Source organism: Paenibacillus sp. MABNR03 (assembly GCF_050455445.1).
Classification (GTDB): domain Bacteria; phylum Bacillota; class Bacilli; order Paenibacillales; family Paenibacillaceae; genus Paenibacillus; species Paenibacillus xylanilyticus.
In genome coordinates, this window is record NZ_JBCIYR010000002.1 from 980,416 (window position 1) to 1,038,086 (window position 57,671).

The 57,671-nt window shown below is 47.7% G+C and carries 52 protein-coding genes and 1 pseudogene (2 of these 53 only partly in view); 42 read left to right on the forward strand and 11 right to left on the reverse strand.

All coding sequences use genetic code 11. The features are described from left to right. Positions 1 to 293, reverse strand: partial view of a glycosyltransferase family 4 protein gene (locus AAIH57_RS13245; RefSeq protein ID WP_430021926.1) — the start only. 868 nt of this gene lie to the left of the window's left edge; only the first 293 of its 1,161 coding nucleotides appear in the window; its start codon is at positions 291 to 293; its stop codon lies off the left edge, out of view. Positions 294 to 522: 229 nt separating this feature from the next. Here AAIH57_RS13245 and AAIH57_RS13250 point away from each other — a divergent pair, with 229 nt between their 5' ends. From AAIH57_RS13250 to AAIH57_RS13260, 3 genes are read left to right on the forward strand one after another with little or no spacing between them, the layout of a single operon-like run. Beyond that, positions 523 to 1,092: a DMP19 family protein gene (locus AAIH57_RS13250; protein WP_430021927.1), complete on the forward strand. Its 570-nt coding sequence runs from the start codon at positions 523 to 525 to the stop codon at positions 1,090 to 1,092. A gap of 25 nt (positions 1,093 to 1,117) precedes the next feature. Then, complete coding sequence (locus tag AAIH57_RS13255; RefSeq protein ID WP_430021928.1) at positions 1,118 to 1,645, forward strand: AAA family ATPase; 528 nt, start codon at positions 1,118 to 1,120, stop codon at positions 1,643 to 1,645. Positions 1,646 to 1,669: 24 nt separating this feature from the next. Then, positions 1,670 to 1,963 (forward strand): hypothetical protein, encoded by a 294-nt coding sequence (locus AAIH57_RS13260; protein WP_430021929.1) that lies wholly within the window; start codon positions 1,670 to 1,672, stop codon positions 1,961 to 1,963. 116 nt (positions 1,964 to 2,079) lie between these two features. On the opposite strand, the gene AAIH57_RS13265 is transcribed toward AAIH57_RS13260, so the two are convergent. Beyond that, positions 2,080 to 3,459: a hydroxysqualene dehydroxylase gene (locus AAIH57_RS13265; RefSeq protein ID WP_430021930.1), complete on the reverse strand. Its 1,380-nt coding sequence runs from the start codon at positions 3,457 to 3,459 to the stop codon at positions 2,080 to 2,082. A 173-nt stretch (positions 3,460 to 3,632) separates the two neighbouring features. Next, positions 3,633 to 4,406: a sporulation protein gene (locus AAIH57_RS13270; RefSeq protein WP_175399422.1), complete on the reverse strand. Its 774-nt coding sequence runs from the start codon at positions 4,404 to 4,406 to the stop codon at positions 3,633 to 3,635. 224 nt (positions 4,407 to 4,630) lie between these two features. On the opposite strand from AAIH57_RS13270, the gene AAIH57_RS13275 reads away from it, so the two are divergent. The 18 genes and pseudogenes from AAIH57_RS13275 to AAIH57_RS13360 all read left to right on the forward strand — a co-directional run bounded on the left by AAIH57_RS13275 (position 4,631) and on the right by AAIH57_RS13360 (position 22,272). Then, positions 4,631 to 5,329: a class I SAM-dependent methyltransferase gene (locus AAIH57_RS13275; RefSeq protein ID WP_430021931.1), complete on the forward strand. Its 699-nt coding sequence runs from the start codon at positions 4,631 to 4,633 to the stop codon at positions 5,327 to 5,329. A gap of 60 nt (positions 5,330 to 5,389) precedes the next feature. After that, positions 5,390 to 5,941: a hypothetical protein gene (locus AAIH57_RS13280; protein ID WP_175399424.1), complete on the forward strand. Its 552-nt coding sequence runs from the start codon at positions 5,390 to 5,392 to the stop codon at positions 5,939 to 5,941. Beyond that, positions 5,938 to 6,399: pseudogene (locus AAIH57_RS13285) on the forward strand (GNAT family N-acetyltransferase); the annotation flags it as partial. The gene AAIH57_RS13280 and the pseudogene AAIH57_RS13285, both read left to right, overlap by 4 nt. A 90-nt stretch (positions 6,400 to 6,489) precedes the next feature. Then, entirely contained in the window at positions 6,490 to 7,014 is a 525-nt protein-coding gene (locus tag AAIH57_RS13290) for a YfiT family bacillithiol transferase (protein ID WP_430022149.1), read from the forward strand. Between the two features lie 18 nt (positions 7,015 to 7,032). Then, positions 7,033 to 7,509: an NUDIX domain-containing protein gene (locus tag AAIH57_RS13295; RefSeq protein WP_430021932.1), complete on the forward strand. Its 477-nt coding sequence runs from the start codon at positions 7,033 to 7,035 to the stop codon at positions 7,507 to 7,509. 32 nt (positions 7,510 to 7,541) lie between these two features. Further along, complete coding sequence (locus AAIH57_RS13300; RefSeq protein WP_430021933.1) at positions 7,542 to 7,967, forward strand: GNAT family N-acetyltransferase; 426 nt, start codon at positions 7,542 to 7,544, stop codon at positions 7,965 to 7,967. A gap of 379 nt (positions 7,968 to 8,346) precedes the next feature. Then, a complete protein-coding gene (locus AAIH57_RS13305; protein ID WP_430021934.1) occupies positions 8,347 to 9,084 on the forward strand; it encodes a class I SAM-dependent methyltransferase in 738 nt (245 codons plus the stop codon). 2 nt (positions 9,085 to 9,086) lie between these two features. Further along, positions 9,087 to 9,827: an SDR family NAD(P)-dependent oxidoreductase gene (locus AAIH57_RS13310; protein WP_430021935.1), complete on the forward strand. Its 741-nt coding sequence runs from the start codon at positions 9,087 to 9,089 to the stop codon at positions 9,825 to 9,827. Positions 9,828 to 10,045: 218 nt separating this feature from the next. Further along, the gene (locus AAIH57_RS13315) at positions 10,046 to 10,735 is read left to right on the forward strand and encodes a response regulator transcription factor (RefSeq protein WP_175399429.1); all 690 of its coding nucleotides are present in this window, start codon (positions 10,046 to 10,048) and stop codon (positions 10,733 to 10,735) included. Continuing rightward, positions 10,732 to 11,736, forward strand: a complete 1,005-nt coding sequence (locus AAIH57_RS13320) for a sensor histidine kinase (protein WP_430021936.1) — start codon at positions 10,732 to 10,734, stop codon at positions 11,734 to 11,736. Before AAIH57_RS13315 ends, AAIH57_RS13320 begins: the two co-directional genes overlap by 4 nt. 100 nt (positions 11,737 to 11,836) lie before the next feature. Further along, positions 11,837 to 12,592: an ABC transporter ATP-binding protein gene (locus AAIH57_RS13325; RefSeq protein WP_430021937.1), complete on the forward strand. Its 756-nt coding sequence runs from the start codon at positions 11,837 to 11,839 to the stop codon at positions 12,590 to 12,592. Next, on the forward strand, positions 12,589 to 14,514 hold the full coding sequence (locus tag AAIH57_RS13330; RefSeq protein WP_430021938.1) for an FtsX-like permease family protein: 1,926 nt from the start codon (positions 12,589 to 12,591) through the stop codon (positions 14,512 to 14,514). The genes AAIH57_RS13325 and AAIH57_RS13330 overlap by 4 nt, the downstream gene beginning before the upstream one ends. 429 nt (positions 14,515 to 14,943) lie before the next feature. Then, positions 14,944 to 15,567, forward strand: coding sequence for a hypothetical protein (locus AAIH57_RS13335; protein ID WP_430021939.1), 624 nt, complete (start codon positions 14,944 to 14,946; stop codon positions 15,565 to 15,567). Positions 15,568 to 15,739: 172 nt separating this feature from the next. Continuing rightward, positions 15,740 to 18,370, forward strand: a complete 2,631-nt coding sequence (locus AAIH57_RS13340) for a LuxR C-terminal-related transcriptional regulator (protein WP_430021940.1) — start codon at positions 15,740 to 15,742, stop codon at positions 18,368 to 18,370. Positions 18,371 to 18,501: 131 nt separating this feature from the next. Continuing rightward, entirely contained in the window at positions 18,502 to 20,610 is a 2,109-nt protein-coding gene (locus tag AAIH57_RS13345) for an S-layer homology domain-containing protein (protein ID WP_430021941.1), read from the forward strand. Positions 20,611 to 20,762: 152 nt separating this feature from the next. Continuing rightward, the gene (locus tag AAIH57_RS13350) at positions 20,763 to 21,188 is read left to right on the forward strand and encodes a GNAT family N-acetyltransferase (protein WP_430021942.1); all 426 of its coding nucleotides are present in this window, start codon (positions 20,763 to 20,765) and stop codon (positions 21,186 to 21,188) included. Positions 21,189 to 21,235: 47 nt separating this feature from the next. Beyond that, positions 21,236 to 21,673, forward strand: coding sequence for a GNAT family N-acetyltransferase (locus tag AAIH57_RS13355; protein WP_430021943.1), 438 nt, complete (start codon positions 21,236 to 21,238; stop codon positions 21,671 to 21,673). Between the two features lie 176 nt (positions 21,674 to 21,849). Continuing rightward, entirely contained in the window at positions 21,850 to 22,272 is a 423-nt protein-coding gene (locus AAIH57_RS13360) for a hypothetical protein (protein WP_430021944.1), read from the forward strand. A gap of 51 nt (positions 22,273 to 22,323) precedes the next feature. Here the strand turns inward: AAIH57_RS13360 and AAIH57_RS13365 are convergent, their stop codons facing one another. The 3 genes from AAIH57_RS13365 to AAIH57_RS13375 all read right to left on the reverse strand — a co-directional run bounded on the left by AAIH57_RS13365 (position 22,324) and on the right by AAIH57_RS13375 (position 24,580). After that, entirely contained in the window at positions 22,324 to 23,781 is a 1,458-nt protein-coding gene (locus tag AAIH57_RS13365) for an erythromycin esterase family protein (protein ID WP_430021945.1), read from the reverse strand. A gap of 65 nt (positions 23,782 to 23,846) precedes the next feature. Beyond that, a complete protein-coding gene (locus tag AAIH57_RS13370) occupies positions 23,847 to 24,050 on the reverse strand; it encodes a helix-turn-helix transcriptional regulator (RefSeq protein WP_175399435.1) in 204 nt (67 codons plus the stop codon). A gap of 23 nt (positions 24,051 to 24,073) precedes the next feature. Further along, positions 24,074 to 24,580 carry a DUF6773 family protein gene (locus AAIH57_RS13375; protein WP_175399436.1) on the reverse strand — a complete coding sequence of 169 codons (507 nt, stop codon included), beginning with the start codon at positions 24,578 to 24,580 and terminating at the stop codon, positions 24,074 to 24,076. 299 nt (positions 24,581 to 24,879) lie between these two features. Here AAIH57_RS13375 and AAIH57_RS13380 point away from each other — a divergent pair, with 299 nt between their 5' ends. After that, the gene (locus AAIH57_RS13380) at positions 24,880 to 26,100 is read left to right on the forward strand and encodes an RtcB family protein (RefSeq protein ID WP_430021946.1); all 1,221 of its coding nucleotides are present in this window, start codon (positions 24,880 to 24,882) and stop codon (positions 26,098 to 26,100) included. 246 nt (positions 26,101 to 26,346) lie between these two features. Further along, a complete protein-coding gene (locus tag AAIH57_RS13385; protein WP_430021947.1) occupies positions 26,347 to 27,525 on the forward strand; it encodes a DUF4272 domain-containing protein in 1,179 nt (392 codons plus the stop codon). 95 nt (positions 27,526 to 27,620) lie between these two features. Here AAIH57_RS13385 and AAIH57_RS13390 read toward each other — a convergent pair whose 3' ends face one another. Next, entirely contained in the window at positions 27,621 to 28,661 is a 1,041-nt protein-coding gene (locus AAIH57_RS13390) for a LacI family DNA-binding transcriptional regulator (RefSeq protein ID WP_430021948.1), read from the reverse strand. Positions 28,662 to 29,180: 519 nt separating this feature from the next. On the opposite strand from AAIH57_RS13390, the gene AAIH57_RS13395 reads away from it, so the two are divergent. From AAIH57_RS13395 to AAIH57_RS13440, 10 genes are all read left to right on the forward strand, one after another. Continuing rightward, on the forward strand, positions 29,181 to 30,563 hold the full coding sequence (locus AAIH57_RS13395) for an ABC transporter substrate-binding protein (protein WP_430021949.1): 1,383 nt from the start codon (positions 29,181 to 29,183) through the stop codon (positions 30,561 to 30,563). A 117-nt stretch (positions 30,564 to 30,680) separates the two neighbouring features. Beyond that, positions 30,681 to 33,608: an extracellular solute-binding protein gene (locus AAIH57_RS13400; protein WP_430021950.1), complete on the forward strand. Its 2,928-nt coding sequence runs from the start codon at positions 30,681 to 30,683 to the stop codon at positions 33,606 to 33,608. A gap of 75 nt (positions 33,609 to 33,683) precedes the next feature. Then, positions 33,684 to 34,595: a carbohydrate ABC transporter permease gene (locus AAIH57_RS13405; RefSeq protein ID WP_175399841.1), complete on the forward strand. Its 912-nt coding sequence runs from the start codon at positions 33,684 to 33,686 to the stop codon at positions 34,593 to 34,595. A 2-nt stretch (positions 34,596 to 34,597) separates the two neighbouring features. Continuing rightward, complete coding sequence (locus AAIH57_RS13410) at positions 34,598 to 35,461, forward strand: carbohydrate ABC transporter permease (protein ID WP_017689719.1); 864 nt, start codon at positions 34,598 to 34,600, stop codon at positions 35,459 to 35,461. A gap of 11 nt (positions 35,462 to 35,472) precedes the next feature. Continuing rightward, complete coding sequence (locus AAIH57_RS13415; RefSeq protein ID WP_430021951.1) at positions 35,473 to 36,939, forward strand: gluconolactonase; 1,467 nt, start codon at positions 35,473 to 35,475, stop codon at positions 36,937 to 36,939. Then, a complete protein-coding gene (locus tag AAIH57_RS13420; RefSeq protein ID WP_175399442.1) occupies positions 36,920 to 37,540 on the forward strand; it encodes a YIP1 family protein in 621 nt (206 codons plus the stop codon). Before AAIH57_RS13415 ends, AAIH57_RS13420 begins: the two co-directional genes overlap by 20 nt. Before the next feature lie 14 nt (positions 37,541 to 37,554). Then, positions 37,555 to 40,140: a DUF5696 domain-containing protein gene (locus AAIH57_RS13425; RefSeq protein ID WP_430021952.1), complete on the forward strand. Its 2,586-nt coding sequence runs from the start codon at positions 37,555 to 37,557 to the stop codon at positions 40,138 to 40,140. Continuing rightward, on the forward strand, positions 40,137 to 41,036 hold the full coding sequence (locus AAIH57_RS13430; RefSeq protein ID WP_430021953.1) for a carbohydrate ABC transporter permease: 900 nt from the start codon (positions 40,137 to 40,139) through the stop codon (positions 41,034 to 41,036). Before AAIH57_RS13425 ends, AAIH57_RS13430 begins: the two co-directional genes overlap by 4 nt. Before the next feature lie 82 nt (positions 41,037 to 41,118). Then, the gene (locus tag AAIH57_RS13435) at positions 41,119 to 42,075 is read left to right on the forward strand and encodes a carbohydrate ABC transporter permease (protein ID WP_430022151.1); all 957 of its coding nucleotides are present in this window, start codon (positions 41,119 to 41,121) and stop codon (positions 42,073 to 42,075) included. Between the two features lie 91 nt (positions 42,076 to 42,166). Beyond that, entirely contained in the window at positions 42,167 to 43,204 is a 1,038-nt protein-coding gene (locus tag AAIH57_RS13440; RefSeq protein ID WP_430021954.1) for a glycosyl hydrolase, read from the forward strand. A gap of 72 nt (positions 43,205 to 43,276) precedes the next feature. Here the strand turns inward: AAIH57_RS13440 and AAIH57_RS13445 are convergent, their stop codons facing one another. Further along, entirely contained in the window at positions 43,277 to 44,587 is a 1,311-nt protein-coding gene (locus tag AAIH57_RS13445; protein WP_175399446.1) for an amidohydrolase family protein, read from the reverse strand. Positions 44,588 to 44,748: 161 nt separating this feature from the next. On the opposite strand from AAIH57_RS13445, the gene AAIH57_RS13450 reads away from it, so the two are divergent. The 9 genes from AAIH57_RS13450 (at position 44,749) to AAIH57_RS13490 (ending at position 55,523) form a co-directional block, all read left to right on the forward strand. Next, a complete protein-coding gene (locus AAIH57_RS13450; protein ID WP_175399447.1) occupies positions 44,749 to 45,177 on the forward strand; it encodes a MarR family winged helix-turn-helix transcriptional regulator in 429 nt (142 codons plus the stop codon). A gap of 183 nt (positions 45,178 to 45,360) precedes the next feature. Further along, positions 45,361 to 45,879 carry a GrpB family protein gene (locus AAIH57_RS13455; protein WP_175399448.1) on the forward strand — a complete coding sequence of 173 codons (519 nt, stop codon included), beginning with the start codon at positions 45,361 to 45,363 and terminating at the stop codon, positions 45,877 to 45,879. 530 nt (positions 45,880 to 46,409) lie between these two features. Then, positions 46,410 to 47,990: an extracellular solute-binding protein gene (locus AAIH57_RS13460; RefSeq protein ID WP_430021955.1), complete on the forward strand. Its 1,581-nt coding sequence runs from the start codon at positions 46,410 to 46,412 to the stop codon at positions 47,988 to 47,990. A gap of 24 nt (positions 47,991 to 48,014) precedes the next feature. Beyond that, positions 48,015 to 48,986 (forward strand): ABC transporter permease, encoded by a 972-nt coding sequence (locus tag AAIH57_RS13465; RefSeq protein ID WP_430021956.1) that lies wholly within the window; start codon positions 48,015 to 48,017, stop codon positions 48,984 to 48,986. Between the two features lie 55 nt (positions 48,987 to 49,041). Next, positions 49,042 to 49,914, forward strand: coding sequence for a carbohydrate ABC transporter permease (locus tag AAIH57_RS13470; RefSeq protein WP_430021957.1), 873 nt, complete (start codon positions 49,042 to 49,044; stop codon positions 49,912 to 49,914). A 43-nt stretch (positions 49,915 to 49,957) separates the two neighbouring features. Further along, positions 49,958 to 52,375 (forward strand): AraC family transcriptional regulator, encoded by a 2,418-nt coding sequence (locus tag AAIH57_RS13475; protein ID WP_430021958.1) that lies wholly within the window; start codon positions 49,958 to 49,960, stop codon positions 52,373 to 52,375. Positions 52,376 to 52,405: 30 nt separating this feature from the next. Further along, positions 52,406 to 53,923 (forward strand): sulfatase family protein, encoded by a 1,518-nt coding sequence (locus tag AAIH57_RS13480; RefSeq protein WP_430021959.1) that lies wholly within the window; start codon positions 52,406 to 52,408, stop codon positions 53,921 to 53,923. Positions 53,924 to 53,962: 39 nt separating this feature from the next. After that, positions 53,963 to 54,316, forward strand: coding sequence for a hypothetical protein (locus tag AAIH57_RS13485; RefSeq protein ID WP_430022153.1), 354 nt, complete (start codon positions 53,963 to 53,965; stop codon positions 54,314 to 54,316). 187 nt (positions 54,317 to 54,503) lie between these two features. Further along, positions 54,504 to 55,523: a formylglycine-generating enzyme family protein gene (locus AAIH57_RS13490; RefSeq protein ID WP_430021960.1), complete on the forward strand. Its 1,020-nt coding sequence runs from the start codon at positions 54,504 to 54,506 to the stop codon at positions 55,521 to 55,523. 12 nt (positions 55,524 to 55,535) lie between these two features. Here AAIH57_RS13490 and AAIH57_RS13495 read toward each other — a convergent pair whose 3' ends face one another. The 3 genes from AAIH57_RS13495 to AAIH57_RS13505 form a co-directional block, all read right to left on the reverse strand. Further along, on the reverse strand, positions 55,536 to 56,654 hold the full coding sequence (locus AAIH57_RS13495) for an MFS transporter (protein ID WP_430021961.1): 1,119 nt from the start codon (positions 56,652 to 56,654) through the stop codon (positions 55,536 to 55,538). Positions 56,655 to 56,740: 86 nt separating this feature from the next. Then, on the reverse strand, positions 56,741 to 57,271 hold the full coding sequence (locus AAIH57_RS13500; RefSeq protein WP_430021962.1) for a TetR/AcrR family transcriptional regulator: 531 nt from the start codon (positions 57,269 to 57,271) through the stop codon (positions 56,741 to 56,743). Between the two features lie 77 nt (positions 57,272 to 57,348). Beyond that, positions 57,349 to 57,671, reverse strand: the 3' end of a protein-coding gene (locus AAIH57_RS13505; protein ID WP_430021963.1) for a DeoR/GlpR family DNA-binding transcription regulator. The gene runs 448 nt beyond the window's last position; the window shows 323 of its 771 coding nt (coding positions 449-771); its start codon lies beyond the right edge, outside the window; it ends in the stop codon at positions 57,349 to 57,351.

A 57,671-nucleotide genomic window follows, 5' to 3' on the forward strand; every position in this document is an offset into this window, starting at 1 on the left:
CCCATATTGAACGGTGTGGCGATGTGCAGCAGATCCGGCTGAAAGGCTTGCAGCTCCTGATGAATGGAGGCTCGGTTAGGGAAGGCGATCCGACATTCCGGATACAGAAAAAAGGGGATATTGGCGACCGGTCTGACCGAAGCGGAATGGCTGCCATCGATGACAGACTTCGGAGTAAACAGCAGATGTTCAATACCTCTGCGGTTCATGTGATTACTCAAGCGGTGCAGCGTACCCGCAACACCATTGGTTTCGGGAACGTAGGTGTCGGTAAACAAGGCCAGGCGCATCATTATCCCTCCCATGACTCTTGATGCCAAGATCATAACAATGGTTCGTTTTCCGAAGGTCAAATGCAGGTTAACTTCAAGACGCTTTATGTAAATTTGAAGATAGCCTGTACAGGTGGAATCATGGATGTTTTTCAATTGAAATAGCATATTCTGCTATGATGTAATAGGGTAAGAGAGTGAGTGTTTTTTCCTACCGCATAGTGGGCAAGTGTATATAGGAGGCAGATCGATGAATAAGTTACAGGAAGAATTGCAGCAATTATTACCTTTGGATCAGCTTGAAGCCATGTCTGGTGAAGAAGTGGTAGGGAGTGTTGCCATGGATTTATACCGCGCGGAGTTTGCGACGATTCGGGAATGTGGACCTGAACTTCCGATAGTCTTGCGTGACACCATTCTGATTATTGATCTGGATACCGAGCTGTCCATGAATGGCATTACCGGATTTTTGGAAAATGCAAGCGGGCAGTTTTTGGAGGAAACGATAGCAGCCATGCAGCGAGTTGGAAATGAGGCTGATGCCGATATATTAAAAAAAATCCAGCAAGAGCTATCGGAAAATGGGGTGACCCCTGAGCAATTGAGGGAGAATGTAAATGCATTGTCTGAGCATGACGTAACAACGTCGCTGAAGACGCATGGCCCGCACATACATGAGGTCATCCAGCGGGTTGAATTGCAAGCCGGGAACTTAAGCATGCAGGAGGATAATGAAGAAAGTTTCGATCTTCTGTATCAATATGTGGAACATAACAAAGAGAGCTTGAAACAGGAATTGGAGCACATCTTGATGAATTAATTCCAGATACCAGGAGAGAGATGCCATGATTGTGATGATTAACGGCGCATTTGGCTCAGGGAAAACATCGGCTGCCAATAAGCTGCAAACGCTCCTCCCGACCAGCATGATCTACGATCCTGAAGAGATTGGTTATATGCTGAGAAATGTGATCGTGGATGATGTGAAAATGGATGAGGAGAAAACGGACGATTTTCAGGATATGGAGCTCTGGAAAGTCCTTACCGTGCAAGTCGCCCGTGAAATCAAGCAGAAGTACGGTAAACACCTGATCGTACCAATGACGATCTATAAATCCGATCAATTCGAGTACATCCATCGTGGCCTGAAAGAGCTGGATCCTAAGCTGTTCCACTTTACGCTGATGACTTCCATGGATACGTTATATGAGCGGTTGCTGAAGCGTGGGGATGCGCCTGGCGGCTGGACATTTAGACAAGCTGAGAAGTGTGCTGAAGCTTTCCATGGGGCTCGTTTTGAGGAGTATGTGGTGACCGACAGCCTAACGACAGATGAAGTGGTGAGTCATATATTCCCCAGAGTGACCGGATGAACTAACCATGTATAAGGGGGCCAAATGATGAGGATCAATAAACGTTTGTGCGTAGAATCATTACTGGTTACGCTGTTCATGACTTTGGGTATCATCGGATGGAACATAGCTCAGGGTATGCTGCTGACAGCGAGTTATAAACCTGATTTGTCAGTGGCCTATTCCTCTTCAACGAACTTGCAATCCCAAGTCGCTTTTGGAGCCGTTGTTCAATGGGATTTCGCGTTAATTCTTTTCTGGGCTGCCGGTTTCATTCTATTTGCAGCCGCTTATTATGGAGTCCGGTCAGGACTTCAACACTGGAGGAAGCGTACATAGAAACGTAGTTACCTTAAATGGTCTTTATACTCGAAGGGCAGCCTCTCGTCAGGTCATTGACGTCAAAGGCTGCCCATTTTAATTTTGAATTCATCTAGGAGTTTTCTGTTCCAACCTTACGTCGATTCGTCAAGAATGCCAGCTGCGGCCTTCTGACCGGATAACACGGCGCCTTCCATCGTGGTGAACATCGGCTGTTTGGTGTAGTCACCAGCAAGATACAGTCCCCGAATAGGAGTCACCTGCTCAGGACGCTTGCGTTCATTGCCTGGGGCGATCCGGTAAAAGTTTTCGTTACCCCGTACGATGCGGTAGTCTGTTACGGAAGACACTCCTTCGGCAAGACCAATATCAATTAAGCCTTTCTGAGTTCGATTCCAGATCTCTTCATCGGACAGGTCAATCAGTTCATCCGGATTTACCAAAATGATGGAGGCTCTCCCTGGACGCCCGCGAAATGTCGTGCGGGATTGTTCTCCAAACGACCCAATGTCGGTACCTGGCCCAAAAGTAGTCCGGTCCTCAGGAAGAAGAGGGAGTTCCGATTCAAACTGAACCGTAACATGCGGCATGGCATCCAGGCTCAGAAAAGGCTGAAACCATTCATGCTCACTGAAGTGCTCTTCAAGCAATTGTTGAGAACGACGAATATTGGCGGCAACAACAACACGAGTGGCCGGGATCAGTTCGCCGTCTTCCAGTTCCACACCTTCCAGACCATCCGTACCATCCGTACCATACAGCAATCGGGTAACGGGAGAGTTGGTGCGAATTCGTCCTCCTTTTTGTTCGATTGCAGCAGCGAGAGGCGAGCACATCACATCGGTCATGCCTCCGGTGAAGGCACCGATACGCATTTTATGAATTCGCGGAATGCCCGGAAGGAAGAGGCCGAAGAAGGCGTAAGCCGAATATTGTTCAAGTGGCATGAAGAAAATACCGGAAGATAACGGTTCAACGATTCGTTGCAGAGCCTGCTCGTTTACCCCGTGCTGTTTTGCAAAATCAAGCAGCGATATCTCATCCAGTTCCTCTGGACGTGAGACGCAATCCTTGAAGCCGGCAGCAAGGAACGGTACAAGGGAAGCCTTATCTCCGGGCGTAATAAAATCATTGTTGCCTAGCATACCTGATAGTGTTTTAAGCGGAGCATGAATGATGTCCAGTCCAAATTCGCCGTACTCCTCTGCATCAGGGTGGCGAACCTGCATCGTCGTTTCCCATACCAGCATCTCGTCCAGATCGATGCCTGCACGTTCAAGTAATTTTGGTAATTCTTTATAATATCCTATGAATTTATGAAATCCGGATTCCACTTCCATTCCACGCTCATTCCAATTGCCTGTTCGTCCTCCTACATAGGGTGCGGCTTCAAGTATCAGTACGGACTTTCCCTGATCCACAAGTTCAAAGGCACAGCTCAATCCAGCCAGACCTGCACCAATAATAATTGTTTGATCTTCGTTTCTTCCTAGTTCGTGGAGTTGTGCACTCAATGAATTCGCCTCCTCTTTTTGTATTTAATATACCCATTATTTCCAGAAGGAAAGCTGGCTTGAAAGATCACGGATGAGACTGTTTATGAAGCAGGCCGCTCTATACAAGAGAAAACAGCCCTCTAGCCGCATGAAATGCAGCCGGAGAGCTGTTGATATTGGGAAAAGGAAAATTACAGATGCTTGGAAATCACTTCTTCGATACCCTGGGCAACGGAATGAGCTCCCCGCTCCAGATGTCTATCGTATAAATGCAGGCGTACAAAGCTTTCATCGGTGCCCATCGCCTCCGAGAAAATGCCGCCAAGTCCGCGAGCGCGGCGGTCGATCTGCAGAAGCAGTTCCATGGAATCGCCCATCGGGTAGAACATCACTTCCAGTTCATCCAGATATCCACGGAACTTGTTTGTCGGCACAAATTCGAATTCCTGTACAAATGGCAAATTGCCGCCAAGTTTTGGAGCGTAATCATTGGTCACTTCGCGCAATCGGAATCCAAGTATGTCGATGGCATCCAGCACGGTGCGCATATCCTGAGTAGGTACAACCCGAAGTCTGTCCCGATCCGAAGGGTCAACGGCGCTTGAGATATCGAGGCCCGTCTCTACCCATACCTCTGCACTGTGGAGCGTGATTGGGAGATTTTCAGGCAGGTCAAACGTGAATTTCTTTTCCAGCTTCGTCCCGGGTTGAAGCGTAAATCCTTCAGTTAGTAAATATTTGGCCACTACGGCTGTTTCCTTGACTTTACGATCATCGCGTTCCCTTATGTAATGGGTGTTGATGGTGAGGTAGATCCGGTCCACATTTTGTTCCACATCTCCGCCTTGTATATATACGGTCCCCGAGAGAACCCCTCCAGGCATAACCTCGGGTGTATCGAGTTCCGTGTTGACCTTAGCTGCCCCCACACCTACACTGGCTAACATTTTCTTAAAAAAAGACATCCGCTCAACCTCCAGATCATATTGGTTTGTACATGGGAAAAAATACGACTTCGACCTTAATACGGAATCCGTGAGATTGTCGTTTCAAATTTTATGTGATTTGATGTAGTGAATCCAAAAGATATTCTGACCAGGCAAAAAGTTCGGGAAAAAGACAGGAGAATTAAACTCCGGTTGTCGAATATGGTTTAATCAGGAATTTCCTTCTGGAAGGAGAGCGGACGATGGGGATGGATTGGTATGATATGGTTGCGCTCCGTAACGGGGGTTATAAGGGTAGGTCTGCATACACTTGGGAGGGCCAATCAGCTGAAGACGTTTTTGAGGAACGGTTGATCCGAATGCTCTCACAACACCAATCCGTACTCGATGCAGGCTGTGGTCACGGTGAGTTTACATTAAAAATGTCCGCCCATACCGATCATATCACGGGTTTTGATAATTCCAAGGAACTGCTTCACATCGCTCAGGCTGGACTTGAAGCAAGTGACGTGAAGAACGTTAATTATGTATACGCCACAACGAAGTCGAAGATGCCTTTTGAAGACGAACAGTTTGATCTAATTTATGATCGCAGAGGGCCTACTTCCATTATTGAACATGGGAGGGTGCTGAAAAAAGGCGGCATCATTTTCGGCATACATACGGATGTAACCAAAGTAAAGGAACGATTACATAATAACCGTTATGAGCAGATCGAGATTGAGGAGTTCAACGAGGCGTTGATGATTTTTTCGGATGAAAAAGAGTTCGCACTCTTTCTCTCTGATGTTCCAGGCAATCCGGATTACACACTGCCTGAGTACCATGAACAACTGAGAGCTAAGATTCAGGAGAATCAAATGGACGGAAGAATCGCTGTGCGAGAGCACAAGTACATCTGGAAAGCCGTAAAACCTGGCAATTACAATTCAATGGTTTGAGGTGCGACGATATGAATCGGAAATGGACTCGATTAAGTTAACACAGCGAGGGGCAGACATATGCGAAAACAAACGATATTTTGGATCACGGGAATTGCTATTGCAGTTGTTGTAGTACTGCTTGTTTACAACAACTTGGCCCCCAGTGTGAAAGAGCAGGATGTTAGCATGAAAGGCACAATCCGGCAGATCGGTACGGATGCGTACCAGGTGAATATGCAGATTATCCGTACCAAAGAAGACAACGATATTCACATGGTATACCCCGTGATCTTCGGGTGGGGCAACATGTCTTTCAGTGAAGAACAGGATGGTCCATATTTCCGTCCGTCTTCTGTTGGCACCTCAAGTACAACGGAACAGTTGCTTCATCAAGCATTGCAAGACGAGGGGATCAACACGAGTAACGAAAATGGGGAATTTTGGGGATTCTCCATACCTGATGAAGTGGGTACTTACAAAATGCGTTTCACGATTACTCCTTTAAGTGAAGGAGTCGATTCATTAGAAAATCCCATGATCTACTATGTGCATAAAGAGAAACTGCTCGGAAAAAATCTCAATTGGGTCAAGGGAGAACGCCTGGAGATGATGAAGGAGAATGCCGAGTGAAGCGAATATACAAGTCAAATGAGATCGTCGTACGATTGTTGGAAGAAGCAGACGAGCTTCAGCTCGTTCAGTGGTTAACTGACCCGGCGGTACTGCAATATTACGAAGGCCGTGATCGGCCGCAAAACCTCGATCTGGTAAGAGAACATTTTTACAGTCAGGATGATGTTGCGAATCGTTGCCTAATTGAATATGAAGGTAAGTCTATAGGCTATATTCAGTTTTACGAGCTTGAAGAAAACGAACGGAAGGAATATGGTTATGGAGACACGGATGAGATTGTTTATGGAACAGATCAATTTATTGGCGATGTTGAGTACTGGAACAGGGGCATTGGCACCAAACTAGTGCGATCCATGGTAGCCTTTTTGGTAAATGAGAAGCAGGCGCAGAAAGTGGTAATGGATCCTCAGGCATGGAATGTACGTGCGATAGCCTGCTATGAGAAGTGTGGTTTCAGAAAAATGAAGTTGTTAAAGGAACATGAGCAGCACGAAGGTCAGATGAGAGACTGCTGGTTGATGGAGTATGACAAGGAGGAATCGAAGATGGATTTGAGATATCCGATTGGCACATTTGAACACACAGGTGAGGTCACACCCGCACAGAGGGAACAGTGGATTAAGGATATTGCCGAGCTGCCGGAGCAGGCGAGAGAAGCTGTAAAAGGGTTAAGCGAAGAACAATTGAGCCTGCCCTACCGGGAAGGTGGCTGGATGATCAAACAGGTTATCCACCATATGGCAGATAGCCACATGAACAGCATGATTCGTTTCAAGCTGGCGCTGACAGAGGATACACCAACGATAAGACCTTATTATGAAGAGCGTTGGGCAGAGCTCAGTGACTCACGGGATCTGGATATCGAGGTTTCTCTGCAACTACTGGATGCGCTGCATCGGCGTTGGACAGCGCTGCTAAACACATTGACCGATGCTGATTATGCCAAACAATTCTACCATCCGGGTTCACAGGAAACGACGCGACTGGATTACAACCTTGGGGTATATTCCTGGCATGGCAGACACCATGTTGCTCACATTACTTCGCTCAGAGACAGGCTGGGGATTTAACAGAGAGGTGTAACTATTATGGTGGAGCGGCAATGGTTGAGTTTGAATGAAGTAGTCCAATCGGAACGAGAAATTGCATTCGTTATTATGATTGCACAATTTCAGGAGAAATACGTCATCGTTTACAACAATAAACGCAATGGCTGGGAGTTTCCCGGGGGCACATGTGAACCTGGGGAAACTCCACTGGAAGCTGCAGGCAGGGAACTGTATGAAGAGACAGGAGCAGTAAGATTCATGCTGGAGCCCTTTGGAATCTACGAAATGAATGGGAACCTAGGTAAGGTTTATTACGCAGCAGTTGATCAGTTCGATTCCATGTCGTTAGAGCTTCCAAATCAGGAAATTGGAGAACTGAAGTTGGTAGATACCTTGCCGGCAGGCATGAGTTTCGGAGATATGTTTTATACCTTTTTGGATTACTGGACAGCGTATTCATTCAAGGGAACAAATCAGCTTAATATCGATCTGACGGGAGTTCACTTAATAAAATGAAATGAAATGATGCAGTTAAGGGAGCACACCTGATGAACACACATATAAGAAGATTGAATGAGAATGATCCTGTCATCATCTCGCATGCATTTCAGGAACAAGGTTGGGAAAAACCCGTAGAACAGTATCTTCGCTATCTCGTAGAACAGCATAAGGGTGAACGGGTTACCTTGGTAGCCGAGCTGGATGGGGCGTTTGCGGGTTACGTCAATGTACTGTGGAACTCACACTATCCTTCTTTCAGGGAGCAGGGGATTCCGGAAATTAATGATTTCAATGTGCTGATCAAATACCAGCGTCAAGGAATAGGCTCACGATTAATGGATCGTGCCGAGGAATTGATTCGAGAACGAACAGATACAAGCAGGGATTGGGGTCGGTGTATTCTCCGATTATGGCAAAGCTCAGATCCTATACGCCCACCGCGGATATATCCCGGATGGCAAGGGAATTCATAGGCATGATCGCTACCTTATGCCAGGCGATGAAACTGTAATTGATGATGATGTCGTGCTCTATTTAACGAAAAAGTTGAAGACCGTTTAACTATTTTCCACCTGAGTATGGAAGAAAAAGCAGAGCTTAAGCAGAAGTTAATCACTGCTCTAGTTCTGTTTTTTTGTATGGATAAAAGCAGTCTACCCAAGGGGAAAAGTTACAGGAAAAACAGAGAATTTTAGGTGGAAATGGTATAATAGAGTGAGGCTTTAAAGCTATAAAACGAGATAGAAGGGCCAATCCCTATAAAGTTTTTATTTTTTGAGATCAACAAAGAGATTCATACATAAGAGGAGAACAGACAGAATCATGTTGAGGAATTCGAGGAGGAATGAAGGCATGGAGAAAACGATCAAACATGTACAGGATCTGTACGATATGCTCGATGCAGAGTTCAGATCAGCGAAGCAATTCTGGGAGCCATTTTATGAAGATCGGAATCGTTCGATTCCCTTTTTCCCTAACAAGCCCGATGAAAATCTGGTTGATCAAGTGAACTCAGGTTTGCTGACCGGAGGGAAAGCGTTGGAACTGGGCTGCGGGCCAGGACGGAATGCGATTTATTTAACACAAGCAGGGTATAGCGTGGATGCGTATGACCTTTCGGAAACGGCGATTGCTTGGGCCAAGGAACGAGCTGCGGAAGAGCAAGTAAATGTGAATTTTGAATGCCGATCTGTGTTTGAACTGGAACCGCAGCAGGAGTATGATCTCGTCTATGACTCCGGCTGCATGCACCACTTACTGCCACACCAGCGTATCCCATACATTCAGATGATTAACGATGCACTTAAGCCTGGAGGCTATTTTGGCATGACTTGTTTTGCTCCGGGTTATGGAGATATGGGTGGGCCAGAGAGCGTGATGAACGACTGGGAAATATACCAGGAGAAGTCCATGAAGGGTGGACTCGCCTTTACGGAAGAGAAGCTTCGCTATTTGCTGGAAGATTCGTTTGAATGTGTGGAGCTGCGGCCGATGATGGCGATGGGGCAGGATGACCCTCGATTCGGCCTGCCGATCCTGTGGGTGACGTTGTGGAGAAAACCACTGTCTGGTGAAGAAAAGGGGGACTGAACGTGGAAAACAGGAGCTTTATTGTTACAGGTGCTTCCAAAGGAATTGGTATGCAGCTGGCTCAGTTGTTACTGGAACAGGGAGATCGAGTCTATGGAATTTCGCGAGGGGCTGCTGAGCATCTGTATGGCCATGATTTGTATAAGCATTTTCAGTATAATCTGAGTGATCTAACGGGTATAGAGCTGTTGGTGACAAGCATATTGGAGCATATTCCTTTGCAGGAAACCGAGTTCATAGGACTTATTAATAATGCGGCAATGCTTGAACCCCTGAAGCCGTTAGATCAATGCAGTACAGAGGAGATCACCCGGAATTTGAATATCAGTTTGGCAGCTCCTATGATTTTGAGTTCATCATTTATTCGTCAAACCAACCACCTTACCGCACGGCGGAAGATTGTGAATTTGACCTCTGGTTCAGGCAGTTATCCGGCACCTTCCATGGCTGCATACTGTACCTCAAAAGCCGGAATGAACATGTTTTCGGAGTGTGTAGCGATGGAGCAAGCCGAGAGGCTGAATCCGGTTGAGGTCATTGCATTTGATCCCGGCATGGTGGATACGGAACTACAGGCAGTGGCGAGAGGCAAAAGCACCGGTGAATTTGCGCTATCCGGTTTATTTAATCAAGTGTATGAAGCAGGCCAATTAAGATCACCACGAGATGTGGCGAAGCGGCTAATGGAACGAATCGAAGAGGATAGTGATAAAGGTAAGGTCTTACACACCATGGAAAGCTAATATAATACAGTTTTTATTTTCGCTTTTACTGCTCAGGATGCAGATCCCTTTTGATATAACTCCATCATCCCTGTAAACTGACAACATAGTGTACGCGTGGATATTAATCAACGGGCATTGATCCAATTCAAAAGTAGTAACCCGTAACGGCTGTCCCGCAACAGCCGAGTCTAATTACACTATCCAGCTTTAGAAGAACAGAAATGTGGTGAAGGAATTTGTTTAAAATTATGCTCATTGAAGACGATGAATCCTTATTCAGTGAGATCAGGGAACGGTTATCCCAGTGGTCTTATGACGTATACGGCATACAGGACTTCGGTAAAGTCATGCAGGAGTATAGTGATGTCCAACCACAGCTGGTCATCATTGATATACAATTGCCCAAGTATGACGGTTTTCACTGGTGCCGCATGATTCGTGCCCACTCGAATGTGCCCATTATCTTTCTGTCCTCACGGGATCATCCTACGGATATGGTCATGTCCATGCAGCTGGGTGCGGATGATTTTATCCAGAAGCCCTTTCATTTTGACGTCTTAATCGCCAAAATCCAGGCCACGTTACGGAGAGTATACAATTACAACACGGAGCGGATCGAACTTCGAACCTGGCGGGGGGCTGCGATAGAGTATGTGAAGAATACACTTACGCTGGGAGCAGAATCAGTCCTTTTGACCAAAAACGAGATGTTGATTCTTAAAGTGCTGGTGGAGCACAAAAATCAGATTGTCACCCGTGAGGAACTGATCCGAAGCTTATGGGATCATGAGCATTTTGTGAGTGATAATACGCTGACGGTTAACGTCAACCGGCTTCGCAAGAAGCTGGAACCTCTGGGCCTGGACGGGCATATCGAGACCAAAGTTGGTCAGGGATATGTCGCAACGGAAGAGGCTGAAGCATGATCGGCAAATATATCAGAGAAAAACTCAGCTGGATCCTATTGCTGCTATGCATGCAGCTCATCATTTTGTTTGTGGCGTATATTGATTCATCCATACCCATTCGCTCATTAGCATACGTGGTCATTCTGAATGCGGTAGTCTGCATCAGTTTTATCTGGGCGAGATATCCGAGGGAGACACGATTCTATAAAAAATTAACGACCTGGGACCATACATACGATCTGGGGGAGCTTGATATAGCGGAAAGTCCGTACGAACTTATCGTGCATGATGCCGTAACCTCTCAGACCGAGCGTTATCGGAAGGAGTCTTCATCCAACCTCATTTTGCTCGAACAGGAGAAGGACGAGATGTTATCCTGGATCCATGAAGTGAAGACACCCCTTACAGCGTTACAGTTAATGATTGAACGAACGACGGATGATAAACTGCGGAATCAAATGACGTATGAATGGCTGCGAATTCATCAACTGCTGGATCAGCAGCTGCATCAGAAACGAATTCCGTTTATGCATAATGACCTGTATATTGAGGAGACCGAACTTGAACCGATACTGAATGCAGAGATTCGAGCCTTGAAGTCCTGGTGCATCTCCAAAGGCATAGGTTTCGATATGTCACTGAATATTACGCGCGTGCTGACGGACAGCAAATGGCTGGGTTTCATCATCCGGCAGCTGCTGAGCAATGCGGTAAAATACAGTGATTCCTCGGATATTATTATCGAAAGCTGGGAACAGGATGGACATCACGTTCTCTCGATTCAGGATCATGGACGAGGGATCGAAGCGCAGGATTTACCGCGTATTTTCGACAAAGGCTTCACTTCAACCCGGGGCAGGCTGGAAGGTGCGGCTACCGGAATGGGGCTGTATCTGACCCGACAGGTGGCACAAACGCTGCATATGGACATTCACGTAGAGTCTGCCCCCGGCGAAGGGACAACCGTCAAACTAACCTTTCCCCGGATAAATGACATGGTGCATCTTGCGGGCGTGTGACAACAATGTCACATGCTTTTTCGTTTTGTTCGGTGAATCGCACGATAAATTGGCAGATCCCGCCTATGATAGAGACATACCAAAGGAGAGTGTGTGGGATATGTGGATACTGGAAGCCAAAAAAATCAGTAAAGTATATGGCAACAAACTCAATAAGCAGGAAGTTCTGAAAGGAATCGATCTTGGTGTTGGCAAAGGAGAATTTGTAGGGATTATGGGACCCTCGGGTTCCGGAAAAACGACACTGCTTAATGTGCTCTCCTCAATCGATCGTGTAAGCCAAGGCACCATTGAAATCGAAGGCAAGGAGTTTACCGGAATGAAGGAGAAACAGCTCGCTGAATTCCGTAAACATCATCTCGGTTTTATTTTTCAGGAATATAACTTGCTTGATACGCTTACCGTGAAGGAAAATGTGCTGCTGCCGCTTTCCATTACGAGCATCCCGAAGCAGGAGGCACATCGGAAGTTCGAAGAAATTGCCCGTGAACTGGGCATCTACGAATTGAAAGACAAATATCCATCCGAAATTTCAGGTGGTCAAAAACAGCGGACTTCAGCTGCGCGTGCATTTGTCCACGATCCGAGCATTATATTTGCGGATGAGCCAACAGGCGCACTGGATTCCAAATCCGCTTCGGATCTGCTTGGCAAATTAAGCGACATGAACATTAAACACAAGGCTACCATCGTAATGGTCACACATGATCCGGTTGCCGCGAGTTATTGCAGCAGGGTGATTTTCATTCGGGACGGGCAAATTTACACCCAATTGAATAAAGGAGACGAATCCCGGCAGTCCTTCTTCAACGACATCATCAAAACCCAGGGCGTGTTGGGTGGTGTGCAGCAATGAGTTTGCGATACATCATCTTCCGTAACCTGAGAAAAAACCTGAAGAGTTATTATTTATATGTATTTGCGCTGATCTTTAGCGTGGCCTTGTATTTTTCCTTCGTGACGTTGCAGTATGATCCTTCCATGGATGAGGTGGCGGCTTCGACCAAAGGAGCGGCTGCGATTGGTGCTTCTTCGGTGCTGCTGATTGTCATCGTGGGCATCTTCCTGCTCTATGCCAATACCATTTTCATCAAGAGACGCAGCAAGGAGATTGGATTGTTTCAGCTCATCGGGCTGACGAAAGGAAGAATTTTTGGCATTTTGAGTGCGGAAAATTGCATCCTCTACTTCGGCTCCATGGCGGTAGGCGTTCTGATTGGTTTTCTCAGCTCCAAGCTGGTACTGATGATTTTGTTCAAAATTCTCGGCATTGATGCGATTACGAAACTGTACTTCTCATCGATGGCACTGGTCCAGACCCTGATTGTATTTGCGGTATTGTATCTGCTCATTATGCTGATGAACTATGCCTTCATTAAGGCGCAGAGCATTCTCTCGCTCTTTAGGGTAACGGCCAAGGCTGAGCAGCAGGTGCAGAAGATGTCCGCCGGACAGATGATCATCGGCATTTTGGGTATAGCCCTGATTGTGTTTGGTTATGTATTGTCAGCAAGGATGTTCAGCGGTGAGGCGCTGGATATGCAGCAGCTGATGTATATGATGTTGATGATTTTGTTCTCGGTCATTCTGGGGACGTATCTGTTCTATAAGGGATCGGTCAGTTTTCTGTTTAATCTGATTCGCAAAAGCAAAAACGGCTACCTTTCCATCAATGAGGTTCTGTCATTGTCCTCCATCATGTTCCGAATGAAATCGAATGCACTGCTGCTTACCATTATTACGACGGTGTCCGCGCTTGCGATTGGCATGCTGTCACTTAGCTATATTTCGTATTATTCGGCAGAATCTCAAGCGAAAGAAAGCTTGCCGGAGGATTTCTCTTTTGCTCAAGCGGATGTGAAGAATCGTTTTGTAGCAGAACTTGAGAATAAGCAGATCCCATATGAGGAGAAGCACAGACAGCCTGTTTATATTGATATTGATGCCAAAGAAGTAATGGATGATTCCTTTCCGGAAGAATTTTTGTTCAGCAGCGTGGTCAGCGACAGCATGGTAGATGATATCGATCTGAAACCGGGTGAAGTGATCTTCATGGGTTACGGAAGTGCCATTCAGCAGATGATTACCATTCAGGAAAAGGGTCCAATCGTGCTGCATGGCTCAAAACAAACCATTGATCAACAATTGATCGGCACGACCAAAAAAGGAGTTCTTCCTGTCTACTACACCAAAGGTACACCTGTAGCTGTTGTCGATGAAACCGTTTATCAGCAGCTTCAGAAGGATCTCGATCCCAAGCTGCAGGAAGGCGAGCCGACTGACTATTATGGCGTTCGTATTATAAACGAGGATCAGGCTGAGAAGGCATATGCCATTTTTGAGGAGCAGCAATTGGAGGCGCCAAGCTTCTCGCAGATTGAGTTCAGAAATAACCAACGTACCAATATGGGCCTAATTATGTTCATTGTCGGTTTCCTTGGTCTGACCTTCCTGATTACATCAGGATGTATTCTGTACTTCAAGCAAATGAATGAGAGTGAAGAAGAGAAACCGAGCTATACCATTCTGCGCAAACTGGGATTCACCCAGGGCAATCTGTTAAAGGGTATCCAGTTCAAGCAGGTCTTTAATTTCGGGATCCCACTTGTAGTGGGGCTGAGTCATAGTTATTTTGCGGTAAAATCAGGGTGGTTCTTCTTCGGTACTGAACTGATGACACCTACGGTCATTGTCATGATTGTGTATACGCTGTTGTATTCGATCTTTGGTCTGTTATCTGTGTGGTATTATAAACGGGTGATTAAGGAAGCACTATAGACGGGAATAAGTATCATGACAAAACAAAATTTAAAAAAAGGGTCAGGCTGTCTGTGAAGAACGGCCTGACCTTTTTTCATTGTAATGGATAATCAATTTTACCTGCTTCCAGCAGTTGTTTTAATCCATCAAACATCAAACTCCAACCCTGCTCTGAGCACAGGAAAGAAATTTTGGGGAAAACAGGTGATAGAGGGACTGAGGACGAAATGGTTGTAAAGTGGAATACGTCGATGGATATCGTAAAGCGGAAGGGGCATGTACGATGAATTTGGCTAATCGAATCACGCTGGCAAGGATGGCTTTAATCCCGTTATTTATGTTGTGCTTTGTTCCTTTATCGCCTTCAAATGTGGGCCGGATTACATAAGGGTGAACTACAAAATGCTTCAATGAGGGAAGTAGAGAGACAAAGAATTTCGTTATTTTTTGGGTGAAGGAGGCGGAGGGCAACTGATTACAGCTAGAGTTCTGCTGGTTAAACCAGGGTCATTCATTGAAGAGGAGACAGGGATAGATAACTGGTTAGTTGCTGTGAAACAAATGCCGGAAGTGCGGTATGCCGATGTAAATGATCGCTTACAGGTAGAACGGTTGATGATGAGTCAAAAATTTGGACTTGATGCTCTTCAGATGGCTATTCATGTATTCGACGAGAGAGGACATCCATTAATCGGATATGAGGTCCCAAGTGGAATGAATATATGGCAAGATTATCTGCGAGCTATTCGCAAGTTGATGGAGCAGCGTAAAGCCTGTGTGAGTTACGGGATTGATCCTTACTTGCTCGAAATGGAGTACGTGGCTAATGGAAAATTAAGGTGTGCTATTCGTATGGAATTGGCCCCTCAGGATGTGCTCACTCAGTTCGTTACATCTGAAAAGGCGTTTTTACTAGAGCTGTTGAGAGCTATTGAATTTCTATGGAACAAGCTGCTGCATGAGTACCATACACAGAGTGGGCTCGATATAGCCAAACTGAGAAACGACGGAGAAGATATATTTATAGAGATTGATTCTTTGCGTGAATGGGTTACTCAGTTACCCGAATAGTCGTATCTAAAAAACAGACTCTGCATGATACATGCAGGGTTTCTTGCCCTTTATAACAGAACCAAAAAAAGTATGGGGCCCCGGCAGCGTTCCGAGTATACTTGTAGTAGAAGCTAAAATCACAGATACATATTGGAAAAGGGCACAGCTGTGCTGACTCAGGAGGATTTTAATGAATCAAGAGCATACCAGGGGTCTAGAAGACGACTGGATTCAATTCATGATATTAACCACCAAACTGGAACTTCCTCCCTTGCCCCCGGATACGCTTGATCGTCCAAGGCTCAGTTCAAACAGAGAACAATTATATCAATTCAAAGTTACGCTGCTGACTGCTCCGGCAGGTTCCGGGAAATCCACCCTGTTAGGCAGCTGGGTACAGCATGAACAAGCAGCCTGTGTCTGTCTGGATGACAAAGATCAGGATCCGCTTCAATTCTGGTTGTACGTTATTCATGCATTAGACCGGGTAAGACCAGGATTCTGCCGTGACATTCTGCCGCATTTTTTGCGGGGCTATAGCATACAGCCGCGTTCAGCACTGGTGCTGTTACTGAATCACCTTGCCTTGTCCGAGAAGCCTGTCTTACTTATTCTGGATGATTACCACGCTGTAACCCAAGCGGAGATTCATGAACAAATGGAGTATTTTATTGAGAACATGCCTCCATCAACGCATCTCGTATTGTCGAGTCGGACATCTCCTCCTTTCAGACTGGAGAAGCTGAGGCTCCGTGGGGAACTCGGCCAGATTATGCTTCAGGATCTGGCATTCACCGCAGAAGAAGGGATAGAGTTCTGTCAGGGAGCCATGAAGCTTAACATTACCAGCGCGGATGCGCGTAACTGGGTGCTGCAGACGGAAGGATGGGTTGCCGGTCTTAAGCTGCTCGCTTTGTCTCATATTGGAAGCGCAGAAGAAGATAAAAGTACGCGGAGTACCAGTCCGCTGGCTCAACCTTTGCGGGAAGAACCGCATCACTTCGGTGATCGTTCGGTTTCCGAGTATTTGCTGGAGGAGGTATTTTATCAACAATCACAGGAACTGCAGCATTTTTTGCTGCGCACCTCTGTTGTACACCGAATGAACAGCGATCTAAGCAGAGTGCTGACTGGTATGGAGGATGCTCCGCAATTGCTCAGACATTTGGAAAAGGAGCATCTGTTTCTGATTGCGCTAGATCGGGAAGCAAACTGGTTCCGCTATCATCATATGTTCTCTTCATTTTTGCGGCGTGAGCTGGCTCGTTATGGAACCGAACAGGTAAATGCCCTTCATGCCAAGGCTGCACAGTGGTATGAACAGCAAGGATACTCGGCCGAGGCACTGGATCATTATATTCTCGGTCAGCATATGCAGGATGCAGCCCGATTGCTGGAAGAATTGTTTGCCCATTTTATAATGGGAGAATGGTGGACACTTCGAAAATATTTCGATGTTTTGCCACAAGAGGTCATCAAGGCTCGCCCCAAATTGTACATGTCGTATTTGTTTCTCGTTTCACGTGAACGGCCTTATGGTCAGATGATGAAGGAACTTGATGAACTGGAAAACATGATTCAGGTGCATCTGCATGATCAGCTACCCCCTGAGATTAGCAGATATTTGCTCCAGGTGGTCTGTGTGATGAGAGCTTATATGGCTTATCTTAACAGGGATCTGCAGGGGTTGTCCGACTATTTGATTTCCTATATCGATCAGGGTTATCCGGATGATATTGCGTTTCAATATATGGACTATGACCGGAGAGAAAGCATGCGCCTGCGCAGTTTCCACGGGGTTAACGGTTCGTTGCAACGAGGTGAGATGTGCTTCGGTACAATCACGAATCGTTGGTTTTCCGAGAATTCTTATGTGACATCCTATTATGGTACTGGATACGCTGAAGTGAAGCTGGAACAGAATCACTTGTCTGAAGCTACGCGTTATGCGGACCGTGCTCTCGAAGTAGCACTGCAGATCAAAGTGGCTGCATTGCTGGTTCCGGCTTATGTACTTAGAGCCAGAATAGAGCTTGCCCAGGGCAGACCGAATGAAGGGATCAAATGGCTGCAGCAGCTCAGCGTGCTGTTATCCGCCAAAGATCTCGAATACTGGCAGCCCATCATTCAGGCACATCAGCATCGGCTGCAGCTCGAGATTCAACCTGCAGAGACAGCACAGCTTATGATTAATGACTCCATCGTCGAAAGGGTTAACCCTAAGATCAGTTGTGATCAGGTATTTAGCTCTCTTGTACGTGTCCGAGCCAGGATCCTGTTGGGTGAATATGAACTGTCCCTCATTGAACTGGAACGCTTACGCAAGCTAGCTGAAGAACGAGTCTGGTTAACAGAACAAGTTGAATGCGGCCTGCTCGAAGCTCAGATTCTTCAACGCCAAGGGCATAAAGTTGAGAGTATGGTCCCGTTGTCACGTGCCATCGTGATTGGCAGCTCAGAGGGCTACATTCGTTCCTTTGTAAACGAAGGGGAACCCGTCAAACGCCTCTTGCAGCACTATCTGCATTTGCGTCGTACTCATTCCATACAAGATTCGGGCATCAAAATGGCTTATGTGAAACAACTGCTAGCTGCATTTGCAAAACAAAACCGGGAGGGCGTGTCTTCCGTCCGGCTTAGTCCCATGGAGCAGAGGGTATTTGGTTACATCGCCGAGGGGTTGACCAGCAGACAGATTGCAGCTGAGTTCGGAATCTCGACAGGAACGGTAAATACCCATATAAGACGGGTGTTTGCCAAACTTGGTGCCAGTAGTCGTGCACATGCCGTACAGATTGCCGAGCAGCAAGGGTGGCTGTGAATTCGCCCATGGATGTCTATCGTTTTGTAGACTATTTTCTCGATGAGGACTCTCCTACAATAAAGACTATAAGTAACTTTGCTGCTTAAGATGATGCAAAGTTAGAGTCATGTGGGAGGTAACGTTAATTCATGTCGACACATCTATCGAAACGAAAAGCACGCAACAAAAGCAACAGAATCTTGCCGTATCTGGCAGTACTGTTATCTGTATCGACGCTCACTGTTCCTCAAGCAGTGAGTGCAGCAGCGGGAGCAGGAAGTATAGATGATTTGCAGCAGGCTGCACCCTGGGCGAGACAAGCTATTGAGATGGTCATGGAACAAGAGCTGATTCCGGGAATGAAGGATGGATTGTTTCATCCGGGATTGAATCTTACACGTGGTGATCTGGCATACACCCTGGTTCGTATTGCGGGGTTGGATCTGAAGTCTGAAGTCCAGGTTCAGGCAGGACAGTTCAAGGATCTGTACAACCAGACCGAGAATTTGGCTTCTATTGAATTGGTTAAATCGGCAGGAATCATGAAAGGTTATCCTGATGGTACGTTTCGTCCAGACGGACTCGTAACCAGGGAAGAATTGGCGGCAACGTTGATCCGGATGCTGAATGTCAGGGGATATGTCGAGCCTGTTGGAACGACCAACATATTGTCATTCAAGGATGCTTCAAGCATCAGTCCATGGGCAGTAGAGAGTGTACGGCAGGCTGTTGAATTGGGTCTGGTAAAAGGGGAGAACGGTAACTTTGCTCCGAAACGTCCGACTACAAGACAAGAGATGGCCGTAATTGCGCTGCGTGGAAGCGAGGCGATCAAGATGCTTGAAGGGGCTTCCGAACAGGGGGATGCCGGTTCAGATTCCGATTCGGAAAAGCCTGGGCAAGTGACGGAAGTGGAGGGAACGACTTCAGGCAATGGAGCTGCAGGGAATTCTGCGGGGAATACAACGAATGGGTCGGGAACCAATTCCGGTAATGGAGGCGGGAGTACAGGCGGCGGTGGCTCAACGCCAAGCAACCCAACGAATCCGACAAACCCAACAAACCCAACAAACCCAACAAATCCAACAACGCCATCCAACCCAGAACCGATGAACCAAGCTCCGGTGGTTGTTAGTGAGGGATTACCGGATCAGGAACTTATATTGGTCCATGCGCCTCTGGATTTTCAGGCTTCCTCCTACTTCAGTGACCCCGATGGAGACGCCCTGCAATGGAGTATTGTGGATGGAGATGAAGCCATTGTTACTGCCACGGTAGATGGGCAGATGATCAAGCTTACACCAATCGCTGAGGGAGAAGCAGTTTTGACAGTCAAGGCTGTCGATAATCAAGGGGCCAGTGTTACTGCACAGCTTAAAATTACGGTCCTTGCCAATACGATCAGTCGACAATTTCCTGATCCTTATTTAGCGGGAGCCATTGCCTATTGGCTCGAGAAGGATGTAAATGATCCGTTGACCAAAGAGGAACTGGTGGAAGCACTGGTACAGACCGATGGAGGACTCTATGCCAGAAATGCAGGTATTTCCGATTTGACGGGATACGAAATTTTCAAAGGCATGAACGTTACGGAAATTGACCTGTCAGGCAACAACATCAGTCAGGTGGACGCTGCAGGCTTCACGCAATTGAAGAAGCTGAATTTGGCTGGCAATCAACTTACAGAGGTTCATGTTTCCGGACTTACGGATCTTCAGGAACTCATATTGTCCTACAATCAGATGACATCCCTTGATGTAAATGGATTGAATTCCCTTGAGTTGTTGGACATTGGTGACAACGAGCTGGCTCATTTTCCAACCGGAATTGCTGACCTATCTTTGCTGCAATATTTAAATATCAGTAACAACTCCATTTTGCTTAGAGACGAACCTGACTTGACTTTTCATCTGGGACTGCTCGAACGTTTACCGATGTACGATTTCGATGATGCTGCACCAGTTCTGGTGGAGGCACCCGCGGGAAATACAGCTTATGTCGGAGATGAAGAGACCGAGATCGACCTGGGATACATGTTTGAAGATGAGGATGACGAGAGATCAACACTGATTCTCACAGCGGAATCGCCAGATCCACAACTGGCTGAAGTCAGAATGGATGGACAGAAGCTGTACGTCAGAGCTCTTGCATCAAGCGAAACCCCAATTCGGATTAACGTGCAGGCAAGAGACATGTTGGGCAAAATGGACACAGGATATGTAGAGGTCATGCTTAAGATGAAAGAAGAATTGCTTTGAATTCACGTAATTGAACTATAAAAGGATGAGCGCATCTCCATTGGAGGTGCGTTATTTTTATGCTGCATACCCTCAGATAATGTTAAAATACTCAAGAAGATGCACAGGAATTATCCAGTTTTTATGAGGAAATGACAGAGAGGGGAATGGAAATGTCACAAGGAACGATGAATCCCAGCACTGCGGAAGATTCAGCCTATGTTCGTCATCAATTGATTGCGTTTAATGCGGCGCATCTGAGCGAGGAACTGAAACACCGTTATGAAGAATTGAATTTTAATATCAAAAATGAAGCTGGAGAAATCGTTGCTGGTGTTCTCAGTACGCTATGCTGGAACTGGCTGGAGCTTGATATCCTCTGGGTAGATAAGCAGCAGCGTCATCGAGGATATGGTTCCCGATTATTGCTGGAAGTCGAACGCATTGCGCGTGAGAAAGGTTGTGATTTTATTATACTGAATACATTCTCGTTCCAGGCACCGGAATTCTACAAGAAACATGGCTATCAATTGATGGCTACCATTGAAAATGCACCAACAGGGCATCGTCATTATTATTTTAAAAAGGATCTCACCTAGGGTAGAGTAGAGAGTGCAGAATAAGAGAGAAGTCAGGGGATGGGTCTATGGTTACAATCAAAGCTATTGAATTTCAGGATTTACCGGCCTTAAGCAAACTGTACAATGAGTTAATGGGGACACCTACCAATGAGCAGCAGATGCAAAAAATGTTTCGCCACATACAGCAAAATGGTCATTATCACGTGCTGGGTGCTTTTTATAATGGCGAGCTGGCTGGATCTGTCATGGGAATCGAATGTATGGATCTCGTGGGTCAATGCAAGCCTTTCATGGTCGTGGAGAATGTGATCGTATCGGATCAGGTCCGCAGGCAGGGGATTGGTCAGAAGCTGATGCTCCAGATTGAACGGATTGCGAAGGATCTCGGGTGTGAGTACATGATTTTGGTATCTGGCGATCAGCGCAAGGAAGCCCATGTTTTCTATGAAAAGCTTGGATTCAAGGATGAGAAGGTTCAAGGGTACCGGAAGCATTTGAACTGAGATTTTGCATCCATTCAATAAGCGACTAACAATCTCAATATATAGCTCGAATCATTGAAAATGCTGAACTAATCTACAGGACGTAGAAATGTTTATTACCAGGAGGATTATTTAAGGAGTAAGGCGAATAAGGCATAGTCATAAATCAACAGTATGGATATGAGGGAGGCACTCTCGTGTTTAAAAAATGGGCTAATGTCTTGATGATTCTGAGTTTGGTATTTGCCGTATGTTCCCCAACATCCTACGCTGCCGCCAAAACGGTTAATGTAACCGTGACACTGGTCAGCGCGGAACTGGTAGAGAACAACTCCGTCGGTAACGATTGGGCCGTAGGTGCAAGTGTAAACGGTAAAAACCTAAATGAAGGTTCTTCTGTTACATTAAAGCTGAAATCAACTGATACGTTGAAATTAAAAGCGATTGCCGAAGAACAGGACAAGATTCCCGATCTCGGAAGCAAAAGCACCAACGTTAAAGTATCCTCTTTCTCCAAATCGACCAATAAGACCCTTTCCGTTGTTGTGAAAGAGAACAGGGGCCGTTATTCGGGTAACACGGCGACGTGGGAGTTTAAGTTCAAGATTAGCAAAAAGTAAAAACAGGAAAATGGTAATACAAAAAGAGAGCTGCCAGCTCTCTTTTTGTATTTATTCCTGACTTTGTTCTTTGGAGCCTGATGAGGAAGATCGAATATATTGCGGTGGATGAACGTCGTCAATCATTAAAATGCCGTCATACTGATCTCGCGGGACAAAACTCTCAGAGATCATGCCCCAGCTGTATGCAAATCGTGGTTCGAACATCCATGAGTTGCCTGTTTCCCTGTTCTGATACCGCAGGTCCAGGAAACTGTAGGGGGTATTCGTTGCTGATATGATGCCTTCAATGGAACCGGGTTTTGCCGGCTCAACGGCATGAAGTCCGCCGGAATTATCGGCCGTTTGACCGCTGGATGCATACAATCCCAAAACATAACTGGATTTCTTTATTTCTTCCGAAAGTTTTTCTCCCATCATGGTTATGGGATAGGGCGAGCCCATGACTTCGCTATGCGCCTTTCTTATGTGATCGTTATGTCCCCATACTATAAATTTTTCGTTTGGATACACTTCGGTTGCGAGCCACATGAGATTGTCATGCATCGCCTGATCGCGCCACTCCATGGAGTCAAAAAACGTCTCATATTTTCCTTCATTCATTTCAGCCGCTGCACGGATCGAAAGATCGACATATTCCCTTGCTACATGAATTCGATCACTGAGGCTTCGCTCCAGCAGCATGGAAAGTTTCGGTTGATCCGGGTATTCTTTTTGCAGATAGGCCTGGTTCGATTTGGATTTCAGGGATTGAAGGACGTCTTTGTATACCTTGATAATTTCATTTTTCTCAGCGCGATAGGCTTTCAGATCTGTTCCGGCAGAGAAATTGGACAGCTTTTGTTCCGTTTGTGCGAGTAGCTTGGCGAGCTCTTTATCCTTCAGCCAGTTACCGTCCAACAGCGGGAATTGCAGCTGCATGTCGAATCCGGTTAGAATCAGGGGTTGTTCAGTCTGTGCGCTCGTTTTGAGATAATCGAATAAAGGCATGATTTCCTTGGACCACCAGACGCCGAAGATGGAGTTTCTCATCGTTTGTTCGGGAAGTTGCTGTTTTACCATGGCATTAGCAAGCGATGTGTTGGAAAGACTGCTTTCAAAGGCAAGAATGTTGTATCCCATTTCCTGATGCAAAAACTGGATCAGCCGGGTTTTCGCCAGATTAAATTCGGCAACCCCATGGGAGCTTTCACCCAGAAACACAATTCGCTTGTCATAGAGTAGAGGTTTCAGCATCTCCAGATCCGAGAAGGAATCAGGCTCCTGACCTGTCTTCACAGGCTGGATGCTATCCAGTCGATATGCGTGATCTCTAGCCCATTCGTTCCATTCTGCAATTTTCTCATCCGATGTTTTTGCGGATTGCACCTGAGTTACCTGCCCCTGAATGGTCTCCATGGTAGCTGATGCTGCAGCACCTGCAAGCCCTGTTGGATAGAGCGAACTTGCCAGTATGGCTGAAGTCAGTGCAAGGACAGTACCAATCTTTCTTTTCCTGAAATAAATCAAAATTTAGCCTCCTTCATTCGTCGTGTAGTTGATAAATAAATGATTAAGTATTTGAACCATCCGGCTTATGTCTGCTCTTCGTCCCAGAACAGGTCATTCAGTGTTCTTGAGAGTGCCTTGCATATGGCAATACATAAGCTGAGGGACGGATTATACTTTCCCAGTTCAATGAGACCAATGGTTTGCCTCGATACACCAACGATCCGTGCCAGATCGTCCTGCGATAGATCCTTTTCGACCCGGGCGACTTTCAATCGTATATTTTTCATGCCCATTCACCCTTGTATCCTTTCTATGAATCCCACTGATCTTTTCGAGCGGCTTTTTGACTCGCCTTGTTTGCGAAGTGATGAACGATGACATTGAATCCTGCAAAGAGCGGAATATAAAGCAGCAGTGAAATAATAAAAACGAGGAAGAAATACCACCACTTCTCATGCGCCGTATCGGCAAACAAAACGGAACTTCTTATGCCCAGGAACAAGGCCATTGAGATACCGATAATCAGACCCGTAATTATGTTGCGCAGGCTATATGAAATTTTGCTCGTCTGGTCATGGACCTCAACTTCATCCGAATAAATGCCCAGCATGACGGAACGAACTCCGAAATAGATACTTCCTGCGAGAAGGACGATCACTTCCGTCAGCATGGAGTAAGTCTCCCAACTGAGAAAGCTTTTGATCAGGATGGAGATGCCGCAGATCCACATGATTAAAGTGTAAGCTTCCTTATACACCTTGTTTTTCAGATTGACGATACGCTCATCCTGATTGCCATTTGTTTTAAACCATTTCATGATTGACCTCTCCTTCATAGAGATTTGAAAATAATGTGGTAAATATTTCTTATGAACTTCATGATAATATTATTTGAGTCTTTTTGCAATATATATATGTCATTTTGTTTGGTATAAAATACAATCTGTGAAAATAAAACAAATCTAAAGTTACACAATAACGTACAGCAGTTGGTAGAGGACACTGCAATTGAAATGGCAATGTGTATCATCCAGCAGGAATTGATTTACTGCCCATATGGTATAGTTTTTGGTAATATATACAAAGTGTTTGATAAGACAGGAGGTTTATATAGCGTATGAGAATCGTGGATAACATCAAAGTTTGGGGGGAGCCGCTGGAGAATGCGGTAAGTCAGGCAGTGACTTGCTCGCAACATGGCGATGTGCTTGGTGTAGCTCTAATGGCCGACCATCACAAAGGATATTCGCAGCCGATCGGAGGTGTGGTCGCCTACCGTAATATGATCAGTCCATCAGGAGTCGGATATGATATTGCCTGCGGTAACAAAGCGGTACGCACCAACCTCATGTGGGAGGAGATCAAGGATCAGATTGGCGTTATTATGGACGATATCAATGCAAACGTATCGTTTGGCGTGGGCAGGAATAATCCAACCCCAGTCGATCATGAGCTGTTTGATGATGCCAGCTGGAAATTGTTCGACACAATCGAGCCTGGATTGCAGCACAAATTAAAAACACTGGCACGTAACCAGCTTGGCACTGTAGGCAGTGGCAATCATTTTGTAGATATTTTCGTGGAAGAATCAACGGGCAAAGTATGGATTGCGAATCATTTTGGCAGTCGTGGATTCGGCCATAAGGTGGCTAGCGGGTTTCTCAATCTGGCTGCGGGTCGTGAGTTTAGCGGGAAGGCACCCGGAGAATCCATGGATCAGCCACCTACGTTGTTTGACCTGAACAGTGAAATGGGTGAGATGTATTGGGACGGAATGAGTCTCGCAGGCCGTTACGCCTATGCAGGCCGGGATTACGTTATCGACCAGGTGCTTGGTATTCTTGGAGCAAGTGCGGAGTATGCGGTGCACAACCATCATAACTTTGCATGGAAAGAACAGCATATGGGCGAAGAAGTGGTCGTCGTCCGCAAGGGAGCAACACCGCTGGCTCCCGGGCAGCTTGGTTTTGTCGGAGGCAGCATGGGAGATATTTCGGTGATTGTCGAAGGAATTCACAGCGAGGAGAATACCGAGTCATTCCGAAGCACTGTACATGGGGCTGGCCGGATCATGAGTCGTACCCAGGCTGCCGGCAAAATGAATTACAAGCTGCGCACACGCATGGGCGGCGAAATCAGTGAGGAACAGATGCAGGCAGCAATTCGTGCCTATGGTGTCGAGCTGAGGGGCGCAGGCACAGACGAAAGTCCGTTTGTATACAAAAAGCTGCAGGATGTACTGGATGCTCACGAACATACTTTGAAAATCAATCATATTCTGCGTCCCGTCGGTGTCGCGATGGCCGGAGGCAATGAATTCGATCCGTATAAGGACTAGTTATATTAGTTCAACTAACATTTACACAATAACGGAGAGGACAGAAATAACCTGAAGAAGCGAAGCGTTCGCCTAAAAGCTTTCTGAAAAGAAAGCTACATCGGAAGCATAAGCTATCTCCGGATTTTCTCCTTTAAAAAAGGGAATCAAAATCTGGGGATAACAGCGATCGGAAGGTTGTTCTGTCATCGGAGTGCCAGTGTAAATTTTCATTAGTTGAATTTATAGAAAGAAGAAGGTGACATAATGAGAAACTGCGCATTGTACAGCTCCCAGTTTGACCTGGATCAGCTGTTTGAACTCATTCAATCCATCTATCCACAGGATAAGATCGAGCGCAAGGAAGACAAAACCCATATTCAGGTGATTCGCAAAAAGTGGCTTAGCAAGAAAACCAAAGGTTTCAACATCATGACAAGTCAGACCAACCCCGAGGGATTCACCTCAATGATTCAGGGCATGATGGGCTTCCTGAGTCAGATTGAGGGACGTAATCCGGCAGTGCAGGAGAAAGTGCTGATCAAATGCTCGACCCTGAACATGGTCGTTGGCATTGAGACTGAAGAGGACATATCCGAGGAGTTCTTCGAGGAATTATTGACGCTTGCCCATGGACTGGATGCGATTATTTTCTGGGGCGGAGGGTCCCTACTGGACGCACAAGGGCAGTTATTGCTCGATGTCAACGGAGAATCCGAGGTGGAAGATTACAAGGTAACGGCGCACACCAGCTTTTTGGATGATGTCAGACCGCATTCCGAGTCTGGAGCCCGGCGAAAAGAAAAATCCGAGTCCATTTTGGCAAAACAGGGCATTCCATTCAATGTTCATTTGCCCGCCAGGGCCGGAGATGAGCACACAATGATCCGAAGCGCAGAAGAAGTGGCACAGCGCGCAGTTGCCCTCTGTATCGCAGCACTCAAGGGTGAATGTCTGGGTGCCGGAGAGAGTGCGGAAGATACGGCAGCGCTGGTTCAGGAAGTCATCGACAAGTATGATGCGGCCTCATTTTTCTCACCTGTCGAGAAGAGGTTTATCGCGCAGCATGGGGCGGAACAACAGGATGTAATCTCTTTTTCATGGGGGTACGAGGCTTATCATGTAATGTTATGGGCGCTTGGTTACGTCGAGGAACTTGGAGCTCCAGTAGATCTGTGTAACGTTGGACAGGCTGTAGGATATTTGCAGCAAAAGGACACTTTTGAGGATTTTCTGGCCGAAGCATCCCTGCGCAGCAAAAGTGAAATTCTGGACGCTGCTGACCTGATCTACCGTTACAACTGGGTATGTGTAGACAGCCGTGTGAATGACCAGGCACCTCCTGCCGGGTTGAATGGTGGAGTCGCCTATGAACGTCACCGTGCGTTAAATTGGCTGATATGTTATCTGGATCAGGAATGGGATGATGTACGGACAGATACGTAACTTGGATAGCCTAAACAGGATATATCTAATTTCAAATACCCCCAGCCAGTAACGTAAACCACTGGTATGGGGGTGTTTTTTGTCTATGCAGCTGTTTAACCGCTATGCCTGCTATATTGTTCCCGAATGATGACGTCTGCCATGATCAATTTTTTCTCCACATTACTCTCGGGGTTTACGATGCGCCACAACATCTGGTCCACTGCACGCGCACCAAGCAATTCCTTGTTTACGTTGACCGTGGCGAGCACCGGAATGTTGTCGTACAAATTATCAAAACCCGTGACAACACATTGGTCAGGTACGCTTATTCCCATACTCTCCAGTGCTTCAATCGTATAGAGCGCGGAGAAGTCATTGGCACATACAAACACCTCTGGCAAGTTGGCCTCATGAACTACCGACGTGAACGTTTGGCGGAAATCATCGACGGCTGGACTGCACAACTCCGGTATCTGATTCATTTCTATACCGTTGCCCATAAGCACAGAACTGTACGCGATCCATCGTTCATAGAAGCTGTGAGCATCGCTGATATTCCCGACAAATTGAAAGCTCTTGAAACCCTTGCGAAGGAGATATAGCATGATTTCACGCATCGAAGTAAAGTTGTCTGTAAAAATGCTGTCGCTGTGGAAGACCGGATCGAGATGATCAACCATAACGACGGGAATCCCCAGGCGCTTAATTTCAAGCAATATGGGGGTGGTGATTGAACCCACCGTAATAATGCCCCGGATGGCATCGGGATTGAGCAGTGTAAATAATTGGTCCGCAGAAGGCTCCGTCAGGGTAAGAATATTGATCCCTTTCTGGTTCAGTCTGGATGATATCCCGTTAAAGACGGGCCCCCAGTAGACAGACTCCTGGTTTTGGTAACGAACATTTGGAAACAAAATGAGGATCGTTCCGCTCCAACGCATGTGTTGTGGGTCGTGAAGATCATTGCTGTTGTTCATATCGCCAGATAACATGCTGTTATCTTTGAAATATCCAAGTTTGCCAGCGGCCTTAAGGATAATGTCCCGTGTCTGATCACTCACACCGGATTTCCCAGAGAGTGCACGTGAGACCGCAAATTTTGACAGACCCGTAAAATGTGCTATTTCCTGAATTGTTACCTTCGTCTTCATCATACCATCCTTACATTCTTAGTTCTGCCGTATTCTTGACCATGTAGCATGAAACTGATTCCAGTATATCATGATATATTTCCTCTAATCTAATAACGGACACAGAATAATAAATGTTAGTGGTCCCCAGGATTTTACGATGGAAATGGAACGGCAGAGATGAAGTTTTTTGAGAGTAAAGCACGAATCTTGTCTTAAAAAATTATCAATTTGTTATTTTAGAAAATAACAAATTGTGAAGATTTAAAATTGCTTAATTATCGATACACTCAAAAGATAATGTGATCAAAATGCTGTTGAATAGCCCTTTTTACTGGTTTAATCAGCATCATAGCAGAAAAAATAGAAAATGTTAACAATAAAATGTTGACGCTTACATTTTGCTATGTTAAATTTTGTTTGTTCAAACCAAACGATGAAATAACAAATGGCGGTGATGTTCTGATTTTATTAGGTGGGGTGAGGTTAGTTGTTTTTGCGTGACCGTATTAGACAAACACATTCGGGGAGGTTGTACAAATCATGAGAAGAAAATGGAACGTTCTGCCGCTGATGTTACTGGCCGTGATGCTTTTTGTATCCGCTTGCAGTGGTGGGGGTACAACGCAGACGGGGACCGATGCAGGTGGAGCAACTAACTCAGGAAACAGCACCGAAGTCGCTGAGACAGATAAAGAAGGCGGAGCAGAAGAAGCGGCAGTCACTGTGCCGGATATGGGAGGACGCGTCATCAAGGTTGCTGCCTGGTGGGATCTGAAGCCCGCGGGGGAGACAGCCTCAGATAAGGCTCGTCTTGATAAGATTGCTGAAGTCGAGAAGAAATATAACGTGAAAATCGAGTTTGTAAATGTCCCGTTTGAAGAATACATGAATAAATTTACAACGACTGCACTGGCTGGCGAGCCATTCGCAGACATCGTGCAGATGGAATACAAATCCGCACTTCCCGCCATCCTCAAAGGGCAGCTGCTGCCAATCTCCGAATTTACCACAGCTGAGAACAACATCAATCAGGAGGCCAACCTGATCACAAAATATCCTGCCATTGCAGGTGATTACTACTCATTCGATAACCCGATCAGCATCGGTCTGGGACTTCACTATAACCGCGATTTATTCAAAAAAATGTCGCTGCCTGATCCACAGGAGCTATATAACAAAGGCGAGTGGGATTGGGACAAATTCATGGAACTGGCCAAACAGGCAACAAAAGATACGGATAATGACGGCAAGATTGACGTATACGGATTCTCCGGCTGGCCGATCGACGTGCTTCGTCACTTTACCGCTGCCAATGGCGGCACGATCGTAGATGACGAGAACGCAAAAGAAGGGTTGTCCGACCCCAAAACCATTGAGGCTGCCGAATTCGTTAAACGCCTGTTTAACGTGGAGAATGTCGTGAAGGTCAAGACAGGCGACAAAACCAACTGGGAGGAAAGCAATACATTCAAGGATGGAGACGTTGCCTTGTTCACCGCCGCTGAATGGCAGCTGGGAGATATCACCTTTGCTGCTGGTGTAGTCCCTATTCCCAACGGACCTCAAGGCAGCAAGGATGTGACTTACGCCAACAACGCAGCCTCCGCCAAGTTCATTCCCAAAGGTGTAGAAGATCCTAAGATGGTATACCAAATTTACGAAGAGACCTTCGACATCCCGCAGATTGAAGAATACCCGGGTCAGGATTACCTGGAGAGCCGTTACACCGATGAGAAGGACATCGCCATGATTCGCGAACATATTGCGGGCACGGGACGCATCTTACTGGATGATGCCTACACAGGCTATCCAATCGGTGATTATGTCAACGATATCATCAAAGATAATGCTTCCGTTACTGCAACAGCCGAGAAGTACAAAGCGCAGGCACAAGCTGCGATTGATAAACTCGGCAAACAATAACACCAGCCGTATATCAGGCAGAGGTGCTGCGTGCCCGAGAGTTTGCGCGGCGCCTCTTTTCCTGAACCCTGAAACAGGGTGGAGCTGGCATCAGCCTTGATGAGGAGGACTCGTAGAATGGCTGGAATTCTACAACGAAAGAAATGGATCCTGCCCACAGTAATCGTAGCAGCGGCAGCCTGCGTCATACTGTATTTCACCTCCGGTACGGACGTAGAGAGTGCAGATGTTCCGCCTGGCAGTCTGCCTGCCATTGAGGTGGATGCCATTTTGCAGCAGACGAGGCAGAAGAAAGGGTATGAACAATATCTGTCCAAAGCAGGTGAGGCCCCACTGCCGAATGTGGACATCATCATTGAAGCAGAGGACTACAAACGGGCGGAAGGTGAAGAGGTACGCAAACTGAGTGATTATGAGGGCATGACAGGTGTATCGCTTCATACCGGAGAGACGGGAGAGGTTGACTGGGTTGTGGATGTGCCGGAAACCGGACTGTATAACCTATCCGCTGTTTATTTTCCCGTAGAAGGCAAGAGTTCTGCGATTGAGCGCGCATTGTATATTGACGGTGAACTTCCGTTTGCAGAAGCCGCCTATTTGCAGTTTGACCGGGTATGGGGCAATGAGAAAGAAGCCGTTGAACGGGATAATCAGGGCAATGATCTTCGTCCCAAACAAGTGGAGAAACCACGCTGGATGGAAGAAACGTTTCAGGACTCAGACGGGTACGAACAGGCTCCATTCAAGTTTCATTTGGAAAAAGGGGAACACACCCTTACGCTGAAATCATCGCGTGAACCGATGGTGATTCGATCGATACGGCTATTCAATGAGAAGCCTGCCGTTCCATATACGGAGACCGCAGGGGCGCAGCAGCCGGATTCTACCGGGCAACCGAAAGATGTGCTCATTCGGGTTGAAGGAGAAGCGGCAGTGGCCAAATCTTCACCTACGCTATACCCGACCAGTGAAAGATCAAGTTCAGCGGTATCTCCTTACAGTGCTTCCCAGGTACGCATCAATACGATTGGTGGCTATAACTGGCGTCTGCCAGGACAGTGGATCGAATGGGAAGTGGATGTGCCGGAGAGTGGACTTTATCATATCGGTTTTACTGCACAGCAAAATTTCGTAAAAGGCATATATTCCACGCGCAAGCTGACCATTGATGGCGAAGTTCCGTTTGCCGAGATGACCAAAGCGCCTTTCCGTTACCAAAGTGACTATCGCATTGACGTGATGGGAGGCAAGGAAGCTTACAAGTTTCAGCTCGAAAAAGGCAAACACGTCATACGGCTGGAGAACAGCCTTGGTGACTTCGCGCCACTCATCCGCAATGTGGAGGACAGTCTGTATAACCTGAACTCCATGTATCGGCGAATCCTGATGATCACGGGGACCAAGCCTGATGAATTCCGGGATTACCGGGTGGAGAAGCAGATTCCGAATCTGCTGGAGGTGTTCAGCGGGGAAAGCAAACGCTTGAAGGAAGTAGCAGCTCAGCTTCGCATTCTGTCAGGTCAGTCCAGTGATCAGGAAGCATTGATCAAAACGATGGCCCAGCAGTTGGATGAGATGATCGACAAGCCGGATACCATTCCAAGAAGGCTTGCCGCTTACAAAACGAACACAGGCGGGCTCGGTACATGGGTGCAGCAGGCTCGTGAGCAACCGCTCGAAATTGATGCCCTGTATGTTGCGTCCCTCGACCGCAGCATTCCCGATACAGGCATGGGAGCGCTGGCGAAGATCGGCCACGAAGCAAAGACTTTTTATAATTCATTTTTCATCGATTATAACCAGATCGGAAACGTATCCACATCAGAAGATCAGCGCAAGGTGACGGTATGGATCGGGAGTGGACGTGATCAGGCCAATACAATGAAAGCAATGATTGATGAGACGTTCACACCGGAGAGTGGGATCAGCGTCAATCTGAAGCTGGTTAACATGGGCACGTTATTGCCAGCCACTTTATCGGGTGAAGGGCCGGATGTAGCGATGCAGATCGGCAATGATCTGCCGGTGAACTTTGCCATGCGTAACTCGGCCGTTGATCTGACCAAATTCAGTGACTATACCTCGGTGGAACAGGAATTCCGGGAAAGTGCGATCGTACCGTACGTCTATGATTCAGGCGTATATGCCTTGCCGGAAACACAGACCTTCAATATGTTGTTTTACCGAAAAGATGTCATGGAAGAGTTGGGCCTTGAAGTTCCTCAAACGTGGGATGATGTCGAGAGCCTGCTGGCGATACTGAGCAAAAATCATATGGAATTTGGCATGCCTGTGGTGGCCCAGGCCAACATGCAGGGCGTCAACATTCCGCCTAACTCGCAGTATGCAACGATGCTCCTGCAGAACGGAGGCTCGTTCTATCGCAATGACGGCAAGGAATCGGATCTGGATTCCCGCATCGGTATTGAGACATTTAAGAAATGGACAGAGTTTTACACCGATTACAAGCTGGAGCGGGAATACGACTTTGCCAACCGTTTCCGGACAGGGCAGATGCCGATTGGTCTGACGGATTACACGATGTATAACCAGCTGTCCGTATTTGCACCGGAGATCCGCGGATTATGGGGGTTTGTTCCTGTCCCAGGTACTGTGCAGTCGGATGGAATATTGAATCGGGACGTTCCGGGCGGCGGCAGCGCGGTCATGATGCTCGAGAGTGCCAAAGATCAGGAAGCTGCATGGGAGTTTATGAAGTGGTGGACGAGTACACCGGTCCAGGCCGAGTTTGGTCGTGAGATGGAAGGGCTGATGGGTGCAGCCGCGCGTTATCCAACCGCCAACATCAAAGCACTTGATTCGCTCCCGTGGCCTGCTGAGGATTATGCGAACCTGAAGGCACAATTCGAGACGGTGAAGGGTATTCCTGAAGTGCCTGGGGGTTATTTTACCGGACGCCATCTGTTCAATGCCTTTTACAAGACGGTTGTCGGCCAAGTGGAGGCAAGGGAATCCATTATGGACTACACCCAGTATATTCAGGACGAGATTCGCGTCAAGCGTAATGAATTTGGTCTTCCGTAAGCAGAGGGAGGGTTAACCGTGTCACAAATATCACTCCGAGATGGGCAAAACAGTCCTCCTGAGAAAGCATCAAGGATGGGCATGAAATCATGGTGGAGCTGGAAGCTGCAGGAGATGAAGGCCAGCAAACATTCCTATGTCCTGCTGGCCCCCTATATGATCCTGTTCACCATGTTCACCGTGATTCCGGTAGTTATCTCGATCATACTCAGCTTCACCTATTTCAACATGCTGGAGTTTCCGCGTTTTATTGGCTGGCAGAACTATACACGGCTGTTTCTGGAAGATGACGTATTCCTGATTGCCATCAAGAATACGCTGCTCTTCGCAATTATTACTGGACCCATCAGTTATATTGCCTGTTTCGTGTTTGCATGGATCATTAATGAATTAACACCGAAATGGAGGGCGTTCATGACGCTGATTTTCTATGCGCCGTCCATTTCAGGGAATGTCTATTTCATCTGGCTGATGATTTTCTCAGGGGATCGTTATGGTATAGCCAATGGACTCCTGATCAAATGGGGCTTTCTGCTCGAGCCAATTCAGTGGTTGAAGACGGAAGCCTACATTATGCCGATCCTCATTCTGGTGCAATTGTGGCTGAGTCTGGGCACGGGCTTCCTGGCATTCATCGCCGGTTTGCAGACGGTTGATCGGACGTTATATGAAGCGGGAGCCGTGGATGGGATCAAGAATCGCTGGCAGGAGCTATGGTATATTACCTTGCCTTCAATGCGTCCACAGCTGATGTTCGGCGCAGTCATTCAGCTCACGACCTCGTTTGCCGTGGCAGATGTGTCGATAGCACTTGCCGGGTTCCCGAGCGTGAACTATGCGGCAGAGACTGTGGTCACCCATTTGATCGACTTCGGTACAACACGGTTTGAGATGGGTTACGCCTCGGCCATTGCAACCGTGCTGTTCATGATTATGGTAGGCACCAACCTGCTGGTACAGAAACTGCTTCGAAGGGTGGGAGAATAGCTATGGCTGCAATTGCGACAGGCAAAAAGCGGGTAAATCGCTCGCTGTCGGGAAGTCTCTCCCTGTTTGCCCTTCTGCTTGTATTTGGTGCCTTCATGGTGCTGCCGCTGATCTATGCAATCAACAATGCATTTAAACCGCTGGATGAGATTTTTACCTTTCCGCCAACACTGTTTGTCAAAAATCCAACGTTCAGCAACTTTACGGATCTGCTGAATCTGCTAAGTGACTCGTGGGTGCCGTTCTCGCGCTATATATTCAATACGGTATTTATTACGGGTATTGGCATCGTGGGTCATGTGCTCCTGGCTTCCGCAGCGGCTTACCCGCTGGCTAAACACAAATTTCCTGGCAAAGTGTTCATGTTCCAGGTGGTTGTACTGTCGTTGATGTTCACACCTGCTGTGACGGCGATCCCGAACTATATGATCATGTCATGGCTTGGATGGATCGATACGTACTGGGCTGTCATTATCCCGGCATTTGCCTATTCATTAGGTTTATATCTGATGAAACAGTTCATGGAGCAAATTCCGGATGCGCTGCTGGAAGCAGCCAAGATTGATGGTGCCAGTGAATACCGGATCTTCTGGTCCATCGTCATGCCGAATGTGAAGCCAGCCTGGCTTACATTGATTATTCTGCTGTTTCAGATGCTGTGGGGCAGTGACGGCAATGGATACATCTACAGTGAGCAGCTCAAGACACTGCATTATGCAGCAGGCCAGATTATTCAGGGCGGAATATCCCGGGCAGGAGCGGGTGCAGCGGTAGCACTTATATTGATGAGTGTGCCGATCACGCTATTTATTTTCTCTCAGAGCCGAATCATTGAGACGATGGCGAGCTCGGGCATGAAGGATTAAGGGGGAACGATATGGCACGCACAGTGAAAAGATGGCTTGTTCTCCTGGCGGCAGTATCTCTGCTGCTGGTGAATGCCGTGCCTGCGGCGGCCTCCCCGGCGCCGTATGAGAGTTATAACTACAACTATTGGAAAGAAGCCGTTCCTTCGCCGGACGCCTATCTGCCCGAGCGTACCATATCAGGCAGCGACCTCGGCATTAGTGAGTTCAAAGACCCCGGTGATGTGAACGTTTCTCCCTCCGGGTTGATCTATATTTTGGATAGCGGCAACAGTCGAATTATCGTATTGGACACCAATTATAAACTGCTGCGCGTGATTGATGGATTTGTGATGGATGGCAGCAAGGAGACCTTCAACCTTCCAGGCGGATTGTTTGTGGATGAAGAAGAACACATATACGTTGCAGATACGGGTAACAGTCGCGTGGTCGTCCTTGATGGAGAAGGTGAGCTGATTCACACCATTACGAAGCCCGAGTCCGATATTCTCGCTACCGATTTTCAGTTTCAGCCGCTGAAGTTGACCGTTGACCGTGTAGGTCGGGTATTCGTGGTGGCTCAGGGTGTGTATGAGGGAATTATGCAATTCGATGAAAAGGGGAAGTTCATTGGATACGTCGGCACCAACAAGGTAGAACGGGACTACGGCGAATATATCTGGCGGATGTTATCGACCAAAGCCCAGCGGGCACAGATGGTCCTGTTTGTCCCAACAGAGTTTTCCAATGTGGATATGGACCATAAGGGATTTGTATATGCAACGAATATTGACCCCGGCTCGAATGAACCGATCAAACGCCTGAATCCCTCCGGTGAAGATGTGCTGAAGCGTTTTGGTTATTTTGACGTCAAAGGAGACATCCGATTCCGCAATAACCCCGGGCCATCCAAGCTGATTGATGTGAAAGTTCTCGGCAACGGCATGTATAGTGTACTGGATGCGACCCAGAACAGGGTGTTCACTTATGACGATGAAGGTCATCTGCTCTACATATATGGTGGCAAAGGAAATCAGGTAGGCACACTCAAAACTCCCGTCGCCATTGAGCAATCCGGTGAGCATCAGTTGGTCCTTGACCGGGGCAGAAGCAATCTGGTTGTCTATGAGCCGACAAGGTTCGGAGCGAGCGTGAATGAGGCGGTTGCTCTTCACTATCAGGGCGAGGATACAGAGGCCGTCCATATTTGGAGAGAAGTGCTGAAGCTGAACGCCAACTATGATATCGCTTATATCGGGATCGGCAAGTCCCTGCTGATGGAGAAGAAAAACGAGGAAGCGCTGGGTTACTTCGAACTTGGGATGGATCGCAAGAGTTATTCTGTCGCGTTCAAAAGGTATCGGCGGGAGATGATGAAGGAACACTTCGGAACGTTCCTGACCGCCTCGATCGCGTTGATTTTAATTCTGATCCTGACCCGGGTGGCGGTTAAATGGAGACGGAGGAGGCAGGTTGATCGTGAAGCAGGACTACATTAAGTTTCCGCTGCATCTCATTTTTCACCCCATCGATGCATTCTGGGATCTCAAGTCGGATAACCGTGGCCGGTTGCTTGTCGCTTTTGCAGCATTGGCGCTTACCATTGTCATGATGATTTTGCAAAAGCAATACGCGGGATTTCTCGTGAATTACATCGATCCTCGCACAATCAACAGCATAGGGGAGATCGTAACGGTTGCGGTACCGTTCTTTCTTTGGTGCATCGCCAACTGGTCGGTAACCACCCTGATGGAAGGGGAAGGAAAGTTCAGGGAAATCGTTCTGGCCACAGGATACTCGCTGATTCCGATTATTGTGATCTACGCCCCGATGATTATCGTTAGCAGGTTTATGGTACAGGAAGAAACGGCTTTTTATTATCTGTTCAATGCCATTGCGTTCTTTTGGTTTATGCTGCTTTTGTTCATCGGCATGATGACGGTACACCAGTACACGGTGATCAAAACGTTGATGACCATACTGCTGACGGTCATCGTTATGGGCATTATCGTATTCCTTGGAGCGCTCGTCTTCAGCATGCTGCAGCAATTATATGAATTCGGTTACAACATCTATCGCGAGTTGATTTTTCGGACCTAAAGGAGGCGGCATCCGTGAACAAAAGGCAACGATTATATACGGTGCTGGCCAGTGGTGCAGCTGTGATCCTGATTGCAGCCGGACTGCTGTATATGAACAACAGGGGAGTTCCTGCCGTGGAAGCAGCGGCTTATCTTGAAGCGACAACCGAGGCCGTCCCAACCGAAACGGAGCCACTGCAATTCCTTACAGATTCTTCTCAGGGGGTTCCTGGTATGCAGCTGATTGCCGAAGATCAGGGACTGGCACTGTACTATAACGAGGAGACAACGGAAATCGCAGTACGTGACGGGAAGAACGGAGAGATCTGGTACAGCAATCCAAAAGAGCGTCATCAGGATGGTCTGGCATCCGCTTATGAGAAGGAAGTTCTGTCCTCCCAGCTGAATGTGTCCTACCGGGATACAATCGGTACGTTGGAGAATTTCCCCAACTTCAGCTCCAGTATTAGTAACAAACAATTTGTTGCTGCCAACGTGGATCAGGGAATTCGGATTACCTATACGCTTGGAGATACCTCGCTCGGGATTGATGCGCTGCCCAAGTTGATTAGCAAGCAGCGTCTGGAAGAGAAGGTTCTTTCGAAACTGGATGAGACAGTCGCTAGATATACGTCTGCCCGTTACTATCCGACCAAGAATAATCCGGATGTGCTGGAAAGGCTCGATGGACAGATTTCGAAGCAGCTTGTCCTGAACAAGATGCTGGATGCCTTTGAGACAGCGGGTTATACCGCAGATGATCTTGCTTTTGACAATCAGGAGAACGGGGTGGAAGGCAGTGGCGCATCGGATAAGCCAAGCTTCGTCATTCCGGTAGAATACCGGCTGGATCAAGGCTCGCTGATGGTGACCGTACCTCTGAACCAAGTGGAAGAAAGTGGACCATACCGTATTCGTAATATCGACTTGCTTGCTTACTTTGGGGCAGCGGATACGGAGGGAGAGGGCTATATGTTCGTGCCTGACGGTTCAGGCAGCCTGATTCACCTGAACAACGGAAAGATCATGGAAGAACAGTATGTACAACGCGTATATGGTGCAGACCCCAACGATAATTCGCTTAGTCGGCCGCAGGTTAGTGAATCTGCACATATGCCTGTGTTTGGTTTGAAGAACGGGGAAAATGCCTGGTTTGCGGTAATTGAAAAAGGGGACGGCATGGCAAGCATCACTGCGGATATTGGAGGCAGACAGAACAGCTACAATCATGTTCATGCGACCTTTTCTCTACGCGGCGAGGATGAACTGGAAATGTACACCTCGCAGAATATGCAGGAGATTCAGCTGCTAAGTGAAGAGCCTTATCGAGGAGATCTTCAGGTCCGGTACCATTTCCTTCATGGAGAAGATGCCAGTTACTCTGGCATGGCCCGCTTGTATCAGCAGCAGTTGGTAGAGCAGGATGTACTAAAACCGTTGACAGAACAGATGGAGCTGCCATTTTATGTGGATGTGCTTGGTGCCGTGGACAAAAAAGCTTCGTTTCTTGGCGTTCCCTATCGGACCACGTTAGCCATGACCACATACGAACAGGCAGCCGAAATGGCCGCGAAGTTACAGCAGGAAGGTGTGAATCACGTGCAAATGCGATATCAGGGATGGTTCGGCGGTGGTATTAGCCATCATATGCCAACCCGGGTGAAGCTGGACAGTGAATTGGGCAGTCGTTCCGAGTTACAGGACCTGTCTGCCCAGTTGAAGCAGTCCGGGGGTGCATTATTTCCTGATGTGGCATTTCAACGGATCTATCACGATGACTGGCGTTTTGCGCCATCTTCCGATGCAGCACGTTTTGTAACCAAGGAGACAGCGGAATTGTATCCTTACAGTCCTGCACTCAACCGGATGGATCAGAGCAAGGACAGTTATTATCTCCTTTCGGCTGCCAAGCTTCCTTATGTGGTGAGCGAGTTTGCCGCGAAAACAAGAAAACTGGAACTCAGTGGATTGTCACTTCGTGATCTCGGGCAGGTTCTGGCTTCCGATTATCGGGATAGCCGTGTAATCCACCGAGAGACCGCGAAGAACATTGTGAAGGAGCAGCTCGGCAAGCTGCAGCAGGAATATCCGGACATGATGTTATCATCGGCTAACGCTTATGCGTGGGGATATGGGCAGCACATTGTTGATGTGCCATCAGGCTCCAGCCGATTCAACATTACCGATGAGGAAGTTCCTTTTTACGAAATGGTCATTCATGGATATATCAACTATGCCGCTTCTCCAATGAATACTTCCGGGGATCAGGACTTGCGCAAGAAGCTGCTGCAAAGTCTCGAACTTGGTGCAGCTCCGCAATTCCAGTGGACCTATGAACCGTCATCCAGGCTGAAGTTAACGAATTATGATTCGGCTTATGCTACAGCGTATGGAGACTGGGTGGATGATGCGGTTGCCTTGTATAAGGAAGCTAATGAGGTGTTAAAAGGACTGGGAAACCAGCAGATCTCCGAACATGAACGGATTCAGGATGGCGTGGTCCGGGTCACGTACAGCGGCGGTGGTTCAATTCTCGTGAATTACACGAACCAGCCGGTTAACGTGGGGGAAATTACGGTTGGCGGTGCAGATTACGCGGTGGAAGGAGTGAGCCGATGAGAACCCTTCGTTTATCGTTGAAATCTCGGAGAGCGCTGCTTGGCCTTGCGTTTATCTCGCCATGGCTGATTGGTTTCATCTTCCTTTTTGCGACACCACTGCTGCAATCGATCCGGTTTAGTTTCAGCAATCTGTCGGTTGCTCCGGGAGGGTATGTTCTCGACTTTGTCGGATTGAAAAATTTCAAGGATGCACTTCTGGTTGACGCCACATTTAACCGGATATTGATTGATTCGGTTGGGGCGATGCTGCTGAATGTGCCCATGATTCTGTTTTTCAGCCTGTTTACAGCAACACTGCTCAACCAGAAATTCAAGGGCAGAACCATGGCGCGAGCCATCTTCTTCCTGCCTGTCATTCTGGCCTCCAGTGCAGTGGCAGCAGCGGAGTCAGCCGGGTTAATCAACTTGATGGGGGACGCCAGTGCTGTTGAGTCGACTGCGGATGGGGGAGCTTCGTTCAACGTTGTTTCCATCGTCAGGATGCTGGCCAATGTTGGTTTGCCGATGGCCTATGTGGATTACATTGTCGAAGCGATCATGCGAATTTACGAGATCATCAGCAGCTCGGGCGTTCAGATTCTGATTTTTCTCGCCGCATTGCAATCGGTACCGGGTTCCATGTACGAAGTAGCCAAAATTGAAGGGGCAACAGCCTATGAATCATTCTGGAAGATTACATTTCCCATGGTCAGTCCGTTGATATTGACGAATGTGATCTATACCATTATTGATTCATTTGCAGGAAGTCCGGTCACAGAGGCCATTTATCAAACGGCATTTAAAACCCAAAATTTCGGACTGAGCTCGGCTATGTCCTGGCTGTATACGCTGGTCATTGGCCTCGTATTGATCGTGGTTGGCTGGGTGCTGTCACGGCGGGTACATTACAACTGACGGTTAACGTTAAAGGAGGGCATCAGACATGGCTGTGTCGGGAACGGATCGCATGGTGGTGGTTCCGAAGCAGAATTATCACATGCAGCGGGTGCGAAACAAAACATCGGACCTCCTGTATTCCATATTCAGATATGCACTGGTCATTGGCATTTCTTTTATTATTTTGTACCCGTTATTTCTTAAAATATCGGTTGCGTTCAAAGATAAACAGGACATCTACAATCCGACCATCTATATGATTCCCCAGCATTTTACGCTGGACAATATCAAACTTGCGGCGCAGGTGATGGATTACCTGCCTTTGCTGGCAAACACTTTGCTGTTTGTCACGATCACGACGCTCTTGACGGCCATGTCCTGTGCGCTTGCCGGATATGGCTTCGCCCGGTTTACTTTTCCAGGCAGCAATATACTCTTTGTACTGGTTATCCTCACCATTCTGGTTCCGACAAGTACCCTGATGGTGCCGATGTATCTGCATTTTCGCAGTTTTGACTTTCTGGGCATCATTCATCTGTTTACGAGGCGTGAAGGGATCAACCTGTTAAATACGTACTGGCCTTCCATGATTACCGCAGCGACGGCAGGAGGGCTCAAGGCAGGACTGTTCATTTATATTTTCCGTCAGTTCTTCAAGGGCATGCCGAAGGAAATTGAAGAAGCTGCGCTGATTGATGGTGCAGGCGGTTTCCGGACATTTGCCCGGATCATGCTGCCCAACGCCATTTCACCACTGATCACGGTCATTCTGTTCTCCTTTGTCTGGCAGTATAATGATACGTTCTATTCGGCGCTATTCATGAGCGAAAGTCCGCTGATCTCGCTGAAGGTGGCATCCTTACCCGCTCAGGCGAACCAATTGATTCCGCAACTCATGGGTTTTGGTTCAAGTTCCGGCATGAAGGCCGATCCGAACTATGTTGCCATGATTGTGGATACGGGCATTTTGCTGGCGATTGCGCCGCTGATTATTTTGTATCTCTTTGTACAGCGCTATTTCGTGGAGAGTATTGAACGTTCCGGTGTTGTTGGGTAAGTTGGCTTGGAGTAGGAGTATAGGAAGCGTAATTCGGGTGTTTTTGATATTTGGGTTGCTATGTATCATGCCTTGGAATGGGGGATTATCAATGACGGAACAAAAGATAAGCAGGACTTTGGTGAATAAAGATGCGACTTCCGAGGCCAGAGAACTGATGAAGTACCTGGCAGAGCACTATGGGAAAGGGGTTCTGACGGGTCAGCAGGATTACGGCAATCTGAACTGGATTAATGAAAACACAGGCCGGAAGCCCGCTGTGATTGGCTTTGATCTCATGGAATACTCTCCTTCAAGAACCGAGCGGGGGGCAACCTCCGAGGAGATTCGGGATATGATTGCATGGCACCGGCAAGGCGGGATCGTGACTTTATGCTGGCATTGGAATTCACCATCCAATCTTATCGATGAACCAGGTAAGGAATGGTGGCGGGGATTCTATACGGAGGCTACGACATTTGATCTCGCTGCCGCGCTGGCTCATCCCGAATCGGATGAGTATGCGTTGTTGATCCGGGATATCGATGTGATCGCCGGGCATCTGCAGGAGCTTAAGGACGTTGGAGTGCCTGTGTTATTTCGGCCCCTTCATGAAGCTGAAGGAGGTTGGTTCTGGTGGGGAGCGAAAGGGCCCGAGTCGGCCAAACAGTTATATCGTCTGATGTACGATCGATTAGTCAACAAGCATGAGCTGGGCAATCTCATCTGGGTATGGAACTCGGAAAAGCCAGAGTGGTATCCGGGTGATGATCTGGTGGACATCGTGAGTGTTGATGTATATCCGGAGGCAGGGAATCACAGCCCGCTTGCTGAACGCTATGAGAATCTGCGTGAACTGGTGAATGACAGTAAAATTATTGCACTGGCCGAGAACGGCTCCATTCCTGATCCGCAGCAGATGAAGGAGCAGGGCGTTCATTGGAGCTGGTTCTGTACCTGGACAGGAGAATTCCTGAGGGGCGGCCAGCATAATACAGTGGATTTCTTAAAGGAAGTGTACAATAGCAAATATGTCGTAACTTTGGATCAGCTGAGTGGAGTTGGAAATAGTCATTCCAACTTAAACTGTACAGCACATCGTGAACCTAAAAAAGCGTTAGCATGGCATAAGAATTTATGCGGCTGCTGACGCTTTTTTTATTGTTTATTGTGTACGATACGATGTGGCCTGAATGAATGAAACAGGGCATTTTCTCTGGTTCTAGCCTAGTTGCTGCGAACCATTGAACCAGACCGATTTGATTGACAATGTATCCGAAATATTAGTGGTCGGATCACCATTAACGAGAATAAGATCTGCACGAGCACCTTCGGTAATCCGGCCGCGATCATGGAGACCGAAGCAACGGGCTGGTTTCGAAGTAGCCGACTGAAGAGCTTCGATCGGAGTGAACCCGGCCTTCACCAGCAGCTGCATTTCATGGTGAACACTGGCCCCATGAGCAAGGCCGCCAAGGTTCGGAACGGGAACCGGTGCAACATCCGTCCCTACCAGAATATCAACTCCGGCACGGTGAAGGTCCATCACATTCTTAAAGCTGTTCTCCAAATTGCCTTGCGGGAACGTATTGAAGCTTGAGTTCAAAATATCGATCCAATCCGGACTTAATTTGGAATGAACACGAGGATCATTTGCCAATTCCGATGCCGGATTTCCAATAATCGATGAGTTCAACACCAAGCACGGTGTAACAAAAGCACCTGAATCGGCAATGGATCTTACTACATCGTGCGTGTACTCGGGTCTGTCGATAAACAAGTGGCCCAAACCGTCGACTCCAAAATCGATGGCTTCTTGCGATGAAAGAGCGGTCAAGACGTGAGCGATGACCAGCTTATCGAACTTGTGTGCTTCGGTCACGGCTGTTTTTAGAATCTCGTCGCTAAGTACTGGTAGGCCAGGTGCACCCATGACCGTTCCTTCTTCAATCATAATCTTAATATAGTCGGCTCCATTTTCCACTTGAGTATGCACATGTTTAATCGCTTCTTCCACTGTCGTCACTTGCGGTATTTCTTCATGATCGTGAGCGTATGCGGCCAGCATTGCTTCCCGGTCTTGCTCCGACAACTTCTCTAGTTCCTTTAATATGAATTCAGGTATTTCACCATCATCAGGCACTAATTCATCCGGATGTCCGCCCGGAGCGCTGATCGCGGTGCCAGCAGAACGGACGTCTGCGACGTCATTCAAATTATTCAGCTGAATTTCGCGCCCTCTTTGAGTAAAATCACCGTTCATTTCGAGTTCTGTTGTAACGCCAAATTTTAAGGCATCTCGTAATCCGCCGATTGAGGTATGGACATGTGCATCAATCAGACCAGGTATCAGAGTCGCATTTTCTCCATTTATAATCGTTGCATTGGCTGGAATGTCTCCGCCCACTGAAATAATGGACTCCGCTTTAATGACAACATGCCTGGGTGTAATCATTTGATATCCATCAAATATACGTACATTTGTAATCGCCGTGACTTGTTCTGACGCAGAATTTCGAGTTAACTTTTCCATTTGAATTCTATCCCCCTAAGTGTTTGGCTTCCAACAATTCGGAGTATAACTGTTAGGTTTCTAACTGTCAATGAACTAATGTTTTTTTGACAATCTTAAACGATCGCTTTATAGTTTATTTACTTACAATTAGACTTCTAACAATCGGAGGAGGGGCGATAATGGAATCTCGAAAGGATACGCCTTATCTGGATTTGTTTCAGATTATCGGACTTAAGCTAAAAAAAAGAGCGGACGAGAGTATAAAAGAGCTAGGATTAAGCTCTCAACAAGGAAAAGTAATCGACTACATTTACGAGAATCAAGACAAGGATATTATTCAAAAGGATCTAGCAGATCGGTTTCATCTGCGTGGGGCTAGCATTACAAGCATGCTTCAGGGTCTAGAGCAAAAAGGGTACATTGAGCGCAAAATCCCGGCCAATAATGAACGGCAAAAAAATATATATGTATTACCAAAAGCGATTGAATTGATTCAAAGCTTTAATGATTCATTCCAAAAGGTGGAGGATGAAATCGTTCAAGCCCTTACTGACGAGGAAAAGCAAATCTTAAAGAAATTGCTGACCAAAATTAATGAAAGCATATAAAGAAGAGGATTCCCGATGAGAATATGGAGGCGTGTAGAAATAAGATGGAAAACCCAATGAATTGGCAACAGGCTCTCCAGTGATAAAAGAAAGATGGAGGAACGATAATATCATTTCAATCAAAGTTCACATGATGTACACTATGGCTAATAAAAGTAAGAGACTGAAAGGCGTAAACCTATTATGAAAGAAGAAGTGATTGTATCCGAATATGACCCAAGTTGGGTAGAGGATTATAACGCAGAACGCGTAGAAATCATGAGGGTCCTGACAGATATCTGTGTGGATTTCGAACACATCGGAAGTACATCCGTGCCGGGTCTGGGCGCGAAACCATTAATCGATATGATGGCAGGAGTGCATGATTTGGCTGATGTACAAACATTACATATTGAAGCTTTGGCGGAACTGGGTTATGAATATGTGCCCAAGCCGGAATTTACGGAGCGCCTGTTTTTTCGTAAAGGGCAATGGAGAGCAGGTACCCACCATCTTCATGTATATAAGTATAAGAGTGTGGAATGGAATGAACATTTGCTGTTTCGCAATGCTCTCAGGAGAGACCCTGAAGTTAGGCAAGCGTATTATGTATTGAAAAAGAAGCTGGAACAGCAGTTCAGGCATGACCGTGTTGGATACACGGCTGCCAAGGCTCCGTTTATTCAATCTATTATTCAGAAAACCAGGCTGTACGAGGAATAGACGATGTAAACGCAAAATACATACACACATTAACGGAGAGGCAGAACCGGAAGATGGTACTGCACTCGCAGTGGCCTTGTGTGATTGAGTAGTGAGGTTTATAAAGAATTTGTATTCACATCGCTAACAAAAAAGGCCGTGATCTGTATGACAGAATTGAACGCATATCATTATTTTGAAAAAAGTGTCGGACCGTTCGCTACTTATCGGAAATCCTAGACGTCATTCAATCCTATGGATGGCCTCAGGAATGGAACCGAAATGGCGATCTCGGTCCGGAGCGTTATATTGAAGTACAGGTGTGGGACGAGCGTATCATCCAACCGTACACGGGTATATAAGGCTGGTTGAAAGCCGATTTACGAGTGCAAAAAAGTGCAATTGCAGGAAATACGGGTGTTCGTTATAGTGAGTGAAAGCTTTGATTTGGCAAGGAGGATCCTTCCTCATTAGCCTGTCAAAGCCCCTTTTTTAATCGTTAATCCGATTAATACGATAGGTTTAAGAGACTAAGGAGGATGAGGAAGCCTATGCAAAAAGTGGGGAGACGTAACACCCGTAATCTGGCCTGGATCATATCCATTGTCATGGTCATGTCTGTCGTTCTCAGTGCATGCGGAAGTAAAGGAGAAGCGCAGACGAATGGAAGCAGCAGCGGAAATCCAGATGCTCCATTGGAAGTTAGCATCATGACGATTACACCAAGTGCAGTTCCTGCAGCTGATGATAATGTAATCAAACGCGCGATTGAAAAAGCAACCAACTCCAAAATGAGTATTCAGTGGGTCTCGAACAATATTTATGGCGACAAGCTGAACCTGACGCTTGCATCCGGGGATCTTCCCGATTTAATCATGATTAATGATCCGTTTGGAAGCACCTTCACCAAGATGGTCAAGCAAGGTGCATTCTGGGATATAACACCTTACATCCAGGACTATCCAAACCTGAGCAAGGGCATTCCGGATATTGCCTGGGAAACAACTAAGGCAGCAGACGGCAACAATTACGGCATACCGCGGCCTCGGCCGGTAACGGGAGATTCTTTTTTCATTATCCGCAAGGACTGGCTCGACAAATTAAACCTGCAGGTGCCGGAGACGACAGATGAATTGTTCGATGTGATGAAGGCGTTTGTGGAACAGGACCCGGATGGAAACGGACAATCCGATACCACGGCACTTGCCGCTTATGTCAGTCCGGATGATCTGGGTTGGGGCGGTAATCTGGGACCGGTACTGGGTGCCATTGAAAGTTCTTTTATTGGAACCAACAGCAGTTGGAAGTGGGATGAAACAGAGGGCAAATTGGTCTACAGGGAACTGCTGCCCGAGGTAAGAGAGTCCCTTCAATATCTGACGAAAGCCTACAGCAGCGGCATGATGCCTGAGGATCTTCTTTCGCTCAAGCTGACGCAGGCAAGAGAACTGTTCAAGCGTAATCAGGCGGGCATTATTGTGGACAAGACAGGCACGATGCGCAAAATCTATGCCGATGATCTGAAAAAGGTTGATCCTTCTTTTAAGTATACGGATTTTTATCCTCTGACCAATCTGAATGGATATAACCCGAAAGGATCAGGGTACAACGGCATTTTGGCGATCCCTGCTAGCGTGCCGGAAGAGAAAATGAAACGAATTCTCCAACTCGTCGACACCTGGATGAATCCGGAAGTGTTTGAAATTCAGCAGTTCGGAATTGAAGGTACGCATTATAAAGTGGTCGATGGCAAAAAGGTAGCGAGTACCGAGAAATTAACGGCGGACAACGCCTCGGATTTCAATCATATCGTTAACGTCATTGATCTGCCTTGGGATACCACAGGCGAAACGGATGAGGAGACACAGGCGAATGAACTGTTCAAGAAAGTGGAGGCCGAACGGGACAAAACGAGTGTGGCCGACCTATCCGCTGGTCTTCAATCGGAAACGGGACAGAAGATTCTGCCTGAACTGAACAAGAAGATCCAGGATCTCAAGGCGAAAATCATTCTGGGTCGTGAGCCAATGGAAGCGTGGGATACCTTTGTAGAGTCCTTGCGCAATGATCCGAATGTTCAGGCTATGAGTGATGAGATGACGGAGGCTTACAAGAAAAGAAACGGACAGTGAATCTGAGAGAAGGAGCTGCTAACCATGAGCGTAACCGAGCAACATCTCAGCACCCACAAGGGAAAGCAGACTTCAGCCAAAAGAAACAGACGGACGAAATGGCTCTCCGCGCTGCGGCGCGATCGATCGTTATATTTGCTTGCACTGCCCGGCATCCTGTTCTTTCTCGTTTTCAAATATATCCCGATGTGGGGCATTGTCATTGCGTTCCAGGACTATTCCCCCTTCAGGGGGATTCAGGGCAGCGAATGGGTTGGATTGCAGCACTTTACTGCGCTATTTGCCAACCCGGACTTTGCCTTACTGTTTCGAAATACCCTTGCCATCAGCCTGCTGAATCTGATCTTGTTTTTTCCTTTTCCGATTCTGATCTCGCTGGGGCTCAATGAACTCCGCAATGTGACGTACAAGAGACTGATCCAGACGGTCATATACATGCCGCACTTCCTCTCCTGGGTGATTATTGCAGGACTGACGTTCCTTCTGTTCGCCAAGGGAACAGGACTGGTCAACGAGCTATTTGCCTTATGGGGCTGGCCGAGGGTGGACATTCTGACGAACCCGGACAGCTTCTGGATCATGGTCACCTTGCAAGCCATGTGGAAGGAAGCGGGCTGGGGAACGATCGTGTTTCTGGCCGCCATGGCGAGTGTAGACACCCAACTATATGAGGCAGCACGAATGGATGGAGCAGGGCGGCTGCGCCAGATCTGGCACATTACGCTGCCTGCCATCCGCAGTGTCATTATAGTGCTCTTTATTTTAAGACTGGGGGACATCATGGAGGTCGGGTTCGAGCAGATTTTCCTCATGTATAACGGCGCTGTATCTGAAGTGGCCGAAGTATTCGACACCTATGTATATCGTACGGGGATCGAGCAGGGCGATTTCAGCTATAGTACGGCGGTTGGACTGTTTAAATCAATTGTCGGGCTGGTGCTCGTAGTGGCTGCAAACCGTTTGGTGAAACGCATGGGTCAGGAAGGGGTTTATTAGTGTCCGCTTCAGCCCATGCCCCTAACCATATCAACTAAAGGGAGGAGGATTAGGAATGTATCGCTTGAAATGGAGTGAGAGGATCGGTCAGTCCCTGAATGCTGTCGTGCTTGGGCTGCTGGCAGTGGTCATGTTTTTTCCGCTTTATTATGTTTTTGTTGTTTCGTTCACGGATCCCGGAGAATATTTGCAAAAGAAAATCGTACTCTTCCCGGAACAATGGTCTGTCGAAGCATATACCTATTTGTTGTCCACGCCTGCCTTTGCACGCTCACTGGGAAACAGTGCCTTTCTGGCAACCGTAGGTACAGTGTGCAGCCTGGCTGTATCCTCTTCCCTGGCCTATGCCCTTTCCCAGAAGAGGTTTTATTTCAGAAAAGTACTGATGTTCCTGATTGTACTGACCATTTTGTTCAGTCCGGGAATTATTCCGAATTACCTGCTGGTCCGGGAACTGGGGCTGATTAATAACATCTGGGCATTGATTCTGCCTGCGCTCGCCAATGGCTGGACGGTGCTGCTCATGAAAAATTTCTTCGACAGCCTGCCTGCGGAGATCAGCGAGGCGGCTTCCATTGACGGTTGCAGTGCAATCCGAACCTGGTACACCATTGTGCTGCCTTTGTCGATGCCGGCGCTTGCTGCATTTGGTTTGTTTTTCGCGGTGGGGTACTGGAACCAATTTTTCGCGGCACTGTTATATCTGAACGATTCTGTGAAGTGGCCCATCCAGGTGCTGCTGCAAAACATGTTGCTGAACGCGTCGAACATTGACCTGGTTGCACCTGGACAGCAGGTAGAGACACCTCCGACAGAGATGTTGAAGATGGCAGCTATCATTGTAGCCATTTTGCCTGTGCTGGTGGTATACCCTTTTGTACAAAAGCACTTTGCCAAAGGAGCCATGATCGGCTCGGTCAAAGGATAAATCTGCATTCAGGCCGGTATTCCCGGGAAGGAGGTACAGACAGATGTTGTTCAAGCGCACAGGAGACCCCATGCCCAAAGGGCGTTATTTCAGGCGCAGCCTGATGATGATTCTGTTGATCGCCTGCATTCCGGGAGTCATTACAGGTGTACTGCTGTATGGATGGGTTACCGTCAAAATGGAAAATATTCTGCAGCAAACCCATCTGCGACAGTTTGAACAACGCACCGCATGGGTCGGCGGACAATTGGATGCGCTTGAACTGACCTTCTCCCAGTGGGCTTTCGATCCGGTTTTCGATAATCGCCTGAAAGAACTCGATTTTGTATACAAGTATAAGCAGGTTCATGAGCTCTACCGTTTGCTGCTGATGATTCAGAATTCCAATACACTCATTGGCAAGATTCAACTGTATCTTGAAGAACCAAGGGCAGTGAAGATGGATTCAGAGCGCTATGATTTTATGGATGACCCTAATGAAATTGAAAAGTATAACAAGTTAACGGAACAGCCGCGGGCCACCTATTGGTCTCGTTCCATGGATGACGCGTCCATGATGATGGTGAATCGACTTCCGGGTGGAAGTGACGATGCTCTGGGTGCATTAACCATTACACTGGATAACAAGCAGCTTGGCAGTATGCTGCAGACCTTGTCTCCGTATGAAGGCGGGACGACATTTTTGCTGGATGAGCAGGGGAAGCCCATGCTTCCACAGGACCAAGAGCTGGGTGGATTACAGAATGAAGTCCGTGATCATGTGCTTAATCTTGAAGAAAAACCTGCTTCCTTCCTGATGGAATACGAGGGCATGACCTATTCGGTGCAATCAGGTACTTTTCGCAGATTGGGTACAGATTGGACCTATGTGTCCGCCGCTCCGTTAAATGAAATTGTAGCTCCGATTGTGTCGGTACCCCGAATCGTTCTGCTCGTAAACGGATGTGGACTATTACTGGCTTTACTCCTGTCATGGATCGGTTCGCTTCAGCTCTACAAACCGTTCACGAAATTGCTGCGAATGTTTACCGCAACCGGAGAATCTGCAGAGGCTGTAAAACCTGTTCAGCCTTCATGGCAAAGAGGAACGGCAGCTTCTGCGCTGCCTCAAAGCCCGTCCCTGCAACTTGATGAAATTAAGCATATTGAACAGCACTGGATTGGTGTGAATCGGGAACGGGCATCCTTGCAGCAGCGCTTGGAGGAACATCTCCCGCTCGCGAGGGAAAGCCTGCTGCTCCAGCTGACATTAGGTCATCTGTTGTTACCCTCTGATCGTGAATGGCGGGAACGTTTGTCACAGCTGGGATGGGCTCTGCATGATGAGCAGTTCATAATCATGCTGGCCCACATTCGGCCGGGTGCTGCTGTCCTTCATGGGAGCGGCTACGCCAATCGGAGTGAATCACAGGAATGGATCAGCTTGGCTGCAGCTGATATTTTGAACACACAGCCGGAGGGGTTCCCTTACCGAGCAGAAACGCTCAATTATCACGACATGTCGATCGCTCTGCTGCTCGCCGTTCCTCCAGAGGCCCAGCCAGAGACTCTTGCATTCCGCGAGGAATTAATGGGAATGGGGCAGCATTGGTTGGAGACATTGCAGTCCGAATTGGATGTGCGCATGATGATCGTTATCAGCAAGCCCACATCGGATGCCTCGCATATTCCACAGCTGGTCAGAGAGTCAAGATCTGTTTTGAGGCAAAAGCAATTTTCTTCAGGTCCAGCCATTATCGATATGAGTGAAGAGGCAGAAGAGCATGTGAAGGAACAGGGGGTTTATCCGCTTGAATTGGAACAGGACATCCTCTCGGCATTACGAAACGGCGATCAGGAAGCAGCCATGGAGCATTTCCGATTGTTCATTGGCAGCTACGCCCGTTCTGAGTCAGCAGAAGATCATGCCAGGCAGGCTCTGTTTCAACTGCTCGCCCGGATCCAACATACGCTTTTGCAGTTAGGCGAAGACCCGGTTAAACTGTTCGGTTTGGCGGTATATGAAGAGGTTATGCAGCTGTATGAGCTGGAGGAGTTGTTCCTATGGTTCAGGGAACGAATCGTGCACGTATGTGTAGAGGAATTCACGGGCAAGGAGGAGAAGCAGATACAGATGGCAGTTCATCAGATCAAGGAGCATGCCGACCAGCAGTATGCTGAAGCGTTATCGCTGGATGAACTGGCAGACCTTCTCGGGATTCACTCCTACACGTTAAGCCGGGCGTTCAAGCAGGCATTCGGGCAAAATTTTGTGGATTATTTGACAGAGGTAAGACTCAATCGGGCTAAGTTGCTGCTTGAATCCACTGACGTCAAAATCAATGAAATTGCGGAGCAGGTCGGCTATCAGCCCAGTTATTTTAACCGTTTGTTCAAAAAAAGCGAGGGAACAACGCCCAGTCGTTACCGGGAGGACGTTCGTAAGCAGAGCGGGCATACTCGGGGCAACTGCTCCGTCTAATTTTCCGATCAAGGGAGAGTGGAATGCATTGTGTCACAGGACAAACCGAACATTATTTTTCTCATGACGGATCAACAGCGATGGGACTGTATTGGAACATTTAACGAACATATTCATACGCCGAACCTGGATCGGCTGGCTTCCGAGGGAATCACATTCCGTGAAGCTGTATGCCAATCCCCCATGTGTGCACCAAGCCGGAGTTCCATGATGATGGGATATTATCCCTCACAGCTTGGGGTTCGCACGAATTACGGCGGTTTGTTTGAGGAAGACAAATTGCCATCCGAGCCATTGCCGGCATTGATGAAGCGTGCGGGGTATCAGACAGCCGGATTTGGGAAAACGCATTGGAATCATAGCGAAGGTGTAGACGAGCCGTCCACGCGCGGGTTTGAGGTGAGGTCGATCGGTCTCTCCCGTCAGAGCGGTCATTATGAGCAGGGTGCAACGATGATGGGGGACACTCATCCTGAAGCGCTTGAAGCGTATCATCAGGAGACGAAGGACTTTGGCGGCGGGGAGGAAAACGTCAACGGCTACACGGGTCTTACAAGCCAAATTCCGATGAACCAGCATCGGGATGGATGGGTGGCCGAGCAGGCGCTGGAGTTTTTGGATAATGGGCTTGATCCGGAGAGACCGCTGTTTTTTTATCTGTCCTTTCTGAAGCCGCATGCCGGATTCAACGTGCCTCAAGAGTTCGAAGATCTCTACAGGCTGGAAGATATCCCGGACATTCCCCAGCCGCCATGGGAGGATGAAACTCACACGCATCTGGCCGCTTCGGATGATCTGAATGTGAACAGCCGTGAGTCTTACCTGGACAAGAAGAGAGTATGGGAGCAGCGCAGTCCGGAGGAGCGACGGAGAACAACGCTGAGGTACTGGGCGAATTGCTCCTGGCTGGACCATTATTTTGGACAGGCTCTGGAGAAGTTGGAGGAACAGGGAAGGCTGGACCATGCGCTGATTGTATTTGTATCGGATCATGGCGAGATGCTGGGGGAACGGCAGTATCGCTTCACCAAATATAATCTGTATGACAGCAGTGTAAGGGTGCCTTTCATACTGGCTGGTTCCCATATCCCGCCGGACAAGCGAGGAACGATTGATCTGCAGCCAGCGGAATTAGTGGATCTGGTACCGACACTAACACGTGCAGCAGGACTTGCAGCGAACCCGATGCTACCGGGGGTGGATTTGCTGGGCGAACTCAGACACCGCGGAACCTTTTGCGAATTTCATGGCAAAGGTGTTACGGCGCCTCATTCAGCGCCAGCTTATATGTGGCGGACAACGGAGTGGAAGCTCATTCTGTACATTGAAGGTTCCGTAGCGGAGTCTGCATCCAGAGTGCATGAAACGAAAGGCGAATTGTATCATCTGACCGTTGATCCGTATGAATGGACGAATCTATATGAAGATCAGCAGCATGCAACCATCAGGGAGCAGCTGAAGACGGAGCTGCTGATGCACCTGGCGATTAGCTGGGCGAAGGGCCCTTTTTTCTACGATCGTGGAGGAACCAAACCGTTAGAGAAGTGAGAGCGATCGTTGTTCTAAACCCCGTCCAGCTCAGGCAATATCTACAATGTGGACGGAGAAGAGATCAGTTCGGTTCAGCCTTCGACCAATTTTAGAATTTGGTGGGATGGTGATGTGCTCGGCGAGCTGCTGGATAAGGACTTTGTAGAAAAATGGGATTGGGAGCAGAACACGACCACACGTTTGTTTACAGCCGATGATGTTCGCATAAATTCCAGAAATGCCCCAGTACTCTATGGCGATCTGCTGGGGGATTGGAGAGAGGAAATTCTCTATGAAACGAGTGATTTCAAAGAACTGCGTCTATACACGACAACGATACCGTCGGATGTTCGCATCTACACGCTGCCGCATAACCCGGCATATCGCAATGGCCTGGCTGTAAAAGGGTAATGCAATCCCTCCTGACGGATTACTATCTGGGTGACGGCATGTCAGAACCTCCGTATCCGAATATTCGTCCAGCCGTGTACAATAGGGATACGGAGTCATAAACCTGCGGAAGGAGATGCGTCAAATGCCTGAAGAGATTCCTCAAATAAAATCTTCTTGCTGCTGCGCTGCAAGCCGAGGAGGTCGGTTGGAGGAGAAGATCACCTCACAGGATGCACCAGAGATTGCAGTTTCCAGTGAACTTAATACGCCAGCCACTTACACATCACCGCATTCGGACATCCTTCATGTCAATGAGGCCGAGGGAAAGGCACATCATGGCAATACGGATGATGCTGGTAAGAAGGATACGGAGCGCCTTCTAATCACAGGTGGGCGTTTCCTGATGGGCACAAATGACCCCGAAGCCTTTGCGGCCGATGGGGAAGGCCCTGTGAGGGAAATCCAGGTAGACTCCTTTTATCTGGACGCCTGCGCGGTCACTAATGCCGAGTTCGAACAGTTTATACGAGAGACAGGGTATCGGACTGAAGCAGAGCAATTCGGCTGGTCCTTTGTTTTTCACTTGTTTGTTTCTTCGCAAACGGCGGCACAGGTTCGAACGGTGGTGCAGCACACGCCCTGGTGGTGGGTTGTCGAAGGTGCAGACTGGGCGCACCCCGAAGGTCCGGACACTCATATCCGTGACAGGGCTGACCATCCGGTTATTCATATCTCCTGGAACGATGCTAACGCCTATTGTCATTGGGCTGGTAAACGACTGCCAACAGAAGCCGAGTGGGAATATGCAGCCCGGGGCGGCTTGATTCAGAAAAAATACCCCTGGGGTGATACCTTACGGCCTGAAGGCCAGCACTACTGCAACATCTGGCAGGGCGTTTTCCCAACAAAGAACAATGCAGCGGATGATTATGCGGGCACGGCTCCATCCAGATCTTTTCCACCTAATGCATACGGGTTGTATAACATGTCGGGCAACGTGTGGGAATGGTGTGCAGACAACTACGTCACAGATCACGAGAAATCAATAATGGCTGACATTGCGGCCCCTTCCCATGAAGTTCGCAAGGTGTTAAAAGGGGGTTCCTACCTATGCCACCGTTCCTACTGCAATCGTTATCGAGTGGCAGCAAGAATCCCCAACACACCGGATACATCCACTGGACACATCGGTTTCCGATGTGCAGCGAATGTATTGACCATATAGCTTGCGTAGTCGTCAATCTGCTACCTTAACCCGAATCAGCAATCCGAACAGTCCAAGAACAGCGAAGGCCAGAAATGCTGTTGTGTTGGAGAACAGATCAATGGTATACCCTGCAATGGACGAGCCGAAGAACTGTCCCGCACCCAGTGCAAGAAAGGCAAGGCTGATTCCGATCGACGTATTCGGACGAAATAGTCTGGTCGCCCACACGATAAACACGCTGGTCAGAAAAATATAGGTGCTCCCGAACATGACGGCAGAGCTCAGGCTGGCAGTCATGGAAGGCAGAATAATCACACCGAGTGAAATGGCTAGCAGCAGGATGCCCACATGATAGGAACGTCCAATACCGATGCGTTCAATGATTCGACCGGCGCATCCACCCAAGATACCCATAATCCCCATCACAATCCAGAACACTACGGCTTCCATATCGGAGGCCCCTTTTTCGTCGGTCAGAAAGCTTCGCGCGAAGGTCCAATAGATCGCAGAGCTGAAGCCTGTCAAGAGGGAAGCCATAAGCAGAGCCATACCGGGTCTGGTTGGTTTCATGCATGCCCAGAGGGATTTGGTGCAAGGTTCGGTTTTGCGTGTCGAAAGAACACGTCTGTTCCAAAACAAAACCAAAACACCGAGAACAGCGAAAAAAATGTACGACCAGCGCCAGTATTCACTAAACAATAAGTAGATCGGACCGGAAACGATAATGCCAAAGCTTGTTCCCGTATTAATCCAGCTGTTGCCTCTGGCCTGCTGCTCAGGCGGAAGTTCAGCATGGACGGTGTTGCCCAAGGCAGGAGAAGCCAGTCCTGTACTTAGTCCTGCCAGAAATATGGCTATGGTCAGGACCAGAGCATTCGGAGAAAGGGCAATGCCAAGTAAACCGAGTATCGCGCTGATTCCCGCCATATGAATAACGTGGTAGTGACCGATACGATTAATAAACAAAGGTGCTGCGAGTAAAGAAAGACAATAGGCAATATAAGTAGCAGAATTGATTGCACCGGACTGGGTATCATCCAGCTGCAGGGATTCTGAAATTTCCGGCATAAACAGGCCATAACTGAATCTTCCAAACGCATAACATACCGAAATAAGTGCAATCCCAGGAAAAACAATTTTTTTCAACATATCCACCGCCTTTTTAGATAGAACGATCATTATATTTCTGCTGAAATAAAAAAAGTGAGTTGAACTATAACTCACCCGTTGTGGGACTACTTGAAACTGTCACGTGTCATACCCAGAAGCTCCTGGCAGACGATTTTTACATCTTGAGTCTCAGCGAGCGCGGTGGAGCCCTCCAAGAGCAGGGAGAAGCGGATTAAGTCCTGATCCGTAATGGACGAATCCAATTTTTTTATCAGGGTCATCACATGTTTTTTGTGCGCAATGACAGTCTGGACGATTACGTGATCGGGATCGGCGCCAAATTCTTCCTTGGCACGCAGAAACATGCATCCTCGGGATTCGTGGTCCATCAGCCAGCGTGCATGCCCTTCGGCTAGATTCTGAAACAAGGGCTGTGCCTTGTTATCTGCATACTGTCTCAGTTGTTCCAGATATCGCTGCTCTCGCCGAAGAAGCACTTCGACGATCAGATCATCCTTGGAATCAAAGTGATTATACAACGTCATAATGGCAATCTCGGCATCCGTGATGATCCGCTTCAAGCCGATAGAGTGAAATCCATGGTGATAGAATAAGTCCTCCGCCACGTTTAACAGCATTTCCTTCTTGCTGCTCATATCCGCAATTCTCTCCCTTTATGCATCAGATAGAACGATCATTATACCACCCAAAATATAACAATCGGATCCAGTTGTCAAATGCTGTGCACCATCTCGATTTCCATTTGATGGAGAGCATTCACCCATTCTGCGGGACAACCCGAGTCCGTTATCACCATGGAAATCTGGTCCATGGGAGCGATCTTCGCAAAGGTAGAGCGTCCAAACTTGGTATGATCGGCTACCAGGACAGATTCCTCTGCACATTCCATCATCTTGCGGGAGATCAGGGCTTCCTCCAGCATATAATCCGTGATGCCGTCCGTTAACGATATACCTCCGGCAGAGATGAAGGCTTTGTTGACTTTGAACTGATTCAACAATTCATGAGCTACAGGTCCGGTCGAGGCTTGTACCG

Coding starts and splice junctions, on each gene's coding strand:
- AAIH57_RS13250 (WP_430021927.1), top strand. CDS start 523: ATGAATAAGTTACAGGAAGAATTGCAGCAATTATTACCTTTGGATCAG.
- AAIH57_RS13255 (WP_430021928.1), top strand. CDS start 1,118: ATGATTGTGATGATTAACGGCGCATTTGGCTCAGGGAAAACATCGGCT.
- AAIH57_RS13260 (WP_430021929.1), top strand. CDS start 1,670: ATGATGAGGATCAATAAACGTTTGTGCGTAGAATCATTACTGGTTACG.
- AAIH57_RS13270 (WP_175399422.1), bottom strand. CDS start 4,406: ATGTCTTTTTTTAAGAAAATGTTAGCCAGTGTAGGTGTGGGGGCAGCT.
- AAIH57_RS13275 (WP_430021931.1), top strand. CDS start 4,631: ATGGGGATGGATTGGTATGATATGGTTGCGCTCCGTAACGGGGGTTAT.
- AAIH57_RS13280 (WP_175399424.1), top strand. CDS start 5,390: ATGCGAAAACAAACGATATTTTGGATCACGGGAATTGCTATTGCAGTT.
- AAIH57_RS13290 (WP_430022149.1), top strand. CDS start 6,490: ATGGATTTGAGATATCCGATTGGCACATTTGAACACACAGGTGAGGTC.
- AAIH57_RS13295 (WP_430021932.1), top strand. CDS start 7,033: ATGGTGGAGCGGCAATGGTTGAGTTTGAATGAAGTAGTCCAATCGGAA.
- AAIH57_RS13300 (WP_430021933.1), top strand. CDS start 7,542: ATGAACACACATATAAGAAGATTGAATGAGAATGATCCTGTCATCATC.
- AAIH57_RS13305 (WP_430021934.1), top strand. CDS start 8,347: ATGGAGAAAACGATCAAACATGTACAGGATCTGTACGATATGCTCGAT.
- AAIH57_RS13320 (WP_430021936.1), top strand. CDS start 10,732: ATGATCGGCAAATATATCAGAGAAAAACTCAGCTGGATCCTATTGCTG.
- AAIH57_RS13325 (WP_430021937.1), top strand. CDS start 11,837: ATGTGGATACTGGAAGCCAAAAAAATCAGTAAAGTATATGGCAACAAA.
- AAIH57_RS13330 (WP_430021938.1), top strand. CDS start 12,589: ATGAGTTTGCGATACATCATCTTCCGTAACCTGAGAAAAAACCTGAAG.
- AAIH57_RS13340 (WP_430021940.1), top strand. CDS start 15,740: ATGAATCAAGAGCATACCAGGGGTCTAGAAGACGACTGGATTCAATTC.
- AAIH57_RS13345 (WP_430021941.1), top strand. CDS start 18,502: ATGTCGACACATCTATCGAAACGAAAAGCACGCAACAAAAGCAACAGA.
- AAIH57_RS13350 (WP_430021942.1), top strand. CDS start 20,763: ATGTCACAAGGAACGATGAATCCCAGCACTGCGGAAGATTCAGCCTAT.
- AAIH57_RS13355 (WP_430021943.1), top strand. CDS start 21,236: ATGGTTACAATCAAAGCTATTGAATTTCAGGATTTACCGGCCTTAAGC.
- AAIH57_RS13370 (WP_175399435.1), bottom strand. CDS start 24,050: ATGAAAAATATACGATTGAAAGTCGCCCGGGTCGAAAAGGATCTATCG.
- AAIH57_RS13375 (WP_175399436.1), bottom strand. CDS start 24,580: ATGAAATGGTTTAAAACAAATGGCAATCAGGATGAGCGTATCGTCAAT.
- AAIH57_RS13380 (WP_430021946.1), top strand. CDS start 24,880: ATGAGAATCGTGGATAACATCAAAGTTTGGGGGGAGCCGCTGGAGAAT.
- AAIH57_RS13385 (WP_430021947.1), top strand. CDS start 26,347: ATGAGAAACTGCGCATTGTACAGCTCCCAGTTTGACCTGGATCAGCTG.
- AAIH57_RS13390 (WP_430021948.1), bottom strand. CDS start 28,661: ATGATGAAGACGAAGGTAACAATTCAGGAAATAGCACATTTTACGGGT.
- AAIH57_RS13395 (WP_430021949.1), top strand. CDS start 29,181: ATGAGAAGAAAATGGAACGTTCTGCCGCTGATGTTACTGGCCGTGATG.
- AAIH57_RS13400 (WP_430021950.1), top strand. CDS start 30,681: ATGGCTGGAATTCTACAACGAAAGAAATGGATCCTGCCCACAGTAATC.
- AAIH57_RS13405 (WP_175399841.1), top strand. CDS start 33,684: ATGGGCATGAAATCATGGTGGAGCTGGAAGCTGCAGGAGATGAAGGCC.
- AAIH57_RS13410 (WP_017689719.1), top strand. CDS start 34,598: ATGGCTGCAATTGCGACAGGCAAAAAGCGGGTAAATCGCTCGCTGTCG.
- AAIH57_RS13415 (WP_430021951.1), top strand. CDS start 35,473: ATGGCACGCACAGTGAAAAGATGGCTTGTTCTCCTGGCGGCAGTATCT.
- AAIH57_RS13430 (WP_430021953.1), top strand. CDS start 40,137: ATGAGAACCCTTCGTTTATCGTTGAAATCTCGGAGAGCGCTGCTTGGC.
- AAIH57_RS13435 (WP_430022151.1), top strand. CDS start 41,119: ATGCAGCGGGTGCGAAACAAAACATCGGACCTCCTGTATTCCATATTC.
- AAIH57_RS13440 (WP_430021954.1), top strand. CDS start 42,167: ATGACGGAACAAAAGATAAGCAGGACTTTGGTGAATAAAGATGCGACT.
- AAIH57_RS13445 (WP_175399446.1), bottom strand. CDS start 44,587: ATGGAAAAGTTAACTCGAAATTCTGCGTCAGAACAAGTCACGGCGATT.
- AAIH57_RS13450 (WP_175399447.1), top strand. CDS start 44,749: ATGGAATCTCGAAAGGATACGCCTTATCTGGATTTGTTTCAGATTATC.
- AAIH57_RS13455 (WP_175399448.1), top strand. CDS start 45,361: ATGAAAGAAGAAGTGATTGTATCCGAATATGACCCAAGTTGGGTAGAG.
- AAIH57_RS13460 (WP_430021955.1), top strand. CDS start 46,410: ATGCAAAAAGTGGGGAGACGTAACACCCGTAATCTGGCCTGGATCATA.
- AAIH57_RS13465 (WP_430021956.1), top strand. CDS start 48,015: ATGAGCGTAACCGAGCAACATCTCAGCACCCACAAGGGAAAGCAGACT.
- AAIH57_RS13470 (WP_430021957.1), top strand. CDS start 49,042: ATGTATCGCTTGAAATGGAGTGAGAGGATCGGTCAGTCCCTGAATGCT.
- AAIH57_RS13475 (WP_430021958.1), top strand. CDS start 49,958: ATGTTGTTCAAGCGCACAGGAGACCCCATGCCCAAAGGGCGTTATTTC.
- AAIH57_RS13495 (WP_430021961.1), bottom strand. CDS start 56,654: ATGTTGAAAAAAATTGTTTTTCCTGGGATTGCACTTATTTCGGTATGT.
- AAIH57_RS13500 (WP_430021962.1), bottom strand. CDS start 57,271: ATGAGCAGCAAGAAGGAAATGCTGTTAAACGTGGCGGAGGACTTATTC.